Source organism: Kistimonas scapharcae (assembly GCF_039540975.1).
Classification (GTDB): Bacteria; Pseudomonadota; Gammaproteobacteria; order Pseudomonadales; family Endozoicomonadaceae; genus Kistimonas; species Kistimonas scapharcae.
The window spans coordinates 1-57,671 of the sequence record NZ_BAABFL010000480.1 but is presented as its reverse complement, the minus strand read 5'-3'; the positions used below and the strand labels follow the sequence as shown (position 1 = coordinate 57,671).

The following is a 57,671-nucleotide window of genomic DNA, read 5'->3' as shown; positions in this document are numbered from 1 at the left end:
TTTGGCTGTTGCCGGGGTTGGTGCTCAGAGAGGCATGATGCCTGCTGTACCTGAGTTATCGTCGATTGTAGGCAGGTGCTAGGCAAAACCCCATACGCATTTTTGCGGTGCTGAGCTATGGTTAAGGCGGGTTGGGTGCTTTTTAATCAACTGAAGTTGAGTGGATGTGGGTTAAGTTGACAAGTTCAACTCAAGTTTAATTTTTGCGTTGACATTTGCAGCTTGCAGGATAAACTAGCCCACGTTCACAAACCTTTACGGTTTCTCTCTCCTGATCGCAGTGCAAGGGGCTGTACTGCGATCAAATTTTCTCCTCTAAGAACTTTTCTTCGTTTCCTTATAACCTCTGTTTCGGTATGTACGTCTGTGCAAATGTGTGTTGAAAATGCAACGCGCGCGACGTTAACCATAAAATCCGGCAAAAAAAAGAGGACTAAATCAATACTTTGATTGAACGAAATCCGTACAGTCTGCGGCCTGAATTTTGCCCCCGGACATGCCGCTAGCCCCTCTATGCGCGTTCCGGTTTCCCCTCGAAAAGTTACAGGCATTGATTGCCTGCGGAGAGAGATTGCATGGCCCAACAGGATGTCGTTCAAGGTTACGCCGCTTCCGGCACCGAAAGCGCGAAAAGCTGGACCAAACGTGATACAGAATGGACGCTGGCACTCTTCGGCACCGCTATCGGCGCCGGTGTACTGTTTCTGCCTATCAATGCCGGTCTCGGTGGCATCTGGCCTCTGATCGCCATGACCCTGCTGATTGGCCCCATGACTTTCCTGGCTCACCGTGGCCTGACCCGTTTCGTGCTGTCTGGCAGCAAGCGTGACGGCGACATCACTGACGTGGTTGAAGAACACTTCGGTTCCAAGGCCGGTTCTATCATCACCTTCGGTTACTTCATGGCGATCTTCCCGATCCTCATGATCTACGGTATCGGCATCACCAATACCGTGGGCAGCCTGATTGAACACCAGCTGCACATGCCGGTTCCTCCTCGCTGGTTGCTGAGCCTGGTGCTGGTCGGTGGTCTGGTAGCGGTCATGAACTGTGGTCAGAACCTGATCCTGAAAGTCACCAATGCGATTGTGTATCCGCTGATTGCGATCCTGTTCGGTGTTTCCCTGTACCTGATCCCTCAGTGGACCGGTGCACAGTTTGACGCACCTGTGACTGTTGAAAGCTTCTTCAAGACCATCTTCCTGACCATTCCGGTACTGGTCTTTGCGTTCAACCACTCTCCGGCTATTTCTTCCTTTGCGCAGACTTACCGCAAGGAACTGGGTGATGCTGCAGAGCCTCAGGCCAGCAAGACCCTGAAGCGTACCGCTCTGGTTCTGGTGGGCTTCACCATGCTGTTTGTCTACAGCTGTGTACTGACCCTGTCACCTGAACAGCTGCTGGCTGCCAAGGCTGCTAACCTGCCGATCCTGTCCGTATTCGCACAGACTGGTAATGCAGGCCTGTTCGGCTGGTTGGCTCAGATCGTTGCGATTGTTGCGATCACGTCTTCCTTCTTCGGTCACTACATGGGTACCCGTGAAGGCCTGAACGGTCTGCTGATCAAGCGCATCAAGGGCAAGAACCCGAATGCCAAGGTTGACGTCAAGAAGCTGGATCGTTGCACAATGGCGTTCATCACACTGGTTGTCTGGGCCGTTGCCTACTTCAACGTGAGCGTGATGGGTATGATCGAAGCCATGGTTGCGCCGATCATTGCCATGATCCTGTTCATCATGCCGGTTTATGCGGCCAAGAAGATCCCGGCCATGCGCAAGTATGACTCTGCCTGGAACATCTTCACCGCAGTGATGGGTACCATCGCGATCACTGGTTTCATCGCGTCCCAGCTGCTGTAATCACTCTCCGCTACCCCGGGCCTCCGGGGTAGCGAAACCGGCGGGAATATTGTGGTCTACCACACTGTTCCCCCCCGGTTAAAACCGTCAGACTCCCCCTCATCTATTGACCCTAAAGCATCCCCTCATAACTATGACACTCAGTATCTTTGATATTTTCAAAATCGGTATCGGTCCTTCCAGTTCTCACACTGTCGGTCCGATGTGGGCTGGTCATCGTTTTTTGTCCGATCTGCGCGAGAAAGGCCTGCTGGATACGATCGCTTCTGTGCGTGTCGGTCTGTATGGTTCGCTGGCGCTGACCGGTGTCGGTCACGGGACTGACAAGGCGACGTTGCTGGGTCTGGCCGGCTACCGTCCGGATACCATGAATCCTGACGAGGCTGACAAGGTTTACGAACATATCAAGGCCAGCGGAAAGCTGAACCTGGCGGGTGAGCGTGAGATTGATTACAACTACGACACCCAGATGATCTTCCATTACGGCGAAACCCTGCCGGAACACCCCAATGCCATGCGTATCTATGCCTCTGATGCGAACGGTATTGTTGTGTACTACAAGACGTACCTGTCTGTTGGTGGTGGCTTCGTAGTTTGCGCCGACGAGTTCAACGACAAGGACAAGCAAAACGGTACTGAAGCACCGGTCAGTGGTGTGCCAACAGTGCCGTATCCGTTCAAAAATGCAGCGGAAATGCTGGATCTGTGCCAGAAGCACAACCTGACCATCGCCGAACTGGCGCTGGAAAATGAAAAGGCCCTGGCGGGTGGCGATATTGAACTGGTTTACCAGCGTATTGATGCTATCTGGGACGTCATGCGCAACTGTATTGATCGCGGCATGAAGATGGAAGGCATCCTCCCGGTCAGCGGCATCAAGCGTCGTGCATCCATGACCCACAAAACCCTGATGGCTAACCCCGAAGCGATGCTGACGGATCACTTTGTCATCATGGACTGGGTGACCCTGTTCGCGATGGCGGTCAATGAAGAAAATGCCTGTGGTGGTCGCGTGGTGACTGCGCCGACTAACGGTGCGGCAGGTGTTATACCAGCAGTTATCGCTTACTACACCCGCTTTACCAAGGGTGCAGATCAGAAGGGCGTTCGTGACTTCCTGGCCACTGCCGGTGCGATCGGCATGCTGTACAAGATGAATGCGTCTATCTCTGGCGCGGAAGCCGGTTGCCAGGCGGAAGTGGGCAGTGCCTGTTCCATGGCGGCCGGTGCTCTGGCGGCAGTGCTGGGCGGTAACATTCACCAGGTAGAAAATGCTGCCGAAATCGGCATGGAGCATAACCTGGGTATGACCTGCGACCCGATTGCCGGCCTGGTTCAGGTTCCCTGCATCGAGCGTAACGGCATGGCGGCGATCAAGGCGATCACCGCAACCCGTATGGCGCTGCGTGGTGATGGTAGCCACGAGGTATCTCTGGACAGCGTTATCGAGACCATGTACCGCACCGGTCTGGATATTCAGGCTAAGTACCGTGAAACGTCTCTTGGTGGCTTGGCTGTTTACGCAAAGAAACAGCAAGTTGCCTGAATAATGACGTACGATTAAATCGTATTGGCTCTGAAAACCCCACTGTAGTGGGGTTTTTCTTTTGGGGATGAAACTAAAGAGTGAATAGATATCTTCTATAACAGGGCATGGTAATTCATGGCCGCGTGATGTGTATGATATTCTCGGGGTCATCTCCAATGTATATACCAATCCCTGATGCAGTCTTGGAGGGAGCCTCAGCTTGTTTTTGCTCCAGCGGAATGATCTGAAAAGCCTTGGCTATTCCTGCAAATTCACCGGCGTCCTCCAGTAACGCATCAGGCAGTGAAGAGAGTGTTTTGATCATGATATTTTCTTTGCTAAGAAGATCTTGGCGGTGGAATACTTGTTCGTCGCAACATTCGCTAAATAAAATAACCAACTTCAAACCATGGTCGTAGCAGGCTTTGTATAAATTGGTCATGTAATGTGCAATGTCTTGAACACCGTCTGAGGTTCTTGCTCGTGGTGGAGGTGCGCATATTAACAGGGCAGAATTATCGAGTGTTTTACTGCTGGCAATATCTTCAATAAAACGGATAGCATCAGCTTGTTTTACAGGAAAGAAAATGTCTCTTTTTTTGGGGTGAGCGTCGCATGCATCGACCGTTAATCCGCATTTCTGAATATGTGCTGCGTTATATCCAGTTCCTGCCATTACCTCTATAACGTCAGTGGCACCATTAGTTTTAATGTAGTCGCATAAAATTTGGTAGCCTCTGCGTGATAATGAAAAATAAATATTCATTCTTCCTGATATTATTTCTTCCAGATTTGAAATTATCGTGACGAGGTTAGGGTGTATCCTCTCTATTTCCGGAGTGATATCGGGTAACAGCCTGTGTAAATATTCCGTGCCTGCAAATAGCGTGGTTTTTTTTCTATACGGAATCTGAATGTCTAATCGTTTGGTTTGTTGTGTAGGTCTAATGTTGAGGTCGCAAAGATGACCAGATAATAATTGTAATGTTTCGTTGTATGCTGAATGATAAAGGTCATATGTGAGTATTGCTGCATCAATGAATGGGCATGCTTTTTTATTAAACTGTTGAAAAAGTTGCTTTGTTGCCTCTACGGTTTTTCGGCAGTGTTCATTTTCTTCTGCATTCCAGTCAAAAGTTGATGGGGTCTCAGGGAAAGCTTCTATTGGATGACAAATTGCCATGACCTCTTTGCAGATGTATTCTTTGAAATAGTCAATGCTCTCTTTTGGAAATTTTATAGCTTCAGGTTTGATTTCTTTCCAAGGTCTTAATAATGATATTGCGCCTTTTAATTTTTTTGCTTTTTGGTGAAACTCTACGCTATTACTTGGTAGGTTGTTAAGAGAATGTGATAGTTGCCTGATTACTTCTTCATCTTTTAAATAACCTGTTTTATGTGTAAATGGATGTAGTTCAGTTTCATGTCTACGGGATAGGCTTAATTCGCTTTTAACTCGCTTGATATGTACGGCTGATGCTTTTTGGGAGTCATTTTTACTGGATAAGATGGCGGGTAAACTTTTTGACCGACGGCGGTAGAGTGGGTTTTCACCATCGTTAGTTGAAGTGATGGCTGGAAGCGTGGATCTTCTGAGCTGTTGCATTCATATCTCCAATAATCGAGGTATTGAATGTATGATGAATTTTATTATGTTGTGTTGTGCATTGAGAGACTTTTGTTATCTTAATTTGATATCTTGGTTAGGCTAAATGCACAACCTATTCATTATCACAAAATGTATTCATAGTGCAGTTAAAAACGTTTGGGTGATAAAGCGGTGATGATGGGGCTTGTATATAGATGGCGTTGTACATTTGAAGTCAGCATAGACGCTGCCAGTTCTGATATAGCGGGTGCTGTCTGAATCCCGTATCCCCCTTGCCCTGCCAGCCAGAAGAAACCTTCTGCATCCGGCGAAAAGCCAGCGACCGGCGTATTGTCGGGTGTAAACGAACGAAGGCCTGCCCAGCTGCCCTCAATCCGCGAGACAGGAAAATTCACCGCCTGCTCAAACCGGTGCAATCCTTCTGCCAGTACCAAATCATCCACATAGGCGTCCATGGGTTCGACGGGATCTTCATCCGCCGGAGATACCAGTAGCCTGCCAGTTTCAGGCTTGCAGTACCAGGTATCATTGACATTCCCGAACATGGGCCATTCGCTGACATTGTACGACGAAGGTTCTGGCAGTATGGCAATACTGCGCCGTTTGGGCACAATGCCCACCGGTTTGACGCCAGCCATGCAGGCAACAGTGTCTGCCCAGGCACCAGCAGCATTGACAATCACAGGGGCTGAGTAGGCATTACTGTCGGTTTCAAGATGCCAGAGGTGGTTGGTGTGTTTGATGGATGTCACCCGTTCACGAATGTGCAGTTGAGCGCCAGAGCGTTTTGCCATCCGTAACCAACCCTGATGCAGTGCTGCCACATCAATATCTGCAGCCGTAGCTTCATAGGCTGCCATGTAAACGGCATCTGGCTTCAGGGCTGGAATCAATCTCAGTGCTTCATCTGGGGTGACGGCTGTCAGCCCTTCTGCCTCTTTCAGGAGTTCCCTGACATTATCTCCGTTGTTTTCTGTGGCGGTAAAAAGACAACCCCGCCTATGAAGCAGGGAGTGATCGGTTAATGCCTCTGGTGGCTGTTCCAGGTAGGTGCGGCTGATGCGGGTGAGTGCGCGAATGGTGGCATTACCATAATTCTGGATCAGTACCGCTGCTGAGCGCCCGGTTGAGTGGTAACCCGGATGATCCTCCGCTTCCAGGATTATGACGCCTCTCTCATCCGCCACCATGGCTGCCAGCCCGGCACCGGCAATGCCTGCGCCAATAATGATAATGTCAGCGTGTTGTGCGGGCATGACCGGTTTTATCCTGCAGCCATTCTGGCATCATTATTACAGTCGTTTATCTTCAGATGCGAGATATTAATAGAACATCAGAGCAATGAACGCAATGCTTCCTCGTTTCATGTCCCGGCATGGGTCAGTGATGGATTGACTGGAACAATACTCTGTTGGTATTTCAACCTGAATTCTGCCAGAGAATGGCTGTTTTATGCTGGGCATATTTGAGGGATGGAATATCGTCCAAAATATGTCGTGTAAAACGGCAGGAATGATAGATAAAGTTGCCACATGTCCCCATGGAAGATCGTGGAATCAGGCAGAAAGGATTGCCATGTTAAGCGCTGGATATCTTGAGTAATACGCGATTCGGATCGAGGAATCGTTTGGTTCTGTGGATGTTGGATTGATACAGGGTTCACCAAAATCCTGTTTCATTATTTCAGATGGTGTTGCTCCAGCCTGTTCAGGAATCGAACTATCAGAGCCACCGCTCTCCAGTGTAGGGAGCACGCACCCGGACCCGCAATTAAGATCTTTGTGTTGTTATACGAGAGGACTTGATTGTGATGTATGCTTTCATCTGCCATACCCGCCATTATTTCAACGAGCGCTGGGACTGCTTTGTCCTCCGTCTTGTTTGTGCCTTTCTTTTGTCAAAGCCATTCTGCTATTACAAGTACGATGTTTTGAACGACTGATTGGCTGATGGGGAATGGTTCGTCATATTATCCCCCATCATTCATCACCTAATGTTCAGGAAAAAGGTTCGTCACCTTTTCCGCTAACTAGCCAAGCGCCATCCCAGGACAAGCGTATTTAGCCATGACCCGTTCTACAGGGGCTTGCCAGGGATTGTGGTCAAAGCTAATGGGTAGGCGAACCAGTAATCTCTGTTCAAGCTCATGCTCTACCAGGTGCAGGGGAACATAACTCCAGCCAAGTCCTTGTCGCGCTAGCTCTCGTAACAGGTAAAACGTATTCGTCCACCAGATGTCTGTTGAAAGAGATGGGAAATAGGCCAGCCCTGAGCCATCAAACCCTTTAACCAGGAGTTGTCGGTAATGTTGAAGGCAATCAACATCGACCTGCTTTTGTTTTGCCAAAGGGTGTTCCGGGTTTGCCACCACAACAAAGGGGAGTGAACCCAGGTAGCAGGTAGAAACATTCGGGGGAATGCCGGTATCAGCAAACGTTAAACCTAACTGCGCCTTGCCATCAGCCACCATGGCGCGGACATCGGGACTGGCAACAGTATGAATATTTAAAGCGGTTGCAGGAAATTGATCGGCAAACTCTGTCAGTACCCGGGACATTGCCGGAATCATTAATGCTTCATCCACTGCCAGCATTAATTCGTCTTCATGTCCTTCTGCCAGTGATCTGGCGGTTTTTCCCATATCATGGTCAAGCCTTAGCATGGCTTTTGCCAGTGGTAATAGACGTCGGCCTTCTGTTGTGATGACTGGGGAACGGCTCGTTCTGGAAAAGAGCTCGTTGCCAAGATCGATTTCCAGGTTGGCAATGCCCTGACTCACGGCAGATTGTGCTTTTTCCAGTTTTCGTGCCGCTGCAGAGAAGGATCCCAGTTCGGCACTCAACACAAACATCTTTAACTGCTCAAGGCTGTACATATCGGATTTTCTGATGGTTACTAACTTTTATGTATCTGGCTGAAAGATATTATCACCCATAAAGCATTCAGATCTTTTGAGTGAGTTGATATCTTTGAGCGAATTTATGACGACAAAAGAACGTATTTTCCATTCAGTCATGTTTGAAATGCTTGCCCTTGTGATCCTGATTCCCCTGGGTAGCGCAGTAACGGGGCACAGGGCAGCCGCTATGGCAACAATGGTAGTGAGCCTCGCCGTAATCGCCATGGTATGGAACTATCTGTTTAACCTGGCCTTTGACAAAGTGTTTGGGCAGGAACGTATTCACAGAGGTCTGGGGCTGCGAATTTTCCATGGTTTCAGCTTTGAGATGGGATTGGTGGTGTTTACTGTCCCGTTTTTGATGTGGCATTTGCAGGCAGGTTTTTGGGAAGTACTGCTGCTTGACTTGGGCTTTATTATTTTCTTCCTGGTCTATGCCATTATCTTTAACTGGGGCTACGATCAGGTTCGGGCATACTGCCAGCGTCGCATGAAGACCGGTTTATCGATCCAAAGCCCGACTCATGGATAATGCCATAGTCGGGCTAATGGGGATCATCATCTATGGCGACTGTCTCTGGTCAGGTTCTCTCCTGACAGACCTCAAAGCCAAAGTAACGACATAAAGATCAGGCCATCGCGTTACTTCTGGCGGTGAAGTATGCGGCTTTCAATTTCCGATACAGCGCGGTGACACCGATACAGAACCAGCAGCATTGAATCAGGAATGAGCCGATATTGAATGATTCCGACAGGGAAATCAGAAACAGCACTGAACCGCCCAGGTTGAGAAACAGTGTGGAGTAATGGGTGGGCTTGATGATATCCAGCTGTATCAGGAAATAAGCGCAAGTGTGAAATATTGCTGCAACGACACCCGCCAGCGCGAAGAGATTAATGGTTTCCATCGTTTACGCTCTCCTCGGTTGCAGTTTTTTGTACAGTCCCGCCAGACCAATGACAATCCAGACCAGTTGAATCACCAGTGAACCCAGGTTAAAGCCGTCGTACAGCGAGATAAGGACTAGAAAGGCACCGCCGAGATTCAACGACAGCGTCACAATGTGCTCGGCAGCATAGATTTCCAGCTGGATCAGAAAGTAGGCGCCGACAATGGCAATGGCGCCCAGGATGCCGCAGACAAAAAACAGATTAATCGTTTCCATATTCCCCCCTGCCCATAACCCTGGTTATGGATGCTGATTATGTCTGGAACGACAACCGCTTATTTTGATGTCAGCCTGCATCTGTCCATCCAGCCGACATGCTGTGATTGCGGTTAATGACAGGTCCGCGACGCAGTGGGTGCGTCGCGGACTGTGTCGAGGCCTTATTATTGCTGTTTATTCAGGGCGCGCTCGTGGAAGATGAAGCCAATGCTGTTCATCAATACCTGGGCGGCCAGAATGGAGGTGACGCCTGCCGGGTCATAGGCCGGAGCGACTTCGACCAGGTCCATACCCACAATGTTGCCCTTGCGGGTCAGGCCCTTGATGATTTCGAGGACTTCGTAGTACTGGAAACCACCATGGCTCGGGGTGCCGGTGCCCGGTGCGATGGAGGGATCAAAGCAGTCAATATCCAGGGTGATGTAGTACTGGTCGCGATCCGGAATGCGGGACAGTACTTCCGCGGTACCCATTTCACGCACCTGGCGAACAGACATGATGTCAGAGCCGGCGGCGCGGGCATCGTCATAGTCAGAGCGGCTGGAGGAAGAAACGTTGCGGATACCCATCTGGGTCATGCCAGAGATATGGCTGGATTCAGAGGCACGACGCAGCGGGTTACCGTGACCGTAACGGACGCCGTGGCGTTCATTGACGAAATCCAGGTGCGCGTCAAAGTGAATGACGTGGATCGGGCCGCGACCTTCGAACGCCGCCAGACAGGGGTAGTTGATGGAATGGTCGCCACCGAGGACGATCGGCATGGCGCCCTGTTCCAGGATTTTTTTCACAGCAGCCTTGGTGTTGGCGTGGCTCTTGTTCATGTCGGTATGCACGATATCGGCATCACCAACGTCAACCATGCGCACTTCTTCCTGGGTCAGGTACAGGGTGTCGTCTTCATGATCGTAAGCGCCGCCATGGCCAAAGGAGAACAGGGTGGAGGCTTCACGGATGGAACGAGGCCCGAAGCGGGCGCCACTCCGCCACTGGGTACCCATGTCATTAGGCACGCCGAGGATGGCGACGTCAGCATCGATGTTATCCCAGTCCAGGCAGATGGGAGCCTTGGCGAAGGTGCAGTGTCCGACAAAAGGCAGGTTCAGGCGACCGCTATCGTAAGCATTCTCTGACATGTGAATTCCCTCGTTAGTAAGCAGACTGTTTGTGGGGCTGTAGTCTGTTGGTGTTGGATTCTAGGAAGGGGAACAGCGCTGTTACATAGCCGGTACTGAAAGCTTATATCGAGATTTTTGATGTATTCAGGTTGGCACCTGAGTAGCGTGGAACATCATTGTTGTTTCTCTTGTGTTTAGGTGAAACCTGTAAGGCTAACAGTCTGGTTTATGAAATAGCGGCTATGAGTCGATGACGTGATTCTGGTCCCTGCTACATTCTCTCGAGCACAATCATTGATTAATCTATTCAGGCACTGCGCCCTTCCTATTGGCTGCTCATCGTTAGGCAGTTGATGGATTCGGGATGAAGCCATGCAAGCCTGATGTAAAATTGAGACTGTAGACATGGTTCGACGGGGAATGCTGGTGATAAGAAGGTTTGCTTCTGCGGTTTGCTGCATCTTTGTTTCTGGCCTGGTATTGGCCGGTAATACGGTACAGGTGCGCTTCTTGCCAGCATCGGATTCTGAGACGCAGGCGATAAAGCAGGTGATTGAGCAATCGCCTCTGGTACAGGACGTCATCGAGTTAATGCGTGAGCGTTACCGTTTATCTGAACGCTTGACGATACAGTTCGGTGGTGACGATGATCCTGCTTATGATGAAGAAGCGCACACCATTCTTATTTCTTACGACTTCTTTGCTGAGGCCATAGAACGCTTTGAAAACGCGAATTATGCAGAAACCGGCGTTACCTCCCAAAATGCGGCGCTGGATGTATTGGCTCATACACTGTTGCACGAATTTGGCCATGCCATTATCAGTATGAATAAACTCCCGGTAGTAGCGAAAGAGGAGGATGCGGCTGACAGCTTGGCAACGCTGCTATTGATTGAGCGATTTGAACATGGTCAGGACATTGCGCTGTCGGCTGCAGACATGTTTGCACTGGAAAGTGAGGATTACGAGAGATTGGAAGAGCCTGACTTCTGGGACGAACACAGCCTGGATGCTCAGCGATATTACACAACGCTTTGTCATATCTATGGCAGTGATCCGGATAAGTACGCCGACTTGATGGAGGAGGTCGACATAGATCAGGATCGACGCGAGCTGTGCATTGATGAATATGATGTGCTGACTAATAGCTGGAATGCTTTGCTGGCGCCTTATCTGCAGGATTCCCGGAAAAAATAGACGGACAGGCCAATCGATCCTGATAAGCTGTGTATCTCCGGATGACTCGTATTCTGTTTCTGCCTGATATAATGCCCACCTTTTGATACCTGCGAGTTCTGTTTTCATGTCTTCAGACAGCTTTGATCAGCGCTTCGGCGGAACCCGTCGTCTGTATGGCGTTGAGGCGACCGAGCGGCTGCGTCGTGCCCATGTGTGTGTGATCGGCATTGGTGGTGTCGGTTCCTGGGCAGCGGAAGCATTGGCCCGGTCGGCGGTTGGAGAGATTACTCTGATTGATCTGGATGATATCTGTGTCACCAACACCAACCGTCAGATTCATGCGCTGGCCAATACGATTGGTCAGGATAAGACCGAGGTGATGGCTGAACGAGTCCGGCAGATTAATCCTGAGTGTGTTGTTCATACTGTGGATGACTTTGTGACACCGGAAAATGTCGGTGAATTGATCGACAAGCGTTTTGACTACGTGCTGGATGCGATCGATAACTTCCGGGCCAAGGCCGCGTTAATTGCCCATTGTAAGCGGAACAAGATCAAGATCATCACCACTGGAGGTGCGGGTGGCCAGGTTGATCCTCTGAAAATCCAGGTGGCTGACCTGACCAAAACGATCCAGGATCCGCTGTCACGCAAGGTGAAGGATCAGCTGCGCCGTTTTCATAATTTTTCTAAAAATCCCAAGCGACGCTTTGCTGTTGAATGTGTCTTTTCCACGGAGGCGGCTCGTTATCCGCAGCCGGACGGTTCTGTCTGCCAGACCAAACCGGATGCTGCGGGTTCCATGAAAATGGACTGTGCCAGTGGTTTTGGCGCCGCGACTGTCGTAACAGCGACGTTTGGTTTTATCGCTGTTGCCCGGATTATCGAGAAGTTAACAACGGTCGTGAAATAAAACGCTACCGGTAGCGATGGGCTGTCAGCTGGATTTCTTTCACGATAGCCCGAATACCGTTGCCCCTCGAAGGGCTCAGGTGATGCATGAGTCCCAGCTGATCAAAGCTCGCTTCCATATCGAAGTTCTCAATCGCTTCGGGTGTTTGTCCATTAAATGCTGACAGAATCAGGGTGATAAGTCCGCGGACAATACGGGCATCACTGTCGATGGCGAAATAGAGACGCATGGTCGTTTCATCGTAATAATGATGCAGCCAGACGGTACTTTCACAACCATGGAGCCGGTTTTCTTCCTGCTTCATGGATTCGGGTAACGCAGGTAGTTTTTTCCCCAGCAACATGATGTGACGATAACGCTCCTGCCAGCCCCGCAATGCCTGCAGTGCTTCAATCACGCTGCCCGTGTCGCTGGCCTGAGGGGATTCACAGGTAAAGGCCTCCGGAATGGTTGTTGCCGCGGTGGTGGCATGTTCGGTTTCTGTCGTGAATGACAGGCTGTCTTTTTGCAGGGCGGCTACGGCTTCAATCAAAGCCTGAATTTCGGCCTCAGTGTTATAGAGGGCGATAGATGCCCTGACGGTACCCGACAGGTTCAGAGCTGACATGAGTGGCATGGTGCAATGGTGGCCTGTTCGTACCGCAATGCCCTGTTGATCCAGCAGTGTTCCGATATCCTGGTTATGCAGCCCTTCCATCACAAACGAAATAACGGACGTTTTCTGTGGCGCTGTACCGATGATCTGGAGGCCGGGTATGGCATTCAGGCCTTCTGTCGCCTGTTCCAGCAGGGATTTTTCATGCGCCTGAAGCTGGTCGTGGTCACATTGATTCAGAAAGTCGATGGCTGCAGCCAGTCCAAGGGCGCCAACGACATTGGGGGTGCCCGCCTCAAACCGGAAGGGTGGTGAATTGAAGGTGGTACCCTCAAAACTGACGCGTTCGATCATTTCCCCGCCGGTCTGCCAGGGTGGCATAGTCTGCAGCAGGTCGCGTTTGCCATACAGAACGCCGATGCCGGTAGGACCGTAGACCTTGTGACCGGAGAATACATAGAAATCACAGTCCAGCGCATGAACATCGACCGGGAAATGGGCGACGGCCTGTGAACCATCAATCAGTACACGGGCACCGACGGTGTGTGCTTCCCTGATAATGTCGGAAACGGGATTCACGGTGCCAATAGCATTGGAGACCTGACAGATACTCACCAGACGCGTTTGAGAACCTAGCAATTGCCGGAAGGCCTCCATGTCCAGTTCGCCACTGGTATGGATGGGAATGACTTTCAGGCTGGCGCCGGTGAACTGGCAGACTTGTTGCCAGGGCACAATATTCGCGTGATGTTCCATGGCTGAAATCAGGATTTCATCACCGGATTTTAACGTGCTGAGCCCCCAGCTGTGCGCCACCAGGTTGATGGCCTCTGTCGCGCCCCGGGTCCAGATGATTTCATCGGTATGGCCGGCGTTGAGGAAGCGGCGTACCGTGTCCCGGGCATCCTCAAAGGCATGGGTTGCCCTGGCGCTCAGGAAGTGGGAGGCACGATGGACATTCGCGTTGGCTTCGCGGTAATAATCGTTGACCGCATTGATGACGGTTTCAGGCTTCTGGGTAGTGGCGGCATTATCCAAGTAGATCAGAGGATAACCGTTGGCGCGTTGCCGGAGAATGGGAAATTCGGCGCGCAGCTCAGTGAGTTCTCGCATGGAAGATCATTGACCATGTACGTGGCGGATTCGTGAAAGCCCAACAGTTTATCATGGAACCCGGGGTTGAACCCGACACGCTGACGACACCTGCACGGGAACCGGTTATGCTTGGATAAATGATCAATTTCAGCCTGCGGACAGACACGGTATGGCGCCTTCTATGGACTATCGCAACAAAATTACAACGGAACGGCTTCGACCCAGCTCAGTCTCGGATGCCCGGGATGTTGTCGAGGAAACGGAGAGCAACCGCGGGCGTATCATCCAGTCCTCGGCGATTCGACGCCTGCAGCAGAAAACCCAGGTTTATCCACTGGAAACCAATGCCGCTGTACGCAGCCGCCTGACCCACTCACTGGAAGTGCAGCAAACCGGGCGTTTTATTGCACGTCGGATATTGGCCGCATTCCGAGAACAGGGCAAACTCATAGAGCTTGGGTTGGAGGGCATTGAAACCGCGTTTGTGAACTTAGTTGAAATGTCCTGCCTGATGCACGACGTGGGTAATCCGCCATTCGGCCATTTCGGTGAAGCCGCAATCAATGACTGGATGAAGAAGCATGCCGGGCATTGTTATCAGAAAGCATCCGGTGACGCTGAAACCAGCACACTGTTCAATGAGGTCCTGTTACCGGATGTTTGCCTGTTTGAAGGGAATGCGCAGGGGGTTCGTATTATCGCGACCCTTCAGGAACTGAACCTGACCTGTTCCCAGATTGCGGCCCTGATCAAATATACCCGACCCGCTTATCAGCCCAGGGATAAAAATGGTTTTGGCTTTGATTATCTGAACCGTAAGCCGGGGTATTACTATGCGGAAGAAGGACTGATACAGCATATCTGGCAACATCTCGGCATTGCTGAAGGTCACCGTTATCCACTGACGTATATCATGGAGGCGGCGGATGATATTTCTTACTGCATTGCCGATCTGGAAGATGCTGTGGATAAGGGCATCCTGACCCTCAGCACGCTTAGCAGTTTCCTCGAGGATGAGTGGACAGAGCGGTGTCATGGGCAAAGCCAGTATCTGCCGGATATCATCGAAGATGCCATGACAGCGGATATCACCGCGCATGGATTCATTACCCGTTTCCGTACCCGGCTGGTGAATGATCTGGCCGCGTATGCAGCACAGCGATACATCGAGTGTCATGAGCAGATCTATGCGGGCAGCCTGAATGAACCCCTTATCGATGGCGGTTCTGAACAGCACCTGGCATTGGTAACCCTCAAGCAAGTGGCCCGCAAGCATGTGTTCAGCAGTAAGGAGGTAGAAACCCCGGAATTGCGGGGGTATTCCGCGCTTAAAGGATTGCTGGAAATTTATCGTCCGCTACTGGAAATCAGCGCCGATGATATTGCCGCGATGGTACGTAAGGAGCACAGTCCTTACTTTATTTCCCAGCGTTTATTTCATCGGCTGCCCAAGCGGTATGTGGAAGCCTACTTGAGGCCTACTGCTGAACTGGCTGATAGCACTACTAGCGCCCAGGAAAAGCAGGAGCTTGAATGGTATTACCGCATGCGACTGCTGATTGATTACCTAAGCGGTATGACCGATGACTTTGTTTTGCGGGAGTTTCAGTGCCTTTCTGCTATCTGACCCTTTTCTCTACAGGCAAGAGATAGTTTGGTTCTCTTGTAACACCTGTTCGCCAGTGGATGTGTCGATGACAAATTTACAATGTCTGTCATCGTACACCGGCTGATTGGACGTATAATTTCAAACAGTAGTAAACGACAGTTTTTCTTTTTATTCGGCATTGGTCGTTTTTAGTGTGATGTTCAGGGAAACACTCTGATGATTGATCAACCTGTTTGTCCGGAGATGGAGTTTACGCCGTGAGTAACAGGAAAATAGGTATTGCGCTGGGTTCGGGGTCTGCCAGGGGCTGGGCGCATATCGGTGTACTCAAGGGATTACGTACCCTGGGTATTGAACCAGAAATAGTGACAGGTTGTTCAGCCGGTTCGCTGGTAGGCGCCGCTTATGCCTGTGGTTATCTGGATGAATTTGAGGATTGGGTCTGTTCACTGCACTGGCGTGACGTCATGGGGCTGGTGGATGTGACGTTGTCTGGTGGACTGGTGCGCGGCGATAAAATGCTGCAGTTTTTCCGAGAAAACGACCGTGATGCATTGATTGAAGATGTTGAGCGGTCTTATGCAGCGGTAGCGACCAACATGGAAACCGGGCAGGAAATCTGGCTCCGCGAAGGCTCCATTCTGGATGCGGTACGTGCGTCCTGTACATTTCCCGGTTTGTTTGCGCCGGTATTGCGAGATGGCACCTGGATGCTGGATGGTGGCCTGGTGAACCCGGTACCGGTTTCCCTCTGCCGTGCCATGGGGGCGGATGTTGTGATTGCAGTGGATCTGAATACGCACCTTGTTCGCCCAAGATCACGGCGCCAGGAAGAAGTGGAGCCATCTGTCTGGCGTGAAAAACTGAGTGGTCTTATCGGGCCGCAGAAGCCTCGTCAGGAAGCACCAGGCATTATGGAGGTAATGGCAACCTCTATTCATATTATGCAGGATCGTATCACCCGGAGCCGAATGGCGGGGGATCCTCCGGATATCCTGTTAACCCCCCAGCTGTCGGAATATGGCATGTTTGACTTCAGTCGTTCGGTGGACGCGATAGCGGAAGGGGAAGCCGTTGTGCTGGCGGCAGCGGAAAGGATACGTCGACTGACTGGCATAGAGGCGGCTGGACCAGTGGAAGTCGCAGAACCGGCTTTGCCAGAATAGCAGGCTATAACGGGAAGCCGGTCAAGAATCCCATCCAGCTTTCATGTTATTCTGCAGTAAGCCTTGAGCGCTGACATATCAAAAATAATAACAAGCTTGTGCTAAAAAGGAGTTTTGCCATGTCTTTCCGCTGGCTGGTGACGTTTCTGCTGCTGTTTCAAGGTGCATGGGCCTGGGGGGTAACCCAGGATGATGTTTATGCCATGAAACGTCATGTGTTTCATATCGTCAGTGCATTTCACATTATTACCCTGGAAGCGGGCGATCAGTCGGCGATTGATCGTCTGGATCAGAAACTCGAGAACGCTGAAGCGCTTCTCGAAACATGGGTGGAGAAGGACGACACTGTTCTGGCAGCGGACGTTCAGGCGCTGAAATCGCGTTGGCTTCGTTTCAAAGAGCATGCATTGGCCAATGATATTCAGGACAACGGCTATACCAATGCGTATGCGATTGTCGATATCAACAAAAGCCGTGATGAGATGATCGCCCTGCTGGATAGTATCGAAACCACAGTACTGGCCGCGAATGAAGGGGATCCGTTGCGTATTCGTTTGCTGCAGCTCAGTGTGGAAATGGAGCAGCTGACAATGGCTTACCTCCTGCTGTCTACCATGGTTGGTGGTGCAGAGGGTATCTACACGGGGGATGATGATGTTGAATCGACCGATGCCATGGCAGCCGCCTTTGGCCAGCGTTTGCGCATATTGATAGAGCAGTCAAGGGACTCCAGCACGATTGGTAATGAAGCATTGGAGAAGGCGGGTAAGTTCTGGCATTACATTGAGCCGTCCTTGATCAATTTTAATACAAATAGCGTCCCAACGATTGTAGCGATGTATAACGACAGGATCGTAAGCAATCTACTGGGGGCCGCAACGATGCAGTAAATCCCTCCGGGAATACGGTGGGTAATTCTGCGATTACTGTCTTTCTTTCCGGTACGATCCGTTGTCTTCAGCAAACACGCCACCCGGTGCTGAAGACAACGGATTGTTGGAGAATTCTTTCTCCGGAACAGCATCCTCTCTTCCATGAAAACGTGTTTCCAGAAGCTGCTCAAATCGGTGAATCTGCTCTTCCAGCCTGTCCAGCAGGAAATCATCTTCTGACAGGTTGGGGATGGAAAGTTGCTTCATTAAACCAGTCATGCCCTTCTCTCCAGTTTAGGTGGTAAGCGTAGAACGGTATCGGTAAATACGCATGCAGGACCTAATATTGTTTCGTGATACCGAATATTCTGTTTGAGTGTAAAAATACTGGGAAGTGCTGTTCGCTGGCTTCTCGGTATGCTGTACGATGGACCCGAAAACAAACATCATGCTTTGCAGGTCGGGGCAAGGACGGGCTGTTCATGATCATAATTACTAACCGTAACTGCCTTCATGAGGAAGATGACCCCTGTCAACGATTTGGTGCCGAATTCAATACGCTCGGATCTGATGAATTGCGTGTCGCCATAGCTGACTATCAGGATGCACAGGGGTGGTCCCTGGATATTCTTGATGACACCTGTTTAATGAATGGCAAGCCCGTGCCTGCCAGTGAGTATGCATTCCGTTATCTTCAGCAACGCATGAAGCAACACCAGCGTAATTGCCTGTTTTATGTGCATGGCTTCAATAATGATTTTGCCGATGTGCTGGCAACGGCCCGTGAGCTGGAAAGCCTCTATGATGTCGAAGTGGTCGCCTTCAGCTGGCCCGCGAACGGACGGCAGGCGTTTGCCGGCAGGGCAGGTGGTGTTGCCTCTTATCTGAGCGATAAACGGGAAGCGACTCAGTCAGTCGTTGCGATGGATCGTGTATTAGAAAAGCTGTGCCGGTATTTGGGTTGTTATAACAGTGACGATGATATCTGTGACATGCGCCTGAGTATCCTGTTCCACAGTATGGGAAATTACCTGTTCAAGTGCCTGTTCAAATCCGGTGTTTTCCAGGGGGAAACCGGCGTTTTTGACAATGTCATTCTCTGTCAGGCGGATGTGAATAATCTTGATCATGAACTGTGGGTAGACCGTATCGCCTTCCGGCGCAGGCTCTATATCACCATAAACGAAAATGATTATGCATTGGGCGCCTCCAGGATGAAGTTCGGGCAACGCCAGCTGGCCCGGCATGGCCATTTCAGCACAAATCTTGTCGCCAGAAACGCCTGTTATATCAACCTGACGGAAGCCGATCAGGTGGGCATGTCGCACTCACCGTTTGATCATGCGACAACCTGTCAGAATCAAAAGCTGTATCAATTATTTCGGTCACTATTCAATGGTGAAACCGTAGAAAAACGGCTGACGTTTGACAGCCATTGTCGTGCCTATGAGTTATAGCGATCGGGTTACGGTTTCAGGCGTTGATAGCGGATGGTAAAACGGCTGACACCGACGGAGTCTGGTGGCGTGATCGTTACGCTCATCCGGTCACCGTCGAGTTGCAGCTGGATGGCTTCAGTGCCTTTCATATCCTGACGATCCAGAAGATTTAGCAGCAACAGCAGGGTGAAATCTTCCATATAGGGATTGCGTCCCCGCTGGAACAAAAATCGTCCCTCTTTGCCGCTCCCCTCATCCAGCGATAAGCGTCCTTCAGCATGGTAGGTGCTTTCCCGACCCACGCCTTGGTTGGTGCTGTAGGCAGTGCCTTCGAGAATGACGTTGGTATCCGCTATGGTCAGGGTTTCAACCACCTTTTCCGGAAAATTGTATTCCGCCGGAATGTCTTCGAAGAATGTGAGCACTTTCAGCGCCAGTTCTTGCTGGGTTGGGGTGCTGCCGGTTCGTTTCCAGGAGCCTTGGATTGCTTGCAGCCATTCTTCAGCCGACAAGGAACGTGTAGTTGTCTTTACGGCTTGTGATTGACTGACGGGTTTGTCAGTAAAATGAATAACCCCATTACTATCCTTCCAGCGATAGACTTCACCGTGCGCAAAGGGGCTGAGTAATACTGAAAGCAAAACCAACCATGGCAGTTGTCGTACTGTCATGGTTGGTGTGCGGTGTATCGGGCTGAAAAAGATCATTACATCAACTCATGTATTGATTTTCAGATCCGGATATCAATGACGGTGGATCAGGTATGGATCCAGTGCCGCGCCGCGGAATTGCTCCAGCTTTTCGCGATGGTGCTTAGCAGGTTTGGAGCGATGCACTTCAACCTCGGCCCGACGGTTCTGGGCACGTCCCTCGCGGGTACTGTTACTGGCTACCGGAGAACTTTCACCTTTACCTTCCACCTTAATGGATGCAGACATTACGCCTTTGCTGACCAGGTAGTCGCGCACGGCATTGGCCCGCTTGACGGACAGGCTCTGGTTATAAGTAGAGGCACCGATGTTACAGGTGTGGCCGGCGATCCGGATTTCTGTGTTGGGTCCAGCCATGTCTGCGACTTTATCCAGGGCTTTCTTGTCATTGCTGCCCAAGCGGTAAGAATCGAAGTTGAACATGATCTTGGTCTGGTCTGCGACAGTTGACTTGGCTATGTGATGACCGCTGTCTTTGCTGTCAGAGCCGTCGCTGTCACCCGCCATGGCACAGCCTGCACCACCCACCAGTGCACCGGCGGCAAGTCCGATACCGGCAGTGGCTGCACTCTGCGCTGCACCACCGAGACCCCACAGCATACCACCAGCCAGAGAGCATTTCGTCCAGTTGGCATTGCCGTTGTGAGAACTGGTCGTTGCACAACCTGAGGTGATAAGAACCAGGGCGAATAACCCAATCATTCTTAATTTACTTTGGATCATTGCAAACATCTCCTTCCTTGGATCAGTTACTTACTACGTTATCCAGTAACGAACCCGATCTGAGTGGCCCTGATGTTGGTTACACGGGAGCCGTGGCTTAAAAGCGGGTTGTATCAACGAAGAGTATAGGGGACTGAAAAGGCCAGATTCGGACTTGGGGCCTGAACATAAAGGAAATGTTGATGATTTGACGCCCGCCAGTGTGCTACGGCGGGCATTTATAGGGGAGTGTCATATCCGGGACGCTGCCTGATTACAGGTCCTGGTTTTCAATCCACATAGAGATCCTGAAACAGGTTGTCTGCCTGAGAAGGGTCGCAGGCATATTGGCTGAAATCGGTGACGCCACGTTCCCTGAGCAGATCTTCATCCAGTAGCGTTTGACCCGTTATGGCGAGTGCCTGGGTTGAGAGAATCTCATAACCGGCATCCGCCATAATGGCCGGTTTACGGCTGCGGCGCATGATGGCATCGCCACCGGTTTTTTCCACGGCGGCTGTTGCGATAGAGGTGCGGGGCCACAAGGCATTGACGGCGATGCCATAGCGGCGGAATTCACCCGCCATCCCCAACGTCAGAAGGCTCATGCTGTATTTTGTGACGGTATAGGGAATATACGGGGTCAGCCACTTTTCCTTCAGGTTGATGGAGGGTGACAGGTTAAGGATATGGCCATTATCAGACTTTTTCAGCCAGGGGAGTGCGGCCTGTGAGCAGAGAAACACCGCCCGGGTATTGATCTGATGGATCAGGTCAAACTTCTTGAGGGGCGTATGCTCCAGAGAGGTCAGGCTGATGGCGCCGGCATTATTGACAAGCGCATCAATGCCACCGAAGCGGTCGGCAGCCTCCTGAACCATGCCTTTCACCTGGGACTCATTGCGAACATCCACCTGGATAGGCAGTGCCTGCCCCCCGGCTGCTTCCACTTCCTCTGCGACCGTATGAATGGTGCCGGGCAGGGAGGGATGCGGATCCGCCGATTTGGCGGCAATCACGATATTGGCGCCATCCCGGGCACAACGCAGCGCCAGTTCCCGGCCAATACCGCGGCTTGCGCCCGTGATGATGATGGTCTTGTTCTTCATGGACATCCTGGTTGCTCCGTCAGGGTCATGTGGACAAGTCTGTTATTCAGACAGGTTATTATTTCAGAATCAGTTTCAGTGCCATCTCAGTCAGGTCGCTGAGTGTCAGCGCACCACTTTCCTTATACCAGTACGTGGTCCAGTACAGGCTCCCACTGAGAAAACGACGTAGAACAAAAGGCTCTATTCCCGGTTTCAGGTGTTCAGTGGCACCAGTAAACTCCGTCAGCCAGAGCTGTTCATAGGCTTCCCGGATGTGTAAGAGCTTCTGTTGATTTTCCGGTGACAGTGACCGCCACTCGTAGACCAGGACTGCCAGAGCATGCCCGTTCTCACCCTGGATGGATTCGAGTTCACAGCGGATCATGGCACGCAGGCGTGCAACTGGCGTGTCGATCTCGGCCAGTGCTGATTCCATACGAACCAGAAGGCTGTTGACGCTTTCCTCCATCACCGCGCCGAGGATATCGTCCTTGGTCTTGAAGTGATGAAAGATACTGCCGGAGAGAATGCCCACCGCATTGGCAATATCGCGGACGGTGGTGCGGTCATAGCCCTTGGTTCTGAACAGCTCGGCAGCAGCCTGTAACAATTTGCCCCGGGCGCTGTCCGGATCAGTCAAAGAGGTCGTTCGTTGTTCCATTATCGGTAGTCCATGGTCAGGCGGCGGTGTCCGGTTCAATCGTGGCCAGCAGTTGACGGCTGCGGACCTGTTCGCCGGATGCCACTTCCAACGAGCAAAGGATACCGTCGCAATCCGCTTTCAAAGGATGTTCCATTTTCATGGCTTCCAGCACCATGACTGTTTGGCCGCGGCTGACGCTTTGTCCTGCCTCGACCAGCACATCGACAATCAGGCCGTCCATGCTGGCTTTGATACGTCCGTCGCCGGCCTGGTCTGAGCTGCTTGCCGGCAGCAGGGTACGGTCATGGAAGGTGTAGTCACCCGCCGCCGTTGATATATACAGTGCGCCAGCCTGTTTGCTGAAGGTGACGGTTTCCCTGACGCCATCAATCCGGAGTGAGATTGTGTGATCTTTGCTGTCCAGAAGTGCGATAGTGAAATGCTCACTATTGACTTCAACCCGATACTCTCCATCGTGTTGAGTGATGGTCACGGGTGTTTCTTTGTCATCACAGGCCAGTGTACAGCATCGGCTGGACACTTCAGTGCTGCGCCACCCGCTCAGTGAATTTTCCCCGCTGTAGTGAGGGTGCATGAGAACCGCAGCGATCGCTAACAGCTGTGTTGAGGGCGATTGACTCCGTTCTGCCACCGCATCGCCATACTGTTCAAGAAATGCCGTGGTCGCCTCGCCATTGATAAAGGCTTGGTGGGACAAAATAGCGGCCAGCCAGCTGCGGTTGCTCTTGATACCTGCCAGTGCGGTATCTTCAATAGCGCATACAAGACGACGACGTGCTTCTTCCCGGTCTTTCCCCCAGGCAATGATTTTGGCGAGCATCGGGTCATAATGCGGTGTTACGGAGCTTCCCGTGGCTATACCCTCATCGGTACGGATACCAGGGGCCTCGACGGGTTGCCAGCGCTGGATAACGCCTGCCTGAGGCATGAATTGGTTGGCAGGATCTTCTGCATACAGTCGAACTTCAATGGCATGGCCATTCAGGGCAATTTCATCCTGCCGCAGAGACAGTGGCTTGCCGGCGGCAATATCCAGCTGCCAGGCGACCAGGTCGGTACCGGTAATCAACTCAGTGACAGGGTGTTCGACCTGCAGTCGGGTATTCATTTCGAGGAAATAAAACTCGCCACTCTGGTCCAGCAGGAATTCCACGGTACCCGCGCCGATATAGTTGCAGGTTTTGGCCGCTTGAACCGCAGCTTCCCCCATACGTTGTCTCAGATTTGAATCAACGGCCGGTGATGGGGCTTCCTCGACGACTTTCTGGTGTCGGCGCTGAATGGAGCAATCCCGTTCCCCGAGGTAAACCGTATTGCCCTGCTGGTCAGCAAAGACCTGAATTTCCACATGGCGGGGCTGGAGGATGGCCTTTTCAAGAATCAGCTGGCCATTGCCAAAGGCATTTTCGGCTTCACTGCGGGCGCGTTCCAGGGATTCTATCAATGTGCTCTCATCATGAACCAGACGCATACCGCGACCACCACCGCCAGCGGATGCCTTGATCATCAGTGGAAAGCCAATAGCCATGGCCGCCTTCTCGAGGCTGTCGTTATCCTGCTCATTGCCTTCATAGCCAGGAATGCAGGGAACGCCTGCCGCCTGCATGGCGATTTTGGATTGTCGTTTACAGCCCATCAATTCGATGGCGTCCGGACGTGGGCCGATAAAGACTAAACCTGCTTCGACACAGGCGCGGGCAAAAGCCGCATTCTCTGACAGAAAACCGTAGCCAGGGTGAATGGCATCTGCACCGGTGCGTCTGGCGGCCTCGAGGATGTTATCCGAACGAAGGTAGGATTCCCCGACAGCCGCTGGACCAATACAGACAGCCTGATCAGCCATAGTGACATGCGGTGAGTGGCTGTCAGCTTCGCTGTAAACGGCTACCGTTCGATAACCCAGGGCTTTGGCGGTACGCATGACACGTACCGCGATTTCACCCCGGTTGGCGACCAGTATTTTGATGAATACGGTCATGCTTCACTCTCCCGTTCTGCCGCCCACGTGGGTTTGCGTTTTTGCATAAATGCCGTCGTTCCCTCAACCCCTTCTTCCCCCTGGATAGCATCAGAAAAGGCTCTGGCGGCATCATCCAGCAAGACGCCCAGATCGGTTTTGCCAACCGCCAGCATCAACTGCTTGGTGATGGCATTGGCTTTGGGCGCGCATCGTTTGATGCGAGACAGGGTATTTGCAAGAGCCTCCTCTAGCGACGCCGTTGAGCTGTATACGCTATGGGTAATACCCAGTCTTGCCGCTTCGTCACCACACAAGGATTCGCCCAGCAGGGCCAGGCGGCGAGCCTGGGTCAGGCCGATGCGTTTGACTACGAACGGTGCAATCTGTGCGGGTGGAATCCCAAGGGATGTTTCTGGCAGGGCAAAACGGGCCTCGCTATGCGCCAGAGCGACATCGGAGATGCAGGCCAGCCCAAACCCTCCGCCCATGACAGTGCCTTCCAATACACAGACGATCATTTGAGGTGCTTGCTCTGCCATTTCCAGGAGTTGACCAAAACACCGGTTCAGTGCGTAGAAAGGATCACTGTCGTCTTTGCCCAGACGTGCGCGGGCATTGGCCATATCCCGGATATCGCCGCCAGCGCAGAAATGCCCGCCACTGCCTCGGAGTATGATGGCTCGCAGGGTAGTATCCGTGCTGGCAGCCTCCAGTACGGACATCAATTCCTGCACCATGGCGAGACTCAGGGCATTGCGGACCTCCGGACGATTGAAGGTTACGAACAGCGCGTGGTCACGCTGTTCCAGCTGTAGGTATTCACAGGCTGGTAACGTCATGGCCATTCTCCTCTCAACCTTTCTTTTTGCCCGGAAGGGTGCCCATGAGCTTGCAGATGATGCCCAGCATGATCTCGTCGGCACCACCGCCAATGGAGGTCAGGCGCATATCGCGGTAGGCACGGTTGATCTGGCTTTCGAACATATAGCCCATACCACCCCAGAACTGGAGGCAGCCGTCGGGTATTTCCCGGCACAGGCGCCCGGCCTTGAGTTTGGCCATGCTGGCCAGCTGGGTGACGTCTTTGCCATTGATATAGGTTTCGGTCGCCTGGTAGACCAGTGCGCGCAGGGATTCGACCTCGGTCTGCATTTCGGCAAGACGGAAATGAATGTACTGGTTATCGATCAGCGGCTGGCCAAATGTGCGACGTTCGCGGCAATACTCGATGGTATCGTTGATGCACATCTCCAGCCCCTTGATGGCCATGGAGGCGCCGAACAGCCGCTCTTCCTGGAACTGCAGCATCTGCATCATAAAGCCCATGCCCTCGGCACCTATCCGGTAACGCTGGGGAACGCGGACATCATCAAAAAAGATCTGGGCGGTATCGGAGCTGCGCATACCCAGCTTGTTGAGCTTGTCGGAGAAGGTAATGCCGGGGGTATTGGTCGGGACGATGATCAGCGACTTATTTTTGTGCACTTTGTCGTCTGATGTATTGGCCAGCAGACAGATGTAATCAGCCTGTGTGGCGTTGGTGATCCACATCTTGGTGCCATTGATGACATAGTCATTGCCGTCCTTGCGTGCCCAGGTTTTTAGACCAGCCACATCCGACCCGGCACCGGGTTCACTTACAGCAATACAGGCCACTTGTTCACCGCGGATGGCGGGGGCCAGGAACTCTTCTTTCAGGTCGTCCGTCGCAAAGCGTGCCAACGCCGGGGTCGCCATGTCTGTCTGGACCCCAATGGCCAGTGCTACTCCGCCGGCACGGCTCAGGCCGAGTTCTTCGGCAAATACCATCTGGTAACTGTAATCCAGGCCCATACCACCCCAGGCTTCCGGTTTGGCTATGCCCAGCAGGCCGAGTTTACCGAGTTTGCCAAACAGTTCATGGGCCGGAAAAATTCCTTCATTTTCCCAGGTTTCCGCGTTGGGGTTGATCTCGTTGTCCACAAACGCTTTGACTGTGCGCCGAAGTTCTTCATGTTCCGCGGTAAATTTCATCGTCCTGTCCTGCCTTGATGTTGTTTTTGTTGACCTGACTGTCGGGCTTAAAAACGGCTGATGCCAAAACTGTTGCTGTTGAGTGTCCGCTGTCGACTTTCACGACAAATGTCCAGCACATAGGCCAGCACCTTGCGGGTATCCCGGGGATCAATCAGTCCGTCGTCCCACAGGCGAGCCGTGCAGGACAGTGCCGTAGAGCCCTGGGCCAGCTGTTCCGCCGTTTTGCTTTCCATCATATCCAGCATGGCGGGATCCGCAGGTTGTCCGCTGCGGGCCATTTTTGCCTCCATAACGATGCGAAGGACTTTGCCAGCCTGCTGTGCACCCATAACGGCTGTGGCGCTGTTGGGCCAGGCGAAAATGAAGTCTGGCTCAAATCCGCGGCCACACATGGCATAGTTGCCAGCACCATAGGAACCGCCAATGACCAGGCTGATTTTAGGCACTTGCGCATTGGCGACAGCCTGAATCATCTTGGCTCCATGCTTGATGATGCCGTTATGTTCCACTTCGGTGCCGACCATGAATCCGGTCGTGTTGTGGAGAAACAGAATCGGTATGTTGGCCTGGTCGCATAATTGGATGAACTGGGCGGCTTTGGTCGCACCCGCCGGTGTGATGGGGCCATTGTTGCCTATCAGTCCACAGGTATGCCCTTCAATCGTGAGATGACCACAAACGGTTTGCTGGTCATATTCGCTTTTGAAGGCGAGGAACTCGGAGTCATCGCTAATCCGTGCAATAACCTCTGCCACATCATAGGGAGTTTTAGGGTCGGCCGGGATGATACCCATCAGTTCTTCAATGGGGTATTTCGGCTTTCTAATGGGATGCCTTGTTTCGGGCTGTGCAGGGGGGCTCCATGGCAGCAGGGCCATTATTTCACGGGCGATGCGGATAGCGTCCTGATCATTTTCTGCCAGATACTCACCGGTTCCCGCTGACTGGGTATGCATTTCTGCCCCCCCCAGTTCTTCATCCGTTGCGATTTCACCGGTCGCCGCTTTGAGCAGGGGGGGGCCCGCCAAGTACATGGTAGCTTGCTTGCGAATCATGACCACGTAGTCGGACAGTGCCGGTTGATAAGCACCGCCGGCGGTCGCACTGCCATGAACGACAGTGACCTGAGGTATACCGGCAGCGGACATCCGTGCCTGGTTATAGAAACCTCTGCCGCCGGGGGCAAAGGTTTTTGTCGCATGGTTCAGATCAGCTCCACCGCTTTGGGCCAGCGTCACGGTGGGGAGTTTCTGTTGCAGGGCAATCTGTTGCAGGCGCAGGCGTTTCTCTAGCCCAATAGGGGTGATAGTGCCGCCTTTGACTGCAAAGTTATCCACCACCACCATGCAGCGGGTACCGGATACATACCCAATGCCTGCAATACAGCCGCCACCGGCACTGCTGCCGTCTCGGTCGCCATACATCTTATAGCCAGCCAGTGTCGACAGTTCCAGGAACGGACTTTCGGGATCCAGTAACAGGTTCAATCTTTCCCTGGGGAGCAGTTGGCCGCGTTGTGAATATTTTTCTTTTTTCTCCAGAGCCTTCTGATTGGGCAGGGCTTCCAGAGCGCGGAATGCAGTGACATGGGATTCCATCGCTTCCCGGTTACTGTGAAAAGCTTGGGAGGAAGGCTGTAGGGTGGATTCAATCGCCGGCATTAGTCGTCCTCGTTGGTGGCCAGTACATCCGGTGTTTCGGCTCGGTGAAAACCATTGAATGGTGTGTTGTTTTGCGCTTTGGCCTGCATCGGCCAGAGGCTGGTGCCCAGAGGGGCGCCACCATCTACACGAATGGTTTCGCCATTGATAAAGGCGCTGGCATCACTGAGTAAGAAGCAGATGGTGGCACTGATTTCTGATTCAGTGGCTAATCGTTTGAGTGGCACGCTGTCTTTTAGCTTTGGAATAATGGCTTTGACCGGACCTTCATAGGTATCGAGTCCGCTGGACGCTACCCACCCCGGGGCAACGGCATTAACCCGTACGCCATTGGGTCCCCATTCAAAGGCGGCGGTTTTCGTCAGGTTCACCATGCCGGCACGTGCTGCGCCGGAGTGTCCCATGCCGGGCATACCGTTCCAGTTGTCGGCGGTAATGTTGACAATGGCACCCCCGGTTTTTTTCATGCTCTGGCTATAGACTTCCCGGGCCATGAGAAAACCACCGGTCAGGTTGGTGCTGACAACAGCGTCAAAGCCTTTCTGGCTGATAGATTCTAAGGGAGAGGGGTACTGGCCGCCGGCGTTGTTGACCAACCCGTGTATTGTTCCATAACGGGATAGAATCGTGTTTACCGTGTCCCTGACGTTTTCTTCATTCCGGATATCCAGCGAATACGTGAAAGCCTGTCCACCGTCTTCTGTGATTTCCTGGCAGACGTGCTCGAGTTTTTCCGGCTTTCTGCCAATCAGGATCACCCGGGCGCCAAGGGCGGCGATTTCGTGTGCCGTACAGCGCCCAATGCCACTGCCGCCACCGGTGACAATGATGGTGCGGTCAGCAAAGAGGTTATCCCTGAAAACAGACTGGTAAGACATCCGGTACTCCCTGTTTACACTGTCGCTTGATGATGGATATCCCGGGCCAGTTCTTCAGGCACCGGAACCGGAAAATCGAGCAGTTGCTGAGCGAACGCTTTGCCCTGTGGATCCATTCGCAGACTGGCAACGCCGCCACCGCCGAGGCTGTTTTCCAGTAGGAAGTTCAGCGCATGAATGCCTGGCAGTTCCCAGCGTGTGACTTTCCCCTGCCCGGGATCCAGAACATGTTGCATCCAGTCAGAAACCGCAGTTTCTGTTAAGGCTGTTTGAATAAACGGCAGGTATTCTGGTTGACGGGCAATCACACCGATGTTGGCATGGTTGCCTTTGTCTCCAGAGCGGGCCAGAGCAAGTTTGATCAGTGGAACCTTGGTAGTGCAGGCAGGGAGTTCCGCTGTCGTGTTTGTAACGCTGCTGGTCTGGCGTGCGGCGTCCTTGTGTTCCGTATCAATGCTGACGGGCTGTGTTGTCTCTCCTGAGGTGACCGAAACAGCTACTTTTTCTTTATCCAGCAAGAATGAATACAGCCGTATAACAGGCCATACACTGGGCCTTCCTCCCAGCACACCGGTAATACCCGGAGCCATTGCGGTGGCCGCCTGGGCTATTTCACGGGAGAAGAGTTGCAGGGCATTTTGATTGGCGTGGCTGACGGAAATCTTGACGACGACTTCCCGGGAGTGTTGTTGCCGGGCTTGTTTGCCGTATGTGCTTTCTGTGCCCAGCAGTTCGATACACGTATCCTCATAGCGGCCAAGTCCGCGGGTTTCAAAGAGGTGTGAGGTTTTTGTCAGAATGGCCTCTGCAACCCGCTGTCCCTTTTGTGCAGCATCAATACCTGCCAGCAAAAAGGCAACGGTGCATTTGTAGCCTGCCATATAGGTGGCAGAAACCTTGTATTGCCCGGTTGGTGGCAGACCAGTTGCACCGGTGACACGTACGTTGTCGCTTTCAACCTGTTCCAGCTGCACCTGGCTGAAGTCACAAATAACATCAGGTAACAGGTATGCAGTGGGATTGCCTATCTCATAGACCAGTTGTTCTGCGACAGTCTGACATGTCACTGTACCACCGGTATTATCGGGCTTTGTGACAATGAATGAGCCGTCCGCATGGCATTCAATGACAGGAAAACCCATGTTGGCGTAGCCTGTCTCAACGCTTTCCCAGTCAGTAAAATTGCCCCCGGTGCATTGCGCGCCACATTCAATGATATGGCCTGCAAGGCTTGCCTGAGCCAGATGATCATAGTCGTTTGTTGACCATTGGAATTCATGAGCCAGTGGCGCGGTAACCAGGGCACTGTCGGCAATGCGTCCGGTAATAATAATGTCTGCACCAGCCTCAAGCGCTGCGATAATACCGGGAGCGCCGAGATAGGCGTTCATGGTTACCAGACGTTCCGGCATGTCGGCGCCAGTATCCATCTCGGTGATACCGCTTTGCTTGAGTTCGCCCAGTTGTGGCATCAGATTATCACCCTCAACAAGGGCAATTTTCAGGTCCAGTCCTGCCTCATGAATCAATGCTTGCAGGGCATCGCGACAGGCCGTCGGATTAACGCCACCGGCATTACTGATAACACGAATGCCTTTGGCGGCAATATCGGACAGTAGCGGTTTCATGACGTGACTGACAAAATCCAGCGCATAGCCGGCATCCGGTTTTTTCATGCGCGCCCCGGCCATGATTGACAGGGTTACTTCCGCAAGGTAGTCGAAAACCAGATAATCCATACGGGTGCTTTGTACTAGCTGTGCAGCCGCCGTTTCGGTATCGCCCCAGAAGGCGCTGGCGCAACCGATACGAACTGTTTTGTTATTTTTACGTGTCACAGTTCAGACCTCTCAGGTGGATCAGTGAACCATACCAAGCAAGCGCTTGGTATACAACGTTGCGCAAGAAAATTTCGTGCGATATGCCTTCATGAATACGTAGGCGTGATAGTGGTTATCTGCAAGCAGGTTTGGGATGTTTGTAGAGGGGGTTTTGGCAGGCTGCATACGACAACCTGCCATATAAAGCTCAGGCGCTCAGATTGGGAAGGTCAAACTGTCGTTCATTATCGATTTTGGTTTGCAGTCGGGTTTTGCGAAAATCGGTGGGTGATTGGTCAAATGCCTTTTGAAAGCTGCGGCTGAAGTGACTGTGACTGTTGAAGCCAAGTCGATAAGCAATTTCGGAAACTGATAAATGGCTGAGATTGCTTTGCAGCAAGAGTTTTCGGGCTTTTTTCAATCGTCTGGTCAGTACTTCCTGTCGAAAGCTGGTGTGGGCCCGTGACAGTAATTTGAACAGATAGGCTTTCGATATTCCGATAGCGTTTGCGATTCGATCCGGTGTTACCTCCGGGTCATGCAGTTGGTTTTCAATTTCTTCATAGATGGATTTCAGTCTTAATTGTTCTACGGTGGGGCGCACTTTTTCAGTGTTTTTGGCCGAAACGCCCAGTGTTAATCCGATCAAATGTGTCAGGTGTCCAGGAAGATTGTCCAGGACGTTGACGCAATCAATCGTTTCTAGGGTTTCCAGTAATGTCTGACAGTGATTTTTCAGGAGGAGTCCCATACCCTGATTGGCATCCAGAAGGATTGGGCTGTCTTTGGGTAATGAGTCTGAAAGCCCTGAGACCAACTCTCTTGGGATGGTCAGGTTCAAGGTAAGATGAGGTTCAAAAAAGTCGGCAGTCAGTGGTTTGTTCAAATCAAGTACCAGCCCCTGCCCTTGGCTGAGTCGATAGCGATTGTCGCCTTGAATAATGCCAAGGCTGTTATAGAGTGGAAAAATCAAAGCCAGTTCATCATTCGTACTTCGTGCTATTTCTGCTGCATTTTTTTGGAGAAGATGTTCCGTTACTCTAGCGGTGCTTAATCGTATGTCGCCCAGTTTTGCCAGATTAAGCTGGCCTTGAAATGCACCCTCGGAATATGGGGCAACAGTGAACGGCTGTAGTTTATTAAGAAGAGCCTCCCAGACGTCTATAGGGTCTTCGCTGGGGAAATCGTTGGTGTTGTGTGACGTGTACATCAGACTGCTCCAGTTGAGGCCGGTACAGCTGATGGCGTGTTGATTTATCACCAGTATACTCAGGGACAAAATCTAGTCCAGTTATAGACAAGCATTTCATCCGGAAAACGATGTAAATTTGACTCGGAGTTGAAAAACAGCAGTACAAAAAAATTGATACTTACGTTTGGAGGTTCCGATTTATGTCAGTGGGTGAAACATATTCATCATTACAGCTTGATCAGCGCGTAGAAGATATTCTGACTATGTATTCCGCAGGTGTTGTGGCCAGGATGGAAGATTGTTACCGTAAAAGCCTGCAATGGGCACATACAGCTGAGCGTGCAGCCTATCAGTTTGGTCTGGATGCGGGTGTTCAGGGGTGCGAAGTCAACTTTGGTATTTCTGTTCTGGATAAGGCGTTCCGTCGTGGCGTGAAGGAGACGATGGAGAGCTGTCATGATCTTGTAGCACGTAATGATGGCAGTATTGGGATGACGGGGTCTGTCATGCCGGCGTGAGGTTATCTAACCTTCTCTGGTAGTCATACAGAGTCGTCTGCCTGACCTGAATGCAGCAATGTAAAAAAGACTGTAGCAGGTCAGGAGACAGTTTAACGTTTCAAACTCCTCTCTCTTTTCTCCTTATCCAGTATTCTCTTCACGTCATCTCTTCAGTTGATGTTGTAGTCATGGATATTGTCACTCAGTCTTAACGGTTGCGGTGCTAATGACATTGTTATTAGTTTGCCATGTATTGACTCTTTACAGACTTTTTCTTGTCGGGCATGCTGGAGCCATCGCGGCTGACAGAGAATTACAAGCTGGTGAATATCGATTATCGCCTTGTCGTGTGCCAGGATCGGTTCCTGAAGATGGCTGATAACATCAATCTTCAGCAACTGGTAGAAGACTTCAACCGCCTTAGCGCCACAGCAGTGCTCAGTGGTCTCAAGGCTCGGAAGGACATCGTTCGCTACATTACCCATCGCATCGATCACTTTTCTGTGGTTGAGGATCTGGATACAGGCTATGAAGAGGCGCAGGGTGTCCTGAAAAATCTTGTCAGTGAGCTCTATGATCTCAAGCCGGAGGCGGTGGTGGCGTAACGTCGCTCTCGGTCGCGGGTGAAAACTCGACCATCAATTCAGGGGATAGGGATTCCAGTGAGGCTTGGATGGTGTCGAGGGTCGTGTCTGCAGGATAAAACAGCTTGGCCTGTATGCGTTGCAGAGCTTCCCCGGTATAGGGGGCAGACAAGGTATCCATTTGCACATTGCCAAGGCGAACCCTTTTTTCAGTCAATATACGGGCTACGTCAGATAATAGTTCTGGCGAATCATCCGCAATGACATTAATGGCGATATGCTTGTTATATCCCTCTCTTTCCTCTGATGGCTCTATCTCCACATGAATGCCTGAGTATTCAATAGCTTTCAGTGAGCTTTTTAATGCGTAAGTATTGTGTGGTTCGATGTTGAATAACATCATTCCTGTGAAATGACCTCCCATATGCGACATATTGCTTTCAATTGTGTGCCCATGATGCTGGGTCACGCTGTTAAAAAGTTGTTTTTCAATGTCAGGGAGATCGGGTCCGGTGGCGGTAAGGATAAAATGACTCATTAAGCGTATGTCCTTGAGATACGGCTCGGGAAGTATAGATAAAGAAATGGAAGGTATGCTGATGTGTCATTCTGGAGCCCGGCTGGGCTCCAGTGATAGAGGGTTACTGGGGGGGGTGTATATCAATGCCGATGGTTGATCCCGTATTGTCGATGACAACCGGTGCGCTGACAGGGACATTAGTGTCAGCAGGTATGCCGTTTCTTGGGATACCATCGATCTGGAGCCCGTTGGGGCCAGCGGTCATGGTTAAACCGTTAGGCAAGGCATAAGTCCAGGAATTGTCCGGGTTTTGGGTCAGAGTCGCCGTGACACCCTGGTTGGTCAGCGTATAGTTGCCATTCGAGCCGCCGACGACCACGCCATCGGGTGGAGCATCCAGCATCTGGGCAATGCCATCATTGACATGTTGCCCAAAGTCGAATGAGTAGGCGTTGTCGCTGGTGATCGTATCCAGTCCTAATGATTCCGCCAGTCCTCTCTGGGTCGCCTGGCTTTGGGCCTGTTGCGCTATGTCAGACAGTGGATCATCACGGTCTTCGCGGTGTTGCAGATCTCCATCGTAATAAGGCGTTGATGAGGATTCGTTTTTGGGTTTTACGGTGACAGTGTCCATGATATAGACGTCGCCCATTTCGTCACCGTGGAGTTGTTCCACGTCCCCGTGAGCGATAGGTGCAAGGGACATACTGGCCAGAAGTGCACTGTATCCCCAGAGTCTCGGTGATGAAAAAACTGACGTTTTGCTGCTCACAATCCCTGATCTCGCTATCGAATTGGTTTTTATTGTTCTGAGTGTAGCAGGGGGTATGTCCCATTCCGGACACCCTGGCAAGGCGCAATAAATAATTGCCCTTTTATTCTCATCCATTATGAATACAGCCGCTGATACAGGGTTTACACCACTGAATACTCAGGCAGTAAGCCGTATAATACGCGAAATTTTTTTCTCCTGACTATGTTTTCATTGCCTGTTCAGGCAAAAGGTATTGATTTATGACATGCGCGCCGCTGCGGCTGAAAAAAAATGCAGACAAACGTCTGCGGGCTGGCCACCTCTGGATTTACAGTAATGAGGTGGATACTGCCGCAACGCCGTTGGCGGGGTTTTCCGCAGGGCAGCAGGCGGTGGTTGAATCCTCGACGGGAAAGCCACTGGCTATCGCTACTGTCAATCCCAATACCCTGATCTGCGGGCGGGTGGTTAGCCGGGATACCCAGTACACATTGGATAAATCCCTGCTGGTGCATCGGATCAAGATCGCATTGGGGCTGCGGGAACGGCTGTTTTCTGAGCCGTACTACCGCCTTGTATATGGTGATAGCGACCTGTTGCCCGGTCTGGTGGTGGATCGGTTTGGTGATTACCTGGTGGTGCAGATCTCCACCTGGGGCATGGAAGCGGTGAAAGAGGACATTGTCGAGGCTTTGGTTAAAGTGCTCAAGCCTGCCGGCATCCTGTTCCGTAACAATGGATCCGGTCGTAAGCTTGAAGCGCTGCCTGAATATATTGAAACCCCTTGGGGTGAAGTGCCAGATGGTGTGTCACTGATAGAAAATAACACTCAATTTGTTGCGCCTGTACGGGATGGTCAGAAAACCGGCTGGTTCTATGATCACCGGCCGGCTCGGGCTCAACTGAATCAGTGGGTCAAGGGTGCCCGGGTGCTGGATGTTTTCAGTTATATCGGTGGATGGGGTGTTCAAGCCGCAGTCGCGGGTGCAGAAGAGGTGTACTGTGTGGACAGTTCTGCGACCGCGCTTGAATATGTCCATCAGAATGCGGAACTCAACGGTGTAGGTGAAAAGGTGGCGACGTTTGAAGGCGACGCTTTTGCTGCACTCAAGGAGCTTCATGCCGGCGAGCAGCGATTTGATGTGGTGGTTGTTGATCCGCCTGCGTTTATTAAACGTAAAAAAGATATCCGTGCCGGCGAGCAGGCGTATCGTCGGATCAATGAGCTGGCGATGCGACTCCTGAAACGGGATGGTTTGCTGGTGAGTTGTTCGTGCTCTATGCATCTGGAGCGGGATCGCTTACTTGATACCCTGCGTGCCGCCAGTCGTCATCTCGACCGTAACCTGCAGCTGGTGGCGGAATGTCATCAGGGCGCAGATCATCCGATTCATCCGGCTATCGCTGAAACGGCTTATATCAAGGCGTTATTCTGCCGTGTGACCGTTTAATCTGTCAGACAGAAAACAAGCAGCTTATGGTTTTTCCATAAGCTGCCAATGGCTCAGCGCAGGCTGATAATGGGCCAGTTCCTTTCCTTGGCAGTGGCTGTCAGCGTTTCATCCGGGTCAACTGCTACTGGGCTATCAACGATTTCCATCAGCGGCAGGTCGTTATGTGAATCGCTGTAAAAAACACTGCCTTCTAGCGATATTTCCTTGTTCTCATCCAGCCACTGTTTTAAGCGGGTTACCTTACCTTCCTGATAGCAGGGGATACCTTCCGGCTTGCCGGTATATTGTCCACCCTTAATTTCGACATCGCTGGCCAGCAGCAGGTCAATGCCAAGCAAGTGGGCAATGGGCTCTGTCACAAATCGGTTGGTCGCGGTGATGATCATCAACGTGTCGCCTGCTTCCCGATGACGGCGAATCAATTCACGTGCCTCTTTGGCAATCATGGGCACGATGCGTTCCTGAACAAATTCTTCACGCAGCTGGTGCAGCGTTTCCATGGAATGCTCAGTCAAGGGAGCGAGGCAACAGGCGAGGTGCGCCTTGATATCCAGCTTGCCCTGCAGGTAATCCTGGTAGAACTGGTCGTTGGATTTCCGGTAAGCCTGCTCATCCACCAGTTTACGATCCACGATGAACTCCCCCCAGGTGTGATCGCTGTCACCCGCCAGCAAGGTATTGTCCAGGTCAAACAGCACAAGCGCCATGTCCGTTGTTCCTCATTATTGGTGTTTCATGGCGGCATGGTAATCAAGAGCGGGGCGTGGGAACAGGCTTAATCGGAGGATTTTGATTCGGGACTCTCGTTCCTTAAGGGCAGTAAAAGCCGCGATGGTTTTATGGTTTGCCGAAGTGGCGGGAACTGTGAAACAATGCTTGGCAATAGTTTTTATAAGGTCAACCATGTGATTGATTCGGATGGATTTCGGCCCAATGTCGGCATCATCCTGGCGAATCGTCGGGGACAGGTGTTGTGGGCAAGACGAATCGGTCAGGATGCTTGGCAGTTTCCACAAGGCGGAATCAATGATGACGAAAGCCCCGAAGATGCACTCTATCGGGAGCTTTACGAAGAAGTCGGGCTAGAACGCGGGGATGTCAGGATACTGGCCTGTACCCGCGGCTGGCTGCGTTACCGGCTGCCCAAGCGGCTGGTGCGTCGGGACAGTTTTCCGCTGTGTGTCGGACAGAAACAGAAATGGTTTCTGCTGGAATTGCTGGGCCCTGACGAAAGGGTTCGTATGGATCGTTCCGGTTCCCCGGAATTTGATGACTGGCGCTGGGTCAGCTACTGGTACCCGTTGGGTCAGGTGGTCGCGTTCAAGCGGGAAGTGTATCGGCGGGCCATGAAAGAGCTGGCACCGCGCATGATGAGCCTGCACACGCAGGGGCTTGCCCGATGATACAGGGAGAATGCCGTTTATTGCGGATTCGCCATCTGGAGGACTGACACAGAAGGTTTGGCATGCTGACAACGTTGCGCAAGATCGTCCAGGATGTGGGTGCGGCACGGGATCTCCAGACCGCATTGGACGTTATTGTGCGCAGCGTCAGGGTGGCCATGCAGACGGAGGTCTGTTCTGTTTATCTCTACGATGAAGAAACCAGTCGCTATACCCTGAGGGCCAATGAAGGTTTCAAAAGGGAAGCGGTTGGCAAGGTCACGCTCGGGCGTTCTGAGGGGTTGGTGGGGCAGGTCGGTTTGCGCGAAGAACCCATCAACCTCGACGATGCGCCCTCTCATCCAAAGTACAGCCATATAAAGGGCATCGGCGAAGAAGACTATAAGTCTTTTCTTGGTGTCCCGATTATCCATCACCGTAATCTGCTGGGTGTGCTGGTGGTTCAGCACAAGGCCCAGCGCTGTTATGACGAAGGTGAGGAATCCTTTCTTGTCACCATGTCGGCCCAGTTGGCAGGGGTTATAGCCCATGCTGAGGCGACAGGTTCTCTGCATGTTGTGCCGGCCGGTAAACAGAAAAAGTCGGTTCGTTTCAATGGCGTTGCCGGTGCGCCGGGTGTCGCTATTGGTGTTGCCGTTGTGCTGGCGCCTCCGGCGGATTTGAGCGTTGTTCCCGAAAAGAAAGCCGATGATGTTGAGGCTGAACTGACGCTGTTTAATCGTGCGCTTGAAGCTGTTCGCAAAGACATGCGGGCAACGGCAGAAAAACTCTCGGATCTTCGCCCTGAAGAGCAGGCACTGTTTGATGTTTACCTGAGAATGCTGGACGACAAGGCGCTGGGGGCTGAAGTCTGCAAGCTGATCAAGGCGGGTTCCTGGGCGCAGGGGGCTTTGCGCCAGGTAGTGGACGAGCATGTCCGGCACTTTGAGATGATGGATGACCCTTATCTGCAGGAACGGGCAGTGGATGTACGTGATCTTGGACGTCGGGTGTTGTCTTACCTGCAGGAAGAAGAACAGGTCTCGATCACCTATCCCGGGAAATGCGTGGTCGTCAGCGAAGAGCTGACCCCGGCCATGCTGGGTGAAGTGCCACGGGAAAGCCTGGTGGGTTTGGTATCGGTACTGGGTTCAGGGAATTCTCATGTGGCAATTCTGGCGCGTGCGATGGGCATTCCCACTGTCATGGGTGCCGTGGATCTGCCTTATGACCGTATGGCGGGTCGAGAACTCATTGTTGACGGTAATCTGGGGCGCGTCTATTCATCTCCTTCCGTGGAAATGCTGCGTCACTACCAGAAAGTTGTGGATGAAGAGGAGCAGTTTTCCAAGGGGCTCGAATCCCTCAAGGATAAGCAGTGTGTCACGCCGGACAATTACCGTATTCCCCTCTGGGTGAATACCGGCTTGATGACGGATACGGTCAGATCCCTTGATCATGGTGCAGAGGGGGTTGGTCTGTATCGCACGGAAGTCCCTTTCATGATTCGGGAACGTTTTCCCAGTGAGCTGGCACAGGAAAAAATCTATCGTGAACAGCTAGCGGCGTTTGCGCCTCGTCCGGTCACGATGCGTTCCCTGGATATTGGGGGCGATAAGTCACTCAGTTATTTTCCCATTCGTGAAGATAACCCATTCCTTGGCTGGCGTGGTATTCGGGTGACACTGGATCACCCTGAAATCTTTCTGGTTCAGGTTCGGGCCATGCTCAAGGCCAGCGTCGGTCTGGATAACCTTCGGATTATGTTGCCGATGGTGACGGGGGTTTCCGAAGTGGAAGAAGCGCTTCATCTGGTGCACCGTGCACACCACGAAGTGAAGAGTGAAGGTCTGGATGTCTTGTTGCCGCCGATTGGGGTCATGATTGAAGTGCCGGCGGCGGTTTACCAGGTGCGCGATTTTGCCCGTCGGGTCGATTTCCTCTCCGTGGGCAGCAATGATTTGACCCAGTATATTCTCGCCGTTGATAGAAATAACCCCCGGGTTGCAGATCTCTATCACTCCTTGCATCCCGCAGTACTGCAGGCACTGCAGAAAATTGTTCACGATGCGCATCAGGAAGGAAAGCCCGTGGGTATCTGTGGCGAAATGGCGGGCGATCCGGCAGCTGCCGTGCTGTTGATGGCCATGGGGTATGATGTGTTGTCGATGAATGCGACCCAGCTGTTGAAAGTAAAGTGGACGCTGCGAAGCATGAAGCGCAGTCAGGCCAAGGCGATTCTGGATGATGTGATGACGATGGATAATCCGAGAATTATCCGTAGCACACTGGAGCTTGCGCTAAGAAAGCAGGGGTTGGATCAGGTGATTGGCGGACGATGGCAAGGCGACCCTGTCTGATCTTCCTCATCAGCGCTGCTGTTATTAGGCCGTTCTCATCGGTTCAGTCGGACTGATCGCCGTTGTTGTCATCCAGCCGGGCTTCAGCATCAATTCCCAAGCGTATCGATCTTCCATGACACCATCCGGCCCATAGTGTTGCTCATGCCAGCTTAACCGGCCATAGCGGTTAAGGATCAGGGCAGTGCTGGTCCGTGTGCCATAAACAGGGCTGCTGATAAAGCATGAACTTAGCAGGCGTTCCCGTGCCATACCGACGCCGGTGTCAGGGAGTTCCGTGTCTTCTGGCTGCCAGTCATCCTGAAGCAGGGCTATCAGGGCGGCCACATCCGGTGACGGTTTATCGTTTGCCTGGATAAAGCCTTCTTTCAGTCGCAACAACTTTGGCCACGGTGTATCCAGCAGGTGGTTGCTCAGTCCATAGGTTCCCGGTGAGAGTTGTTGTAGACTATTTCCGTCCGCCGTCGTTTGACTTCGATTGGTAAAGTACCAGAGTCCCGTATCATCGGCGATTAACAGGTTAAAACCGGCAAACTGCTGACTGGTTTCCTGCAGCGAATCCAGATATTCCTGAGCGGTCTGATTACCCGTCAGAAAGTCATGGGGCAGGGCACCACGGCTGATGGTGCCGGTTTCGCCCGGTCGCCTGAAGTTGGTGACAGCGGCAAAACGTCCCTGGGTATTGATACCCAGCCAGGTGCCACCGGCCTGTTTGTCGAGTCCGGCAAAGAGTCCGGGGTTGTTGGGCCAGTGATGGGCGGGAGCTGATGCACGTTGATAGAATTCATCACGATTGGCCGCTACGATCAGCGGCCATTCAGCATCGGGTGACCAGCGCAGGGCGATGAGACACATGCGATTCAGCCTTTTTATTGTGCGGTTGTTCCAAAACCTTTATTAATCAGGTTATCACAAGGTTCATCGCAGTGAATACCAGCCGGAGTGGAGATTGATATGTTTGTAATCGGATTCCTGCTGGCTGGCGCAGTGGCGGGCTTGCTGGCCGGTCTGTTTGGTGTCGGGGGGGGCATTATTATTGTTCCGGCACTGATTTTTGTGCTTCATCTGCAGGGGGTGTCTCCGGAAGTGCTGACGCACATGGCGGTGGGGACTTCGCTCGCGACAATCATTCCTACCTCATTGAGTTCCATATACAGCCACAACCAGAAAGGCGGTATTGACTGGAAAGCGTTCCGTTACCTGGTTCCGGGTATTTGTCTGGGTGCCGTATTGGGTGTTGCGACGGCCGTTCGTATCAGCGGGAGTCTGCTACAAAGCCTCCTTGGCATGTTTGCTTTACTGGTTGCCTGGCGGATATATCGAGGCGGCCGTCAGCAGTCGACTCGCAGTATGCCCGGTCCTGCACGACTGGGAGCCTATGGAGGAGGCATCGGTTATGTCTCTGCGGTATTTGGTATCGGTGGCGGTACGTTAACCGTACCGTTACTGACCCGCTATGGAATGGCGATGAAACGGGCCGTAGGAACATCTTCCGTATGTGGCCTACCTATCGCCATTGTTGGTGCCTTGGTTAATATGTTGCTGGGTTATGCAAACCCTAACTTGCCGGCATACAGTACGGGCTTTGTTTACTGGCCGGCGTTTATTGGCATCGTGCTGGCGAGTGTGCCCTGTGCACGGCTGGGGGCCGTCATTGCCCACCGGTTGCCTGCGGATAAGTTGCGTTACCTGTTTGCCTTGTTGCTATTGGTTATTGGTCTGAAATTTATTATCGGGAGCTGACGTTTGATTCAATATCCTGCCATTGATCCGGTGGCTATTGCCATCGGACCTGTACAGGTGCACTGGTATGGTCTGACCTACCTGGCCGGTTTTGCCATGGCCTGGTGGCTGGGCCATCGTCGTTGTCGGACATCCGGTGGTCTGTGGTCAGAGGAACAGCTGGGTGACTTGATTTTCTTTGCCGCGCTGGGCGTGGTGGTAGGTGGCCGGTTCGGCTACGTGTTGTTTTACCATTTTGACTATTTTCTCCGTGATCCGCTCTGGTTGTTCAAGGTCTGGGAAGGCGGCATGTCGTTCCATGGTGGACTGTTGGGTGTCTTGCTGGCCATGTACCTCTATGGCAGGAAACTCAATAAATCGTTTTTCCAGATGACAGATTTTATTGCGCCACTGGTTCCCTTCGGCCTGGGAGCTGGACGTATCGGTAACTTTATCGGTGGAGAGCTCTGGGGACGGGCATCGGATGTGCCCTGGGCCATGATCTTTCCCCGTGACCCCGAGCAGCTGGCCAGGCATCCCTCGCAGCTTTATCAGTTTGCCCTGGAGGGTGTTGCGCTTTTCTGTATTCTCTGGTGGTTTTCCCGTAAACCCCGGCCGCGAATGGCGGTGTCGGGTCTGTTCCTGCTGTGTTACGGTATTTTCAGATTCATCGTTGAGTTCGCTCGGCAGCCGGACAGCCAGCTTGGCTTTATCGCCTGGGACTGGCTGACCATGGGGCAGCTGTTATCGACACCCATGATTGCCGGTGGCGTATTGCTGATCTGGCTGGGTTATCGTCGATATCCCCTGGTGGATGGCGCGAACAGCGATGATCGCCAGTGGCTGGCAGCCCACGGCGAAGTCAGTAAATAGTTTGGGGCAAATATGAAACAATATCTGGACCTGATGCGTCATGTGAAAGAGCAGGGCGTCTACAAGGATGACCGTACCGGTACCGGTACGTGGAGTGTGTTTGGTTACCAGATGCGGTTTGATCTCAGCCAGGGATTCCCGCTGGTGACCACCAAGAAGTGCCACCTTCGTTCCATTATTCATGAACTGCTGTGGTTTCTCCGGGGAGAGACCAACATTGCTTACCTCAAGAAAAACGGGGTTTCCATCTGGGATGAATGGGCGACACCAGACGGTGACCTGGGCCCAGTCTATGGCAAACAGTGGCGTTCCTGGGAAGGCCCCAATGGTGAGGTGGTCGACCAGATTGCCAATATTATTGAGGAAATCCGGGCAAACCCCGACTCCCGTCGTCTGGTAGTCAGCGCCTGGAACCCTGTCGTATTGCCTGATGTCAGTATGAAGCCCCGTGAGAATGCGGCGAATGGAAAGCAGGCGTTACCACCCTGCCACTGCCTGTTCCAGTTCTATGTACAGAATGGAAAACTATCCTGCCAGCTGTATCAGCGCAGTGCGGATATCTTCCTGGGTGTTCCCTTCAACATCGCCTCCTATGCTTTATTGACCATGATGATTGCCCAGGTTTGCCATCTTGAGTTGGGCGACTTTGTGCATACGTTTGGTGATGCACACCTCTATTCAAATCATGCAGAGCAGGTAGAAACTCAGTTGGCCCGTGAGCCCTATCCCTTACCCACAATGAAACTGAATCCTGCTGTTAATAACATCTTCGATTTCCGGTTTGAAGATTTTGAACTGCAGGATTACCAGGCGCATCCACATATCAAGGCGCCAGTCGCCGTGTAAATGAAGATGTCGGTCAGGCGCTGAGGGTTCAGCGCCGGCCGTTGATGATCGTAAATCCGGAGCGGCTTTTTTTCCTCGGTTCCGGTGTATCAAACTGGTCGAAGGTGGGGGAGGGGTCTTCTTCGTCAAGGCGCATAATATCGGCATTCCCGCCCAGCATGACGATGACTGCCCCATCAATCAGACTATTACAGATGGTATGTACATAACCGTTGTCGTTAATAAGTGAACTGGCAACGAAAGAATCCACCTCTCCGCTTTGAATCAATCGATCCAGTTCGCCACTGGTTAATAGATCCTGCTGGTGTAAACGCAGTTTTAGCTGGTCCGTACTGGCAATAACTTCATCCGGACCATTGTCGCTGATGATCTGAATCTCCTTCACGGTTACAGCGATGCGTCGGCGAAGTTGGTTGTACTGCTCTCTCACCAGCGCATTATCGGAATGAATATGGCGTGCCATATTGCTATTCAGATGTTTCAGGTCTTTAACGGCTTCAATGAAATTACGGCAGGCCAGTTTTGTTGCGAATAGTTCGGAAGACTGATGTCTATCCAGCTCACCTTCCATGACACTGCTGTATTCAAGAATATCGTTGTAGATACCCTTAATATGCCGCTTATAGAGCTTGTTGATACCCCAGTCAGGCCAGGGGGGAACCCGGTCACTGGTCAGGGCGACCAGGTCACGGCTTTTCAGTAATTGCTCACTGTTAAGGTAAATACCAAAACAAATCAGGGTCACCGTATTGCGATAGAGGCGGGCACATTCCTGTTGCAGGGCTTTTAGTGCGGCTTCGGGATGATTTTGAGCTGCATCGGTGAGGTATATGGCTCGCTCTGTCTGACCATCCGGCATGCTCAGAGGCAGTGTGTTGCCTTCTTCTTTAGTAAGAAACATTCGCTGAAGTTTTTTAACCAGCTGAGGCAGAAATGGCATCAGGATCACTGCGCCCAGCAGGTTGAACAGCGTGTGGAACAGCGCCAGTTTCAGTGTGTAATCAGTCGCGGCAATCCCCAGAAGTGCGGCAAGCTCATCATTAAGGAGGATAAACAGCGGTAGCAGCGGAAGAATGATGACGGTCGCCACCATTTTGAAGACAAGGTGGGCAAACGCCAGGCGCTTGCCATCACTGCCAGCACTGATGGAGCCGAGAAAGGTGGTTGCGGTGGTGCCGATGTTGGAACCGATGCACATGGCCAGCGCAGCTTCATAGCCCAGTTGTCCGCTGGCCAATGCGGCGATAGTCAGCACCAGCAGGGCATGGCTGGACTGCATCAGGACGGTGAGCACCATACCGGCCAAGACAAAGGCGAGAATATGTCCTTCATCGCTATAAGCAGCTAAGAGTCCGCTGCCATTGCTGAAGGTTTCAAAGCCTTCTTTCACATAGTGGATACCGAGAATCAGGAAACCTAACCCCAGAATGGCGAACCCGCAGCCTTTCAGCTGGCGGTTCTTCTGCAGTTGCAGCAGGGTGCCAAAGACCAGTAGCGGCATGGCATAGGTGGATATTTTGACTTTCAGGCCCAATGTAGCGACCAGCCATGTGCCGAACGTAGATCCCAGGTTTGCACCAAACAGAATTCCCGTGCCCTGGATCAATGTGATCAGCCCGGTACTTAAAAACGACAGGGTGATGACAGACACCAGTGAACTGGATTGCAGAAACGCTGTAGAAAATAAACCAAAACTGAAACTGCCCGTTCGTGTACGTGTTGTACGGTTCAGCAGTTGTTCCAGAATACCGCCGGTGAAGACCTTGAACCCCTGTTCCAAACAAAGCATCCCAAACAAAAAGACAGCGATACCGGCGGCGATGACCTTGAAATCGGGGCTGATCCAGAAACCGTAAGCGAGCAGAATGAAGATGGAGGGCAATAATAATTTTTTTAGCATAATCCCTTGCCTGACAACCTTGTCCAATAACGATTCCTTGTTATTGGCTGTAAAACGATACTATCTGGTTATGAAAATAAGCTGTTTTTTTACAGTGTTATCTAGTCAGCTTAGCAACAGGAAAGGGTATTCGTCATGGTTCGCCGACACATAAAGGGCATGTTGCCGGCGAAATCAGAGGCAGATTAGTCGGCCAGTCGCGTCAGAACGCGCTGCAGGAGTCGGATGCGGGGCTCAATGGAGTCCAGTACCAGGAACTCCTTGTCACTGTGCATGGCACCACCAATGGGACCCAGACCGTCCAGGGACGGAATACCCAGGGCTGCCGTAAAGTTGGCGTCACTGCCACCGCCGACGGCCTGCCAGGTGATGTCGATATTTTCTTCACGACCGCAGGCTTCTACCAGTGCCATCAGGGCTTCAGTCTGCTCGCTGGGCACCATGGCCGGTTTGTGAGCCGTACGAACCTTTTCGATACGAATGCCTTGCAGGAACGGATTTTCCGCCAGTTCGTGCAGACGGAAATCAATCTGTTCGTAATCCGCGTTATTCCAGAAACGGATATCAAGGCAGGCCTTGGCATGCTCGGGGACAACATTGCCCGCACTGCCGCCGGAGACAACGCCGAAGTTCAGGGTGGTGCCGTTTTCAAAGTTGGTCAGTTTGTTGAGTTCAACAATCCACTGGGCCATTTCGGTGATGGCGGAAATGCCTTTTTCGGGCTCGTTGCCGGCATGGGCGGCACGACCGTGGAATTCGATGTCGTACACGGCCAGACCTTTACGGGCCTTGACCAGTGAGCCATCCGTACGGGCTGCTTCGCAAACGAGAACCTGTTTGCTTTTCTTCGCCATGGATTCAATGAAATTCTGGGAATAGATGCTACCGATTTCCTCGTCACAGTTCATGGCAACGCAGATCGCCAGTTTGTCGGTCATGGTCTGTGGCAGATGCTTTAAGGCGTAGAACGCATTGAGCAGACCGGATTTCATATCGGCAACACCGGGACCGTAAGCCTGACCTTCACGGACAGACATGGGACGTTCAGCCACGGTGCCCTTGGGGAAGACGGTATCCATATGGCCGACCAGCAACACATCATATTCGGTGGCTTCCGGCTTGTTGGTCACGCTCAGGCAGGGGCCTGCCCGGTCATCGACGTGATGACGGGTGACATGCCAGCCAATGCTCTCGTAGTGGGCCGTCATCAGGTCAGCAATGGCTGCAACGCCTTCCGGGGTGCAGGTGCCGCAATCCACATTGATCAGGGGCTCAAGATCAGAAAGATAAGCATCCAGACTGAATTCAAAGGTACTCATACGAGGTCAATCACTCATGGCGAGGGCAGAACGATTCTGCGTTACAGAAAACTGCAAGAGGCTAAAGGACTGGGGAAAACGAATACTGACGTGGATCAAGAAAGCGTCTGCGTCGCGTCGAATCTGTGGGCCTGAATCGACGCGACGCAGTCGTATAGTGGTGATCAGGACGGTGTCGTTTCGACGAATTTCCTGGTGCCGTTATAGAGTTCGGTATCGAGTTCACCCTCACTCTTGGCCACCAGGGTGGTGACCATCAAGTCGCCACTGACGTTCACCATGGTACGTGCCATGTCCAGCAGACGGTCGATACCGGCGATCAACGCAACACCTTCCATAGGCAGACCGACAGTTGTCAGTACCAGTGTCAGCATGATCAGACCCGCACCCGGAACACCGGCGGTACCGATGGATGCCAAAGTGGCGGTCGCAATGATAGTGGCATAGTCACCCGGCGTTAGCGGAACGCCAAACGCCTGCGCCACGAATAGTGCAGTGACACCCTGATACAGCGCGGTGCCATCCATGTTGATGGTCGCACCCAGTGGCAGAATGAAGCTGGATGTGCCCCGGGAGGCGCCCAGTCGCTGGCTGCAGCGCAGGCTGACGGGCAGGCTGCCTGCACTGCTGGAGGTGGTGAAGGCAATGGCCTGAGCGTCGACGATACCACTGAAGAAACGCATGGGATTCAGGCGTCCGATCAGTGCAATCACGGCGCCGTAGAAACCGTAGACATGTAACAGGCAGCCAATATAAACGGCAGCGATCACCTTAATGAGCGGCAACAGGACATCCATGCCGTAGGCGCCTGAAACCCAGGCCATCAGACCAAACACACCGTATGGCGCAAATACCATGACCAGGCCGGTCAGTTTATACATGGCTTCTGCCAGGCTGGTGAAAATCGCGATAGCCGGTTTACCGTGATCACCAATCAGATTCAGTGAAATACCCAGTGCGAGGGCAAAGACAATGATCTGCAGGATATTGCCAGTGGCCATCGCCTTAACCGGATTGTTGGGAATAATGGAGACCAGTGTATTGACAAGGCTTGGAGCTTCCTTAACCGCTTCCTGCTCTTTGGCAATGAGGTTCATGCCTTCGCCGGGCGCCAGGAAGTGACCGAGTGCAAGACCGATGGAAATCGCAATGGCGGTGGTCAGCAAATAAAAGACAATGGACTTAAGTCCGAGACGTCCCATTTTGCCGGTATCCTGCATCGAGGTGACGCCGACAATCAGTGAACAGAAGACCAGGGGCACTATTAACATCTTGATAGCGTTGACGAAAATCGTACCAATGGGTTTCAGTACGATGGCATCAGGCCCGATAATTCCCCCTGTTATGATGCCTATCACCATGCCGGCCAGGATTTTCTGCCACAGTGGCAGGCGGTTCCATAGACGCCATGGGTTCATACCCGATGTGGAGCTGGTACTCATCGTTCTTCTCCAAATGGTTGGTTCTCTGAAGCTCCTAACGGATAACCGGAAGGGACATTTTTCCATAACACCGGGATTTGGAGTTTAGTGAGTGGGGTTTGCTGGTAATATAAGTACTTTTCCCGTCCAATACTGTTTGTCGCTATCAACAACTGTACGTCCTGATGCCTGTAAAACTTTTTGCTAAAACCAGCGGTGCCGGTAAACCGGTGATTCTTATTCATGGTCTGTTCGGTGCAGGCGACAACCTCGGGGTTGTTGCAAGAGCACTGGCAAGTGACTACTGCGTTCATTTGCTGGACTTAAGGAATCATGGCGCTTCACCACATACCGATGTGATGGATTACCCTTCCATGGCTGCTGATGTGTTGGCCTATATGGACGACAATGGTCTTGATAAATCGGTCCTGCTGGGACACTCCATGGGCGGCAAGGTGGCGATGCAGCTTGCATTGGACGCGCCAGAACGCGTGACAGGGTTGATTGTTGCGGATATTGCACCGGTTGAATATCCAGCTTGGCATACCGATGTTTTTAAAGGAATGTTTGCGGTCGCTGAACACGAGATTCATCAGCGCAAAGAAGCCGATCAAATACTGGCGGGGCATGTGGCTGAGTCCGGTGTTCGTCAGTTTCTGTTGCGTAATCTCGTAAGAACACCAGAAGAGCGTTATGTATGGCGTGTGAATCTCACAGGTATTCACGGCAGTTATCAGAATATTCGCTTAGCACCCACCGGCGATATGCCCTATGAGGGGCCGGTATTATTCGTGAAGGGAGAGTGTTCGGATTACATCGATAGTGCACATCAAAAACAAGTGTTGTTACTGTTTCCAGCGAGCCAGTTAAAAGTGATTGGGGGAGCCGGCCACTGGTTGCATGCGGAAAAACCTGAATTGTTTAACCGGATCGTGAGTCGTTTTTTGTCAGGGCTCAACAGTTGAACCAACAAAGTGAGTAAAAAAGCGGGATAAGGATTATTCCCGCTTTGATAGATACAGAGTGGAATCAGTGTTGATACCAGTCATCGTCATCCTCATCAAAGAAATCAAGGTCATCGTCTTCCAGCTCGTCACCGAGTTCTTCCCTTAATTTCTTTTTCTCAAAGTATTTTTCAATACCTTTGTGAATGCTTTTGGATCGCTTGCGTTTTGAGCGTTGTTCTTCGGATTTACGCTTTTTCAGTTCCTGGCCATCCGTCCAGCCAAGTGCCTCATTGTCTTCTTCATCCAAGGGCCTGGATCGTCCCATGACTACGTCCTTTCCTTACAGCTACTATTTCCACTTTAGGCAATATTCTGGCGGGAAAGTTCCACGGCGTAATACGGTTTTCGCATATCCGGAAGAGGGCTTATTGTGGCGCTCTATGTTAGCTAAGAGGGGGAGTCGATACCACCTTTCAGAGCAGTCTGAGGGACGTCGCCCCTAGGCAAAAGGTAAATATTGCTCGAGAAGCTGACTTCGGGGTAGCGGGTAAGCTCCCGATAGTCTAATGCAGGGTGTTAGCTGCAAAGTTGGGGGGGACGGAAGAGGTCGTAATACCACTAACACGTTGATAGTGCATGGGATAAGCAATCTGAACAATAACATGGCGATTATTCGGCAGGTATTAGGTGTAAGGAGTTATATTTTCACATCTTAAAGTTATTAGCGAACTGACTCTAATTGGTATCTGTTGGACTTTTGCTTGGATTCAGCATCATTCATTAAACTTTGTAATGAATAGTTGTCTGGTTTTTTCCATCAAAAACATAGCCTGCATTTTTCTTTGGTGCGCAATATCTTGCCGTTTGGTTTCGTATCTTTTCTTTAAGAATTCTGCGGAGGGTTCCAGTATGAACTGTTTTTTCGCTTCTTTGATTGTTGCCGGATCTAGTTTAACTACCCAATATGGTTTGGGTTTGAAAGGGTGTTTGGCTACATGTCTTGTTACTCCATGTTTATCTTGAAATTTTAAAACCGGAAGCTCTAGTGCGCCGTTATCATCACAGTAACCATGTGCTTTGTATTCTGTGTGCTCTAGGTTAATGCCATCTGTTAGATGCTCTTCTGAAAAGCTTTTTGGATTTCCGATGATTTTGTTATCACCATCTAATCGATGTATGGAAATGTCATAGCTATTTTGATCATTACTATGAGTCGGCATAACGGTAACAGATTCGATAGAAGAAGGGTTTTTGAATAAAAAATAATTGTCAGTAACCTGAAGGATTACAGGTAGCTTAAAGTATTTCTGGAAGTATTCTTTGAAACTTAAACCTCGAGTTGTTTCTCGATCATCTTCACTCATAGATTGCAATACGGCTGTTTCAAAATCCTTTAAAACACGTACGTCAAGTATGGGTGTATGTTGACCGCAGTGTATTTTAACTACGGTCGGTTGTTCTGCTTTACTGGCATACCTGTCTGCAACAGGCCTTTCATTACTAACATAGATTCCATTGCCATAGACTTGTAGTTTGCGGTTGATACGTTTGTTTTTAAAAGGTAGTTTACCTTTGAGCAAATTTCTTTGATGTTTTCTTTCTCCGTGTGCTTCACCTCCTCTATAGAAAGGAATAGCTGGGTTCCAGTAAGTAGGGGGGGCTGTTTTTTGCAAATAAATACGCATAACTTTATCAAAACACTCTATTTGACGTTGATGATCAATATAGGAGTCAAATTCCATCAGTTTTGAAAGTGTGTGCCCATTGCCTACTAGGGTATTTTCTCCGATCACTCCTCTTGCGTGATCTTTAATTGCAGTATATGTAATGTCTATTCCTTTATCTGTGATGTCGTGTACAAGCTCTGATAGAGTGTGTTGAAACTCTTGTTGGCTAATGCTATCGATGCTTCGATTTTGATGCTTGAATTTGTTGGCGAGGCACTGTGCTAACTTTTCAGGCATTGCATCTGCAAATAATAGTTCTTCATCTTTTAGCGTTGTTTCCCATTCTTCTAAATCATCTTCATCAATAAAGTCATTTCTTTGCGACTCTATTTCAGTATGGTCTGCTGCGATTTCACCCAAAGAAAACACCTCATCGGGTGTTAAGGCTATATTTTGATGCGTGAATGGTACTCTTATATTACTATCTGAAACAAATTTACCACCATGATTACTGGTTTCGGGAACAGGCGGAATATAAGCTTTTCTACTCTGCAGAGGGTGCTGGTCTTGTGTGACACTTGTTGCTGGTGTGACTATGGGTGTCGAAGCATTTCCAGCAATATCTGCATCGTCATGTCCCTTTTTGCCCAGCCCCATGAAGAAGTCTGAAGTGGGTATAGTCGTTGAATTGTTGTTGTTACCCGGGCTGGCGGGAGGTACGACGGTAGGTCGTGTGGATGTCTTGGGCTCGGGATAACTCGTCTCTGGTGTTGCTGCTGGTTGTATAGGTGTGATCCTTCTCTCAATGATTCTTCTTTGAATGATAGTTCGTCCGAGAATTGTGTTATTCCCACAGCGGCGATGGTGCTCCTGTATCTCTGATAGTTCTACGGTGCGGCCAAAACAAAAACTACATAGCGCCTTCCATAACTTTGATGGGCGTGAACCTTCTTTTCTATTTAGTTCAAAAGACGATGCGTCGAGAAAGCGTAATTTGTAGCGGTTAGATGGGAGGTTAGTCAATGACATTTTCACTTCTCCATGTCACTTATGGTTTGACTTTGTTTTTTTATGAGTGATGGCTGCCGGTCACCCTCATCAAAGAAATCAAGAACGTCATTTTCCAGCTTGTCACTCAGCTCTTTTCTTAATTTCTTTTTTCAACGAATTTTTTCAATATGATTGTGGTTGCTCTCGGCTCACTTGCGCTTTGAGCATTGCAACTCGGGTTGGTGCTTTTTCAGTTCCAGACGGTCGGCTTAACCATGTGCTCCATTAGTTTTCTTTATCCCAAGACTTGGATCGTCCCATGATGACGCCCTTTTCTTACAACTCCTATTTCCACTTTAGGCAATATTCTGGCGGGAAAGTTCCAGGGCGTAATGCAGTTTTCGCATATAAGTGAGAGGGTTTATTGTGCAGATCTATAATGAGGCAGGTGCTGTTACCCCTTTGGTCGCTAATACCCCGTTTCAGAACGATCTGGCAGGAATGTTCCTGGGGCTAGGCGGTAAATCTAGCTAGAGAAGCAGCCATCAGACTCGAGGATGATTTCTCGATAGCCTGGTTGTCGGGTGTCGGCTGCAAAATCAGGGCTGGCCGGAAGGAATTGGACACACGTTGAGGGGGTTCCCAGCACCGTGACGCCGTTTGCCTGAACTTCAGCAGCCTGATGAGTATGGCCATGAATCAGCAGTTTGACCTGTGGGGACGTGGTCAGTAATTCCAACAGGTGTCGCCCATTTCTGAGGTTTATCGCGTCCATCCATTCGCTACCGACCGGTAAGGGGTGATGATGGGTGACGATCAGCGTGGGTCGATCAGGGGAGGCTGACAGGGCCGCAGACAGCCTGGTCAGTTCGCCGTTAACCAGTTCGCCGTGGATGGCGCCGGTGATCTGGCTGTGTAGGAGCAGCACCTGCCAGTCACCCAGTTGTACCGCTTGAGGGAAGTTGGCGGCAAAAGGCGTTTGGGCCAGTCGCTCAGGCTCGTCATGATTGCCGTACAGCCACACAAAGGGGATACCGAGTGTTTCCAGTGCATGCTGGCAGAAGGCATAAGAGGCGATTGAATCATCCTGAGAGATATCACCGGTCACCAAGACCAGATCAGCGTCTGCGCTGTGCGTTTTGACCAACGCCAGCACGGCATTGAGACTGTCGCGGGTATTGATCCCAAGCAAGGTGCCATCCGCATCACCAAACAGGTGACAGTCAGTTATTTGGACGATTTTGCTGACGCCGTGCCTGCCCAATCCTCACTCTCCATTCAGGCGTGAATCGTATCGTTACGGGAAGGAAGATTACCCGAAATAATAAGCAGAATCTGTTAATTTCTTGGCAGTACTGAAGAAGAATTTTCAGGGTTATTGCTCAATCGTTTCGAAGAGGTAACCGTTGTTGAGACAGTGTTCCAGCCAATCGGCCAGGAACAGGTTGAGTTGCTCCTTTTCGTCGGGATGGTACATCAGCGCGTTGGGGTAGTTGTAGCGGGGTTTGAAGTCACGCTGGCGCTGGGAACTGATGACTTCGGCCATGCGGACATCGTGGTAAAGGCGCACCTGCATTTTCTGGCAGGGCAGCCAGTTGAACCGGTTGTCTTGTGTAATGTCGATGACGGTGGTGTAACGGCTGCGACTGGTGATCTGAAAATGGACAGAACAGGTTTGCCCGTGGAAAGAAAAACCAATCATCCACTCATCCGAAGCATTCCCGGCGATCAGCTTCATCAATCGAACATAGTTCATCTCGCACAGCACATGCTGTCTCACCAGATTCACCTGGTAAGGTTTGCGGCGGTGTGAAAGCTGACCTATGGTTGCCAATCTGATTACGCTCCTGTGTCCTTGGTTGTCCAATTTACGCTGCACGAATAATGTCTTTTTCAGGTCAAGTATAGTCAGGTGAAACTATCACTTTTGGATTGAAATAAAACACGGCTGTGCTAATTACAGGGGTTTTTGATTCTGTCAAATTCAAAAAGTTTTTGGAAATTTGACAGAATCAATGGCAAAAAAGGTTTTTTACGCTTTGCTGTACAACTCGCTGCCTGAGGCTCGGAAGGCTTCCGCTTGCTCCTTCATTCCGGAATCCAGCGCTTTGCTGACGTCAAGATTGTTCTGGGCGGCATAGTCCCGTACTTCATGGGTGATTTTCATGGAACAGAATTTCGGGCCACACATGGAACAAAAGTGCGCGACCTTGGCACCTTCCTGCGGCAAGGTCTGATCGTGGAATTCGCGGGCGCGATCCGGATCCAGCCCCAGGTTGAACTGGTCTTCCCAGCGGAATTCGAACCGGGCCTTGGACAGTGCATCATCGCGTACCTGTGCCCCGGGATGACCTTTTGCGAGGTCGGCCGCGTGAGCAGCAATCTTGTAGGTAATCAGGCCTTCTTTGACATCGTCTTTATCCGGCAAGCCCAGATGTTCCTTGGGGGTGACATAGCACAGCATTGCGCAGCCAAACCAGCCGATCATCGCGGCACCGATACCTGACGTGAAATGGTCATAACCCGGTGCAATATCGGTTGTCAGCGGACCCAGTGTGTAGAAGGGGGCTTCGTCACACTCTGCCAGCTGTTTTTCCATGTTGACCTTGATCATGTGCATGGGGACATGGCCGGGGCCTTCGATCATGGTTTGAACATCATGCTTCCAGGCAATTTTGGTTAACTCACCCAATGTTTCCAGCTCTGCAAACTGGGCTTCATCATTGGCGTCGTTAATTGAGCCTGGACGTAGTCCATCCCCCAGAGAAAAGGCGACATCATAGGCTTTCATGATCTCGCAGATTTCTTCGAAATGGGTATACAGGAAGTTTTCCTGATGATGCGCCAGGCACCATTTGGCCATGATCGCACCACCGCGGGAGACAATGCCGGTCAGGCGTTTGGCGGTCATGGGAACATAACGCAACAGGACACCGGCATGAATGGTAAAGTAATCGACTCCCTGTTCGGCCTGTTCAATAAGGGTATCCCTGAATATCTCCCACGTCAGAGCCTCGGCGACGCCATTCACTTTTTCCAGCGCCTGATAAATCGGGACAGTGCCAATAGGGACCGGCGAGTTGCGCAGTATCCATTCACGGGTTTGATGGATGTTTTCCCCTGTCGATAAATCCATGACGTTATCCGCGCCCCAGCGGGAAGCCCAGGTCATTTTTTCCACTTCTTCTTCGATGGAAGAGGTGACGGCAGAGTTACCGATATTTGCGTTAATTTTCACGAGGAAGTTACGGCCGATGATCATCGGTTCACTTTCCGGATGATTGATGTTGTTCGGGATGATGGCACGACCACGGGCAATCTCATCGCGCACAAATTCCGGCGTAATTACGGAAGGAATGCTGGCCCCGAAATCTTGGCCGGGGTGTTGGCTGTCGAGAAGCCCCTGTTCCCGCAATGCTTCCAGTTTCATGTTTTCACGGATGGCGACAAACTCCATCTCCGGCGTGATGATACCCTTACGGGCGTAATGAAGTTGGGTGACATTGCGACCGGGCAGGGCTCGGCGTGGCGTGCGTATCAGACCAAACTGCAGGTGTGACAGTCTTGGGTCTTGCAGGCTGCGGTTGGCGTATTCGGATGTGAAGGCAGCCAGCTGCTCAGTGTCTTCCCGTTCCTCTATCCAATGTTTACGCAGGTGGGCGAGCCCCTTGCGAATATCGATTTCGACATCCGGGTCGGTATAGGGCCCGGAAGTATCGTAAACCAGCACCGGGTCATTTTTCTCACTGCCGGATTCTGTCACGGTGTCTGACAGGCTGATCTCCCGCACCGGTACGCGGATATCGGGCCGGCTGCCGGTCAGGTACACTTTCCGTGAGTTGGGGAAGGGTTGTACGGCCTGCTGGTCGGCCTGGGCGGACTCGCTGAGGAAACGCGGAAGATCACTCATTATGTCAGTTATCCCGGGGTGGTGGTTACGTTCTTGTAGTAATCTAACAGGCTGGTTTATTCATATTTTCCGATGTTGTCAACCTATGGTGCCAGCTACATAGCCACCGTCCGAGTGATGTGAACATTTTTTACAGGTTCCGCAGATATCTGTGGCGCATATCTGTTAACATCCACGCTTTTATCACTGTATGCACGCGCTGACCGGCTTGAAGCACAAAGCGTAGTTCAAATCGTGTTGGGCAGGTTAAAGCACCTGTGGAGAGTAAAGGAAACAGGTAATGGTATCGAAGCGCTTTTTATCCCTCCTGAGTGGTACGTTGCTGACATGCGCAATGACCGTTCAGGCAGAGCAGCCCATGGATCTGCTCGAAATTTATGATCTTGCGTTAAAGAATGACGCCCAGCTGGCGGCGGCCCGTGCGTCTTGGAAAGCCAGCACGGAAGTGGTACCGCAGGGGCGTGCAGCATTGCTGCCGAATATTTCCATGTCTGCCAATACGGCAGATAACCGATCTTCCCAGCTGGTTTCTACCCCCCTTTCCAATGTGGGTGGAGCCGGTGACCGGACCAATAACTGGAATTCCCATGGCTGGTCCGCCACCCTGCGTCAGCCGTTGTTCAACCTGGAATCCTGGTTTAACTTTGAGCGCGCTGAAGCACTGAGCGAGCAGGCGCGGATCCAGTTCAGCGTTGAGCAGCAGAACCTGATCATGCGGGTGTCTGAAGCGTACTTCAACGTGCTGCGTGCCCAGGACAACCTGGCCACTGCAAAAGCCGAAGAAAAAGCGGTTAAGCGACAGCTGGACCAGACCCGCCAGCGCTTTGAAGTCGGCCTGATCGCCGAGACCGACGTGTATGAAGCCAAGGCGGCTTATGACGCGGCCCGCGTTACCCGCATCCAGGGTACCAATGATGTGGAAGTAGCACTGGAAAACCTGACTACCATAACGAATGTCGGCGTACCGGCGATTGCCCAGATGGATAAGCGGATGCCAGTCAATACCCCGGTTCCTGCTATTGCGCAAGAGTGGGTGAATACTGCCATCGCCCAGAACCTGACGCTGGAAGCCGCGCGTAAGGGCGTGAATGTGGCCGAAGAGCAGCTGCGTGTCAGTAAGTCTGGTCATGCGCCGACGCTGAACGCTGTGGCCACCTATAGCCATATCAATGACCCGTCCACTGCGAATGCCACACTGGGCTGGAACGGCAAGAGCAACAATACCGTTTACGGCCTGGAACTGAGCATGCCGATCTTCTCCGGCGGTGCGACCAGCTCCAAGGTGCGTGAGTCCGGTTACCGTCTGGAAGAATCCCAGCAGACTGTGGACCTGACACTGCGTCAGACCACCACGAATGCCCGTAACCTGTATCGTACGGTGAATACTGATGTGGATCGCATTGAAGCTCGTTGCCAGGGTATCGTTTCAGCGCGTAGCGCGTTGAAAGCGACGGAAAGTGGTTATGAGGTTGGTACCCGGAATATTGTGGATGTATTGAATGCTCAGCAAGTGCTGTATTCCGCACAGCGTGATTATTTCAATGCGCGGTATGACTTCATCATCAACACCCTGAAGTTGAAGCAGACTGCCGGCACCCTGAGCCCGGAAGACCTGCAGGCGCTTAACGAGTGGATGACTGGTAATCCGGAAGAGGGCATGACTGTGCCGGTTTGTACTGGATAACCTTTACTGGAAAACTTAAATATAAAAAAACCTGCCAGATGTTATGGCAGGTTTTTTTATCACTATGAAAATTCCATTATATTTCCTCTGTGTCACTTTTTGATTCTTCAGATTCTGAAATACCCTCTAGGGTTTGCTCCCTATTACTTTCTTCGATTTCAAAAGGGGAGAGCCCGTCGGGTGAGCTGCTGCCGTTTCTTTCATTATCGCTACCCATCGGAGAAAGTCTTGGAGAAGGTGTTAATGATTCATCATAAGCAAACACTTTCATCTGTTTTCTTTGAAAGCTTGCTTTGGGTAAGGGTGCTGCTGCCTCGGTTAATAATTCAGATGGTTCATGGTCAGGAGATTTACTCCCTTCATGCTTAGGTTCATCGAGGATGCGTTCATGGCTAGTGGCTGGGTTTTTTCGTGTTTTAGCCTCGATGGTACCCATCGAAGTTTCTTTGTCAGCTGAATGTGAATCTCCTGATGATTCTGTTTCGCTGCTAAACTCAGGAAACAACGACAGTGATGAGGGGAAGCCCAGCTTAGATTTGCTCTCTGCGCCATAAGAATCAACCTTAGATTTTTTTCTTTTGGAATATGCAGCATTCAAATCCAGACTTGGTGCTCGTTCTTGTAGATTTAGGACTGGAGCACGAAGTGAATATTTACCTAAAAAATTTGGGGATATTGTGTTTCGGAAGTGTATAAGACCCGTATCGTAGGGGTAATAAATTTCAGGGTCGCTATGAGCAGATGAAGGCGCTTCTGTTGATGTCATTTCCTCTACACGTCGTACTGAAGGATATAGAGAATGCTTTTCCTCTGGTGTTAAAAATTCAGCTTGCTTGAGGCTCTTAGTTTTTTTTCTCGGGTGCCGTAATTGTGGTGCGCTGCCAGAGCTTGTCATACTTATATCTTCCCAGGCTTGAGTGATGGCAGGATCACTACTGACTCTCAATAGATTCAGGGGCTTTTTAGGAAAAGCTGCTTCCAAATCCTCATTCAACTTTTGGCGAATGGCAGTGCCCCCTGTGCCAGCATAGTTGTCGCCTCTTCTGAAATTTCCAACTTAAACAGGGGGTGGTCAGTGAGTAATCAATGACCCG

51 protein-coding genes are annotated in these 57,671 nt (G+C 51.5%); 19 read left to right on the top strand and 32 right to left on the bottom strand.

From position 1 onward, the window contains the following. Window positions 1–575 precede the first annotated feature (575 nt). Together ABD892_RS26420 and ABD892_RS26415 are read left to right on the top strand one after the other, a co-directional pair. On the top strand, window positions 576–1,859 hold the full coding sequence (locus ABD892_RS26420) for an amino acid permease (protein ID WP_345199373.1): 1,284 nt from the start codon (window positions 576–578) through the stop codon (window positions 1,857–1,859). Between the two features lie 133 nt (window positions 1,860–1,992). Continuing rightward, window positions 1,993–3,405: an L-serine ammonia-lyase gene (locus tag ABD892_RS26415; protein ID WP_345199372.1), complete on the top strand. Its 1,413-nt coding sequence runs from the start codon at window positions 1,993–1,995 to the stop codon at window positions 3,403–3,405. Between the two features lie 115 nt (window positions 3,406–3,520). Here the strand turns inward: ABD892_RS26415 and ABD892_RS26410 are convergent, their stop codons facing one another. The 3 genes from ABD892_RS26410 to ABD892_RS26400 form a co-directional block, all read right to left on the bottom strand. Then, window positions 3,521–4,993 carry a hypothetical protein gene (locus ABD892_RS26410; RefSeq protein ID WP_345199370.1) on the bottom strand — a complete coding sequence of 491 codons (1,473 nt, stop codon included), beginning with the start codon at window positions 4,991–4,993 and terminating at the stop codon, window positions 3,521–3,523. Window positions 4,994–5,142: 149 nt separating this feature from the next. Further along, on the bottom strand, window positions 5,143–6,252 hold the full coding sequence (locus tag ABD892_RS26405; RefSeq protein WP_345199369.1) for an NAD(P)/FAD-dependent oxidoreductase: 1,110 nt from the start codon (window positions 6,250–6,252) through the stop codon (window positions 5,143–5,145). Between the two features lie 773 nt (window positions 6,253–7,025). Then, complete coding sequence (locus ABD892_RS26400; protein WP_345199367.1) at window positions 7,026–7,871, bottom strand: LysR family transcriptional regulator; 846 nt, start codon at window positions 7,869–7,871, stop codon at window positions 7,026–7,028. Window positions 7,872–7,947: 76 nt separating this feature from the next. On the opposite strand from ABD892_RS26400, the gene ABD892_RS26395 reads away from it, so the two are divergent. Next, complete coding sequence (locus ABD892_RS26395; RefSeq protein WP_345199365.1) at window positions 7,948–8,427, top strand: PACE efflux transporter; 480 nt, start codon at window positions 7,948–7,950, stop codon at window positions 8,425–8,427. Between the two features lie 97 nt (window positions 8,428–8,524). Here ABD892_RS26395 and ABD892_RS26390 read toward each other — a convergent pair whose 3' ends face one another. The 3 genes from ABD892_RS26390 to speB all read right to left on the bottom strand — a co-directional run bounded on the left by ABD892_RS26390 (window position 8,525) and on the right by speB (window position 10,200). Then, window positions 8,525–8,803 (bottom strand): CBU_0592 family membrane protein, encoded by a 279-nt coding sequence (locus ABD892_RS26390; protein ID WP_345199364.1) that lies wholly within the window; start codon window positions 8,801–8,803, stop codon window positions 8,525–8,527. Window positions 8,804–8,806: 3 nt separating this feature from the next. Next, window positions 8,807–9,061, bottom strand: a complete 255-nt coding sequence (locus tag ABD892_RS26385; protein ID WP_345199363.1) for a CBU_0592 family membrane protein — start codon at window positions 9,059–9,061, stop codon at window positions 8,807–8,809. A gap of 167 nt (window positions 9,062–9,228) precedes the next feature. After that, window positions 9,229–10,200 (bottom strand): agmatinase, encoded by a 972-nt coding sequence (gene speB / locus ABD892_RS26380; RefSeq protein ID WP_345199361.1) that lies wholly within the window; start codon window positions 10,198–10,200, stop codon window positions 9,229–9,231. A 408-nt stretch (window positions 10,201–10,608) separates the two neighbouring features. Between speB and ABD892_RS26375 the strand changes: the two genes are divergently transcribed. Further along, complete coding sequence (locus ABD892_RS26375; protein ID WP_345199360.1) at window positions 10,609–11,379, top strand: DUF4344 domain-containing metallopeptidase; 771 nt, start codon at window positions 10,609–10,611, stop codon at window positions 11,377–11,379. Window positions 11,380–11,485: 106 nt separating this feature from the next. Beyond that, complete coding sequence (gene tcdA, locus ABD892_RS26370; RefSeq protein ID WP_345199359.1) at window positions 11,486–12,274, top strand: tRNA cyclic N6-threonylcarbamoyladenosine(37) synthase TcdA; 789 nt, start codon at window positions 11,486–11,488, stop codon at window positions 12,272–12,274. 4 nt (window positions 12,275–12,278) lie between these two features. On the opposite strand, the gene ABD892_RS26365 is transcribed toward tcdA, so the two are convergent. Then, window positions 12,279–13,982 carry a SufS family cysteine desulfurase gene (locus ABD892_RS26365; RefSeq protein ID WP_345199358.1) on the bottom strand — a complete coding sequence of 568 codons (1,704 nt, stop codon included), beginning with the start codon at window positions 13,980–13,982 and terminating at the stop codon, window positions 12,279–12,281. Between the two features lie 151 nt (window positions 13,983–14,133). Here ABD892_RS26365 and dgt point away from each other — a divergent pair, with 151 nt between their 5' ends. The 3 genes from dgt (at window position 14,134) to ABD892_RS26350 (ending at window position 17,629) form a co-directional block, all read left to right on the top strand. Then, complete coding sequence (dgt, locus tag ABD892_RS26360; RefSeq protein WP_345199357.1) at window positions 14,134–15,591, top strand: dGTPase; 1,458 nt, start codon at window positions 14,134–14,136, stop codon at window positions 15,589–15,591. Window positions 15,592–15,830: 239 nt separating this feature from the next. Next, window positions 15,831–16,739, top strand: coding sequence for a patatin-like phospholipase RssA (gene rssA, locus ABD892_RS26355; protein WP_345199356.1), 909 nt, complete (start codon window positions 15,831–15,833; stop codon window positions 16,737–16,739). 119 nt (window positions 16,740–16,858) lie between these two features. Further along, a complete protein-coding gene (locus ABD892_RS26350) occupies window positions 16,859–17,629 on the top strand; it encodes a hypothetical protein (RefSeq protein WP_345199355.1) in 771 nt (256 codons plus the stop codon). A 33-nt stretch (window positions 17,630–17,662) separates the two neighbouring features. Here ABD892_RS26350 and ABD892_RS26345 read toward each other — a convergent pair whose 3' ends face one another. After that, window positions 17,663–17,890: a hypothetical protein gene (locus ABD892_RS26345; protein ID WP_345199354.1), complete on the bottom strand. Its 228-nt coding sequence runs from the start codon at window positions 17,888–17,890 to the stop codon at window positions 17,663–17,665. 203 nt (window positions 17,891–18,093) lie between these two features. On the opposite strand from ABD892_RS26345, the gene ABD892_RS26340 reads away from it, so the two are divergent. After that, complete coding sequence (locus ABD892_RS26340) at window positions 18,094–19,068, top strand: alpha/beta hydrolase (protein ID WP_345199353.1); 975 nt, start codon at window positions 18,094–18,096, stop codon at window positions 19,066–19,068. 8 nt (window positions 19,069–19,076) lie between these two features. Here ABD892_RS26340 and ABD892_RS26335 read toward each other — a convergent pair whose 3' ends face one another. From ABD892_RS26335 to ABD892_RS26285, 11 genes are all read right to left on the bottom strand, one after another. Beyond that, on the bottom strand, window positions 19,077–19,721 hold the full coding sequence (locus ABD892_RS26335; RefSeq protein ID WP_345199352.1) for a DUF4124 domain-containing protein: 645 nt from the start codon (window positions 19,719–19,721) through the stop codon (window positions 19,077–19,079). 72 nt (window positions 19,722–19,793) lie between these two features. Further along, the gene (locus ABD892_RS26330; protein ID WP_345199351.1) at window positions 19,794–20,483 is read right to left on the bottom strand and encodes an OmpA family protein; all 690 of its coding nucleotides are present in this window, start codon (window positions 20,481–20,483) and stop codon (window positions 19,794–19,796) included. A 269-nt stretch (window positions 20,484–20,752) separates the two neighbouring features. Continuing rightward, window positions 20,753–21,571 carry an SDR family oxidoreductase gene (locus ABD892_RS26325; protein ID WP_345199349.1) on the bottom strand — a complete coding sequence of 273 codons (819 nt, stop codon included), beginning with the start codon at window positions 21,569–21,571 and terminating at the stop codon, window positions 20,753–20,755. A 58-nt stretch (window positions 21,572–21,629) separates the two neighbouring features. Further along, window positions 21,630–22,214 (bottom strand): TetR/AcrR family transcriptional regulator, encoded by a 585-nt coding sequence (locus ABD892_RS26320; RefSeq protein WP_345199348.1) that lies wholly within the window; start codon window positions 22,212–22,214, stop codon window positions 21,630–21,632. Between the two features lie 16 nt (window positions 22,215–22,230). Next, entirely contained in the window at window positions 22,231–24,195 is a 1,965-nt protein-coding gene (locus ABD892_RS26315) for an acetyl-CoA carboxylase biotin carboxylase subunit (protein WP_345199347.1), read from the bottom strand. Continuing rightward, window positions 24,192–25,016: an enoyl-CoA hydratase/isomerase family protein gene (locus ABD892_RS26310; RefSeq protein WP_345199345.1), complete on the bottom strand. Its 825-nt coding sequence runs from the start codon at window positions 25,014–25,016 to the stop codon at window positions 24,192–24,194. The genes ABD892_RS26315 and ABD892_RS26310 overlap by 4 nt, the downstream gene beginning before the upstream one ends. 13 nt (window positions 25,017–25,029) lie before the next feature. Beyond that, entirely contained in the window at window positions 25,030–26,190 is a 1,161-nt protein-coding gene (locus ABD892_RS26305; RefSeq protein WP_345199344.1) for an acyl-CoA dehydrogenase family protein, read from the bottom strand. A gap of 47 nt (window positions 26,191–26,237) precedes the next feature. Continuing rightward, entirely contained in the window at window positions 26,238–27,854 is a 1,617-nt protein-coding gene (locus tag ABD892_RS26300; protein ID WP_345199343.1) for an acyl-CoA carboxylase subunit beta, read from the bottom strand. Then, window positions 27,854–28,732, bottom strand: a complete 879-nt coding sequence (locus tag ABD892_RS26295; protein WP_345199342.1) for an SDR family oxidoreductase — start codon at window positions 28,730–28,732, stop codon at window positions 27,854–27,856. The genes ABD892_RS26300 and ABD892_RS26295 overlap by 1 nt, the downstream gene beginning before the upstream one ends. A 14-nt stretch (window positions 28,733–28,746) precedes the next feature. Beyond that, complete coding sequence (locus ABD892_RS26290) at window positions 28,747–30,570, bottom strand: acyclic terpene utilization AtuA family protein (protein WP_345199341.1); 1,824 nt, start codon at window positions 30,568–30,570, stop codon at window positions 28,747–28,749. 190 nt (window positions 30,571–30,760) lie between these two features. After that, window positions 30,761–31,762, bottom strand: a complete 1,002-nt coding sequence (locus ABD892_RS26285; protein WP_345199339.1) for a helix-turn-helix domain-containing protein — start codon at window positions 31,760–31,762, stop codon at window positions 30,761–30,763. Between the two features lie 182 nt (window positions 31,763–31,944). On the opposite strand from ABD892_RS26285, the gene ABD892_RS26280 reads away from it, so the two are divergent. Together ABD892_RS26280 and ABD892_RS26275 are read left to right on the top strand one after the other, a co-directional pair. Further along, window positions 31,945–32,262: a hypothetical protein gene (locus ABD892_RS26280; RefSeq protein ID WP_345199338.1), complete on the top strand. Its 318-nt coding sequence runs from the start codon at window positions 31,945–31,947 to the stop codon at window positions 32,260–32,262. 266 nt (window positions 32,263–32,528) lie between these two features. Then, window positions 32,529–32,849 carry a hypothetical protein gene (locus ABD892_RS26275; RefSeq protein WP_345199337.1) on the top strand — a complete coding sequence of 107 codons (321 nt, stop codon included), beginning with the start codon at window positions 32,529–32,531 and terminating at the stop codon, window positions 32,847–32,849. On the opposite strand, the gene ABD892_RS26270 is transcribed toward ABD892_RS26275, so the two are convergent. Both ABD892_RS26270 and ABD892_RS26265 read right to left on the bottom strand, forming a co-directional pair. Continuing rightward, the gene (locus ABD892_RS26270; RefSeq protein WP_345199335.1) at window positions 32,824–33,366 is read right to left on the bottom strand and encodes a glycine cleavage system transcriptional repressor; all 543 of its coding nucleotides are present in this window, start codon (window positions 33,364–33,366) and stop codon (window positions 32,824–32,826) included. The two genes, ABD892_RS26275 and ABD892_RS26270, sit on opposite strands and share 26 nt — an antisense overlap. Window positions 33,367–33,469: 103 nt before the next feature. Next, the gene (locus ABD892_RS26265; RefSeq protein WP_345199333.1) at window positions 33,470–34,120 is read right to left on the bottom strand and encodes a hypothetical protein; all 651 of its coding nucleotides are present in this window, start codon (window positions 34,118–34,120) and stop codon (window positions 33,470–33,472) included. Between the two features lie 242 nt (window positions 34,121–34,362). On the opposite strand from ABD892_RS26265, the gene ABD892_RS26260 reads away from it, so the two are divergent. Further along, complete coding sequence (locus ABD892_RS26260; protein WP_345199332.1) at window positions 34,363–35,553, top strand: class I SAM-dependent rRNA methyltransferase; 1,191 nt, start codon at window positions 34,363–34,365, stop codon at window positions 35,551–35,553. Window positions 35,554–35,606: 53 nt separating this feature from the next. On the opposite strand, the gene ABD892_RS26255 is transcribed toward ABD892_RS26260, so the two are convergent. After that, window positions 35,607–36,263, bottom strand: coding sequence for a histidinol-phosphatase (locus ABD892_RS26255; RefSeq protein ID WP_345199331.1), 657 nt, complete (start codon window positions 36,261–36,263; stop codon window positions 35,607–35,609). Between the two features lie 198 nt (window positions 36,264–36,461). Between ABD892_RS26255 and rppH the strand changes: the two genes are divergently transcribed. Both rppH and ptsP read left to right on the top strand, forming a co-directional pair. After that, the gene (rppH, locus tag ABD892_RS26250) at window positions 36,462–36,959 is read left to right on the top strand and encodes an RNA pyrophosphohydrolase (RefSeq protein ID WP_211826648.1); all 498 of its coding nucleotides are present in this window, start codon (window positions 36,462–36,464) and stop codon (window positions 36,957–36,959) included. A 62-nt stretch (window positions 36,960–37,021) separates the two neighbouring features. Then, window positions 37,022–39,298: a phosphoenolpyruvate--protein phosphotransferase gene (gene ptsP, locus ABD892_RS26245; protein ID WP_345199330.1), complete on the top strand. Its 2,277-nt coding sequence runs from the start codon at window positions 37,022–37,024 to the stop codon at window positions 39,296–39,298. Window positions 39,299–39,322: 24 nt separating this feature from the next. Here the strand turns inward: ptsP and ABD892_RS26240 are convergent, their stop codons facing one another. Then, window positions 39,323–40,153, bottom strand: a complete 831-nt coding sequence (locus tag ABD892_RS26240) for an NRDE family protein (RefSeq protein ID WP_345199329.1) — start codon at window positions 40,151–40,153, stop codon at window positions 39,323–39,325. 99 nt (window positions 40,154–40,252) lie between these two features. On the opposite strand from ABD892_RS26240, the gene ABD892_RS26235 reads away from it, so the two are divergent. From ABD892_RS26235 to ABD892_RS26225, 3 genes are read left to right on the top strand one after another with little or no spacing between them, the layout of a single operon-like run. Further along, a complete protein-coding gene (locus ABD892_RS26235) occupies window positions 40,253–41,041 on the top strand; it encodes a sulfite exporter TauE/SafE family protein (protein WP_345199328.1) in 789 nt (262 codons plus the stop codon). Between the two features lie 3 nt (window positions 41,042–41,044). Beyond that, complete coding sequence (lgt, locus tag ABD892_RS26230; protein ID WP_345199327.1) at window positions 41,045–41,893, top strand: prolipoprotein diacylglyceryl transferase; 849 nt, start codon at window positions 41,045–41,047, stop codon at window positions 41,891–41,893. Between the two features lie 12 nt (window positions 41,894–41,905). Next, window positions 41,906–42,739: a thymidylate synthase gene (locus ABD892_RS26225; RefSeq protein WP_345199325.1), complete on the top strand. Its 834-nt coding sequence runs from the start codon at window positions 41,906–41,908 to the stop codon at window positions 42,737–42,739. Between the two features lie 28 nt (window positions 42,740–42,767). Here the strand turns inward: ABD892_RS26225 and ABD892_RS26220 are convergent, their stop codons facing one another. The 3 genes from ABD892_RS26220 to ABD892_RS26210 all read right to left on the bottom strand — a co-directional run bounded on the left by ABD892_RS26220 (window position 42,768) and on the right by ABD892_RS26210 (window position 47,400). Next, window positions 42,768–44,639 carry a Na/Pi cotransporter family protein gene (locus ABD892_RS26220; RefSeq protein WP_345199324.1) on the bottom strand — a complete coding sequence of 624 codons (1,872 nt, stop codon included), beginning with the start codon at window positions 44,637–44,639 and terminating at the stop codon, window positions 42,768–42,770. Between the two features lie 185 nt (window positions 44,640–44,824). Further along, window positions 44,825–45,958 carry a M20 family metallopeptidase gene (locus tag ABD892_RS26215; protein WP_345199322.1) on the bottom strand — a complete coding sequence of 378 codons (1,134 nt, stop codon included), beginning with the start codon at window positions 45,956–45,958 and terminating at the stop codon, window positions 44,825–44,827. Between the two features lie 164 nt (window positions 45,959–46,122). Continuing rightward, complete coding sequence (locus ABD892_RS26210) at window positions 46,123–47,400, bottom strand: dicarboxylate/amino acid:cation symporter (protein WP_345199321.1); 1,278 nt, start codon at window positions 47,398–47,400, stop codon at window positions 46,123–46,125. 164 nt (window positions 47,401–47,564) lie between these two features. Here ABD892_RS26210 and ABD892_RS26205 point away from each other — a divergent pair, with 164 nt between their 5' ends. Continuing rightward, entirely contained in the window at window positions 47,565–48,344 is a 780-nt protein-coding gene (locus tag ABD892_RS26205; protein ID WP_345199320.1) for an alpha/beta fold hydrolase, read from the top strand. 64 nt (window positions 48,345–48,408) lie between these two features. On the opposite strand, the gene ABD892_RS26200 is transcribed toward ABD892_RS26205, so the two are convergent. From ABD892_RS26200 to thiC, 5 genes are all read right to left on the bottom strand, one after another. Then, complete coding sequence (locus ABD892_RS26200; protein ID WP_345199318.1) at window positions 48,409–48,651, bottom strand: hypothetical protein; 243 nt, start codon at window positions 48,649–48,651, stop codon at window positions 48,409–48,411. A gap of 448 nt (window positions 48,652–49,099) precedes the next feature. Further along, window positions 49,100–51,022: a hypothetical protein gene (locus tag ABD892_RS26195; protein ID WP_345199317.1), complete on the bottom strand. Its 1,923-nt coding sequence runs from the start codon at window positions 51,020–51,022 to the stop codon at window positions 49,100–49,102. A gap of 487 nt (window positions 51,023–51,509) precedes the next feature. Further along, entirely contained in the window at window positions 51,510–52,247 is a 738-nt protein-coding gene (cpdA, locus tag ABD892_RS26190; RefSeq protein ID WP_345199316.1) for a 3',5'-cyclic-AMP phosphodiesterase, read from the bottom strand. Window positions 52,248–52,358: 111 nt separating this feature from the next. Next, a complete protein-coding gene (locus ABD892_RS26185; protein ID WP_345199315.1) occupies window positions 52,359–52,817 on the bottom strand; it encodes a DUF1249 domain-containing protein in 459 nt (152 codons plus the stop codon). A 198-nt stretch (window positions 52,818–53,015) separates the two neighbouring features. Next, window positions 53,016–54,893, bottom strand: coding sequence for a phosphomethylpyrimidine synthase ThiC (gene thiC, locus ABD892_RS26180; RefSeq protein ID WP_345199314.1), 1,878 nt, complete (start codon window positions 54,891–54,893; stop codon window positions 53,016–53,018). A 280-nt stretch (window positions 54,894–55,173) separates the two neighbouring features. On the opposite strand from thiC, the gene ABD892_RS26175 reads away from it, so the two are divergent. Next, on the top strand, window positions 55,174–56,577 hold the full coding sequence (locus ABD892_RS26175) for a TolC family outer membrane protein (protein WP_345199313.1): 1,404 nt from the start codon (window positions 55,174–55,176) through the stop codon (window positions 56,575–56,577). Window positions 56,578–56,653: 76 nt separating this feature from the next. Here ABD892_RS26175 and ABD892_RS26170 read toward each other — a convergent pair whose 3' ends face one another. Next, the gene (locus tag ABD892_RS26170; protein WP_345199312.1) at window positions 56,654–57,559 is read right to left on the bottom strand and encodes a hypothetical protein; all 906 of its coding nucleotides are present in this window, start codon (window positions 57,557–57,559) and stop codon (window positions 56,654–56,656) included. Between the last annotated feature and the right edge of the window lie 112 nt (window positions 57,560–57,671).

What these genes read in the sequence shown, in the direction of transcription:
- ABD892_RS26420 (WP_345199373.1), top strand. Translation starts at nt 576, where the DNA reads ATGGCCCAACAGGATGTCGTTCAAGGTTACGCCGCTTCCGGCACCGAA.
- ABD892_RS26415 (WP_345199372.1), top strand. Translation starts at nt 1,993, where the DNA reads ATGACACTCAGTATCTTTGATATTTTCAAAATCGGTATCGGTCCTTCC.
- ABD892_RS26410 (WP_345199370.1), bottom strand. Translation starts at nt 4,993, where the DNA reads ATGCAACAGCTCAGAAGATCCACGCTTCCAGCCATCACTTCAACTAAC.
- ABD892_RS26405 (WP_345199369.1), bottom strand. Translation starts at nt 6,252, where the DNA reads ATGCCCGCACAACACGCTGACATTATCATTATTGGCGCAGGCATTGCC.
- ABD892_RS26400 (WP_345199367.1), bottom strand. Translation starts at nt 7,871, where the DNA reads ATGTACAGCCTTGAGCAGTTAAAGATGTTTGTGTTGAGTGCCGAACTG.
- ABD892_RS26390 (WP_345199364.1), bottom strand. Translation starts at nt 8,803, where the DNA reads ATGGAAACCATTAATCTCTTCGCGCTGGCGGGTGTCGTTGCAGCAATA.
- ABD892_RS26385 (WP_345199363.1), bottom strand. Translation starts at nt 9,061, where the DNA reads ATGGAAACGATTAATCTGTTTTTTGTCTGCGGCATCCTGGGCGCCATT.
- speB (WP_345199361.1), bottom strand. Translation starts at nt 10,200, where the DNA reads ATGTCAGAGAATGCTTACGATAGCGGTCGCCTGAACCTGCCTTTTGTC.
- tcdA (WP_345199359.1), top strand. Translation starts at nt 11,486, where the DNA reads ATGTCTTCAGACAGCTTTGATCAGCGCTTCGGCGGAACCCGTCGTCTG.
- ABD892_RS26365 (WP_345199358.1), bottom strand. Translation starts at nt 13,982, where the DNA reads ATGCGAGAACTCACTGAGCTGCGCGCCGAATTTCCCATTCTCCGGCAA.
- dgt (WP_345199357.1), top strand. Translation starts at nt 14,134, where the DNA reads ATGGCGCCTTCTATGGACTATCGCAACAAAATTACAACGGAACGGCTT.
- ABD892_RS26350 (WP_345199355.1), top strand. Translation starts at nt 16,859, where the DNA reads ATGTCTTTCCGCTGGCTGGTGACGTTTCTGCTGCTGTTTCAAGGTGCA.
- ABD892_RS26345 (WP_345199354.1), bottom strand. Translation starts at nt 17,890, where the DNA reads ATGACTGGTTTAATGAAGCAACTTTCCATCCCCAACCTGTCAGAAGAT.
- ABD892_RS26340 (WP_345199353.1), top strand. Translation starts at nt 18,094, where the DNA reads ATGATCATAATTACTAACCGTAACTGCCTTCATGAGGAAGATGACCCC.
- ABD892_RS26335 (WP_345199352.1), bottom strand. Translation starts at nt 19,721, where the DNA reads ATGACAGTACGACAACTGCCATGGTTGGTTTTGCTTTCAGTATTACTC.
- ABD892_RS26330 (WP_345199351.1), bottom strand. Translation starts at nt 20,483, where the DNA reads ATGATCCAAAGTAAATTAAGAATGATTGGGTTATTCGCCCTGGTTCTT.
- ABD892_RS26325 (WP_345199349.1), bottom strand. Translation starts at nt 21,571, where the DNA reads ATGAAGAACAAGACCATCATCATCACGGGCGCAAGCCGCGGTATTGGC.
- ABD892_RS26320 (WP_345199348.1), bottom strand. Translation starts at nt 22,214, where the DNA reads ATGGAACAACGAACGACCTCTTTGACTGATCCGGACAGCGCCCGGGGC.
- ABD892_RS26315 (WP_345199347.1), bottom strand. Translation starts at nt 24,195, where the DNA reads ATGACCGTATTCATCAAAATACTGGTCGCCAACCGGGGTGAAATCGCG.
- ABD892_RS26310 (WP_345199345.1), bottom strand. Translation starts at nt 25,016, where the DNA reads ATGACGTTACCAGCCTGTGAATACCTACAGCTGGAACAGCGTGACCAC.
- ABD892_RS26305 (WP_345199344.1), bottom strand. Translation starts at nt 26,190, where the DNA reads ATGAAATTTACCGCGGAACATGAAGAACTTCGGCGCACAGTCAAAGCG.
- ABD892_RS26300 (WP_345199343.1), bottom strand. Translation starts at nt 27,854, where the DNA reads ATGCCGGCGATTGAATCCACCCTACAGCCTTCCTCCCAAGCTTTTCAC.
- ABD892_RS26295 (WP_345199342.1), bottom strand. Translation starts at nt 28,732, where the DNA reads ATGTCTTACCAGTCTGTTTTCAGGGATAACCTCTTTGCTGACCGCACC.
- ABD892_RS26285 (WP_345199339.1), bottom strand. Translation starts at nt 31,762, where the DNA reads ATGTACACGTCACACAACACCAACGATTTCCCCAGCGAAGACCCTATA.
- ABD892_RS26280 (WP_345199338.1), top strand. Translation starts at nt 31,945, where the DNA reads ATGTCAGTGGGTGAAACATATTCATCATTACAGCTTGATCAGCGCGTA.
- ABD892_RS26275 (WP_345199337.1), top strand. Translation starts at nt 32,529, where the DNA reads ATGCTGGAGCCATCGCGGCTGACAGAGAATTACAAGCTGGTGAATATC.
- ABD892_RS26270 (WP_345199335.1), bottom strand. Translation starts at nt 33,366, where the DNA reads ATGAGTCATTTTATCCTTACCGCCACCGGACCCGATCTCCCTGACATT.
- ABD892_RS26260 (WP_345199332.1), top strand. Translation starts at nt 34,363, where the DNA reads ATGACATGCGCGCCGCTGCGGCTGAAAAAAAATGCAGACAAACGTCTG.
- ABD892_RS26255 (WP_345199331.1), bottom strand. Translation starts at nt 36,263, where the DNA reads ATGGCGCTTGTGCTGTTTGACCTGGACAATACCTTGCTGGCGGGTGAC.
- ptsP (WP_345199330.1), top strand. Translation starts at nt 37,022, where the DNA reads ATGCTGACAACGTTGCGCAAGATCGTCCAGGATGTGGGTGCGGCACGG.
- ABD892_RS26240 (WP_345199329.1), bottom strand. Translation starts at nt 40,153, where the DNA reads ATGTGTCTCATCGCCCTGCGCTGGTCACCCGATGCTGAATGGCCGCTG.
- ABD892_RS26235 (WP_345199328.1), top strand. Translation starts at nt 40,253, where the DNA reads ATGTTTGTAATCGGATTCCTGCTGGCTGGCGCAGTGGCGGGCTTGCTG.
- ABD892_RS26225 (WP_345199325.1), top strand. Translation starts at nt 41,906, where the DNA reads ATGAAACAATATCTGGACCTGATGCGTCATGTGAAAGAGCAGGGCGTC.
- ABD892_RS26220 (WP_345199324.1), bottom strand. Translation starts at nt 44,639, where the DNA reads ATGCTAAAAAAATTATTATTGCCCTCCATCTTCATTCTGCTCGCTTAC.
- ABD892_RS26215 (WP_345199322.1), bottom strand. Translation starts at nt 45,958, where the DNA reads ATGAGTACCTTTGAATTCAGTCTGGATGCTTATCTTTCTGATCTTGAG.
- ABD892_RS26210 (WP_345199321.1), bottom strand. Translation starts at nt 47,400, where the DNA reads ATGAGTACCAGCTCCACATCGGGTATGAACCCATGGCGTCTATGGAAC.
- ABD892_RS26205 (WP_345199320.1), top strand. Translation starts at nt 47,565, where the DNA reads ATGCCTGTAAAACTTTTTGCTAAAACCAGCGGTGCCGGTAAACCGGTG.
- ABD892_RS26200 (WP_345199318.1), bottom strand. Translation starts at nt 48,651, where the DNA reads ATGGGACGATCCAGGCCCTTGGATGAAGAAGACAATGAGGCACTTGGC.
- ABD892_RS26195 (WP_345199317.1), bottom strand. Translation starts at nt 51,022, where the DNA reads ATGTCATTGACTAACCTCCCATCTAACCGCTACAAATTACGCTTTCTC.
- thiC (WP_345199314.1), bottom strand. Translation starts at nt 54,893, where the DNA reads ATGAGTGATCTTCCGCGTTTCCTCAGCGAGTCCGCCCAGGCCGACCAG.
- ABD892_RS26175 (WP_345199313.1), top strand. Translation starts at nt 55,174, where the DNA reads ATGGTATCGAAGCGCTTTTTATCCCTCCTGAGTGGTACGTTGCTGACA.